Source organism: Acinetobacter proteolyticus (assembly GCF_000367945.1).
Classification (GTDB): Bacteria; Pseudomonadota; Gammaproteobacteria; order Pseudomonadales; family Moraxellaceae; genus Acinetobacter; species Acinetobacter proteolyticus.
Genome location: NZ_KB849179.1, coordinates 288,358 through 346,028, shown reverse-complemented (window position 1 = coordinate 346,028; position 57,671 = coordinate 288,358). Strand labels below are relative to the sequence as shown.

Here is a 57,671-nt window from a genome sequence, read left to right as displayed (position 1 = left end):
CGTTAATAAAAACTTTATTCAGGATATGTCATGTCACAAAAACAACAACTCATTGATCAGGTCATCGACGCTTGGCGTGCCTTACAACAACAAACACCTTTAGTGCAATGTATGACCAATAGCGTTGCCAATAATTATGTGGCGAATATCTTACTTGCAGCAGGTGCCTCACCTGCCATGATTGATAATCCATTTGAAGCCGAAGATTTCACCAAAATTAGTGCTGCCTTAAGCATCAATATTGGAACCCCAACCACCGAACAAACTCAAGCCATGTTGATTTCGGCTCAAACTGCGCATCAGCATCAAGTGCCGTGGGTGCTTGACCCAGTTGGTTATGGAGTAGTGTTAAAGTGGCGCAGTGAAACGGTCGATCAACTGTTAAGGTTCCAGCCGAGTATCATTCGTGGTAATGCCTCTGAGATCAGTACTTTAGCAGGCAGCCAGATCCAGTCTAAAGGCGTAGATAGTACTTTAAATAGTCATGAGGTTTATGCACAGGCAAAAAGCCTATTGCAACATACTGAATGTATTGCAATTTCAGGTGAATCAGACTTTATCATCTCGAAACAACTCGATGCTGTAATTCAAGTCAATGGTGGCTGTTATTTACAACCTAAAATTACCGCAACAGGTTGTGCCCTAGGTGCCTTAACCGCAGCCTATCATGCAGTCAGTAGTCCAAGCATTGCTGCACTCGCCTCACATATTCATTTTGCCATTGCAGGTAAATTGGCCTATGACCATGCACAAACGGTGGGCAGTTTTAATGTGGCTTTTTTGGATTATGTGCATATGTTGGATGACAATTTAATCCAGCAATATGTTGATATTGAAATCATTTAAGTCGTTTATCAATAAAAGACTTTCCTACTTGAGTGTAATACCTTGCTTAGCGATGCTAAAAACGCAACCTTCAGTTGCGTTTTATCGATTCAATTTTTAACTGAACCCATTAACTGGCGCCCTAACAATGGTCTGAATTGAGCTTGTTTCACTGAGCAGCATTACCGATCTATTCAAAGCTGTTGCGATCAATCTGATATTGTTTAAAGTACAACGAACGTTCGGCCTCACTCAAACTTTCATCGTATTTAATAATGAAGTAAATATCTTTCTTGGTTAAAGGTATAGATTTTAATAGGTCTGCCAATTCTGTAACTCTAATTGCTGCGACTTCACTGGGCTGCTTGAGAATATCCGCATCTTGTTCAATAAACTTAAAATCAACGCCTTGTAAATTGAAATACACCATAACTCTTCTATTCAATGCGTCACTATCATCATATAACACGGTGCCTGCAGGTAAAATGGTGTAATCTGAATAATTATCAAAACTTGATGCGATGCTTAAAGGTCTTTCCAAAACATGAATTTTAGGTGTCTTAAGGTATTCCCATAAATACAAAATGAAGAGAAATTGAATCAACGCCAAAAGAATTAAAAAAGTAATCGCTATATTTTTTTTCATAAATCATCTTCATGCTAAGGTGAGAACATCAACATCTCACCTTGAAAAATAAAGTATTCAATCATGACTTACATTGATCAAGATAGTGCTTTGACCTGCTCTAAAAAGTGTGCTTGTACGACATCTTAGCTTGAGAACAACCCCATATAAAAAACATTACAATCCAAATTAAGACTTCGATTTCTCATGTTTTCTCAAATCACAATGCATCTTCTTGCTATACTTTAAACTGTGAACCCCATTCATAACAGGCATTAAAAGTAATTTTACTCACTGTTCATGGATTTATTTTTGATCAACCGCTTAGGCCATCGCTTTCTCATAATGTTGTGGATTAAGCCGAATCATCAATACGATAACTATCACCACCATACATAAATGCCAGATCCATCCTGCAGCATACGTTCCTGTCATATCATGCAATACCGCAACCCACCAAGGTGCAATTGCAGCCAATAGGAATCCGCCACCTTGCATCAAGGCTGAAAGCTGTCCTGCATGTGTAGGACCAGGTAAATGGTCGAGCACCACGATCATCAACAAAGCAAAGCATCCGCCTAAACCCGCTCCTACAGTGATTGCCCAGAGGTAAGGCAAAGCATCTGCAAAAAAAGCCAAGCCTGAAAAGCCAATCAGTTGCAAGATTAAAGTGAATCCCACCCAGATTCGACGATCTCGCTGCTTTCGGGATAAATACGGTAATAACAATGCGGCCCCTGCTTGACTTAATGTCAACACAGCCATCAGATTGCCACTGGCCGTTGCCGTCCAACCGTGTGCTTGAAAAGCAGGTGCAAGCCAAGCCACAATCGAGCTATAGCCGCCATTGATTAAACCAAAACAGCAGATCAGCAACCATGTTCTTGGCTTATTGATCAGCCGCATCACCGAAGGCATTTTTTTGTGCTGCTGTACTGTCTGAGTCAAAACATACGTTGCAAAGATCAACGCCAGTAATGCAGGCAACACAAAAACAGCCAGCCCGATTTTCCAGTCACCACTGCTATTTGTCAGCACAGGTGCAAGCAATGCTCCAAGCGCTCCCCCCCCCATTAATGTAGCTGAATAAAGCCCCATCATCGGACTCAGATGTTCATGGAACTCTCTTTTAATCAGACTTGGGAACGCTGCTTGAATCATAGCAACGCCAAAGCCAATCACGGCAGCGGTAAAGATTAAAGCCCAACCATGTACAGTAAAAAAGCGTAAACTACAGCCCACGCAGATCATCAGCAATGCGCCAAGAATCGTACGACGCTCACCAAAGAGGTTTTGCAGAACTGGGCCAACGAAGGCAATGAGTCCCATCAGTAACATTGGCACAAGGGTTAAAAGTGCAATAACTTGCAGGCTCAAACCTGTAGTAGCACGAATCTGATTGGCAACAGGCCCAACACTGGTCATAAATGGCCGAAGATTCAATCCAACCAAAGCAACGGTGATGATCAACAATGATCGATGCTTGATTGCGCTCATGGTTTTAACCGTATATCAATCATGAGATAGACGTCCAATAGCCGTACAAATCGGGCTTGGCTTCAATTCTTACAGGAATATATCGAATCATCATAGACTGCTCAGCAAAGGGTTTTGCCAAATCCGCATAAATTTCCGCTGTCGATAAGCCATATGCCTCGGCATCATCATTTGAATGTGCGTAAGTCACACGGTTAATCCCTGCCATACGCATGGCTGCCATACACATGGGACAAGGCTGCCCGCTAGCAAATACAGCACAGCCTTGTAAATTAGCTGTCCCTAATTGTTGGCTGGCGGCACGTATTGCCAAGAGTTCTGCATGCGCGGTTGGATCATTGCTTTTCAGTATTTCATTCACACCTGAGGCAATCACTTGACCATCTTTCACCAAGACTGCACCAAATGGCCGTCCACCTTGCTCGCAATTTTGGTACGCCAGTTCAATCGCCTGACGCAGAAAATCATGATCCTGCTGCATTTTAATGCTCCAATAACGTTGTTTTTGCGCCTGCACGCAATAAAGCTTTTTCGATAGCGGTATAACCACGTGCATGGGCATGCTCGAGTGCTGTAATCCCATCTGCATCAGGAATGTTGACATTGGCTCCCGCTGCAATGAGTAAATCGACAATCTGTTGATAAGGTTGAGTACCATTACCTAAAATGATCGCTTCCAATAAAGCCGTCCAGCCTAAGTTATTGATGTGATCGACATCCACACCCGCCTCAATCAATGTCCGTACGGTATCCACATGTCCACGTTCAGCCGCAGGAATCAAGGCTGTGCCACCATAGCGGTTGGTACTTTTCAAATCCGCACCGTGCGTTAAGGTCAGCTTTAATATTTTTAAATAGCCACGTGCGCCTGCATAAAGATAAGGACTGTCCTGAATCTGATCTTTGGCATTGACATCGGCTCCAGCATCGATCAAGACCTGTGCAGCATCGACATTATTGGCACGTGTTGCAATCATTAAAGCAGTTGAGCCTGATGCATCACGTGTATCAATCTGAATGGGTTGAGCGAGCAACTGCTGGATTTGCACGACATTATTGCGTGCAGCCGCAGTATGTAAGGCGTCGTCTGGCATCGCATCTCCTGAAGTTGCGCGGCTACATGCGGTCAAAGCCAGCGCACATACAGCCGACAGAAATGATTTGTGCATAAAGCCCTCCATGAATCAGCCCAAAAATCAAAAATAAGATCTATGCTTAGGATAATCAGCTTTATTACTATTTAAAAATTAAATTATTTAATCCAATGTATTAAGATTATGAATAAAAAATTCAAAGCTCCATTTTCAACACTGGTCTTCCGAGTAATTCGATATGTTTGATCCCCGCTTGCTCCGCGCCTTTGTCAATATCTTTGAAGCTGGTAGCTTTACCTTAGCTGCCGAGCGCTTGCATATGACTCAATCCACGGTCAGCCAACAACTCGCTAGATTGGAAGAATCTGTGGGTAAACAATTGATTGATCGAAATGTACGCCCCTTACAATTGACAAGCTCAGGTGAATATTTGATTAGCTATGCACGACGAATTTTAGCCCTGCAACAAGAAGCCCAGATGATTTTGGGTGATCCATCAGGCACGATTCCCATTCGAATTGGTTTGCCTGAGGATATTATGAATAGCGATATGGCTTTGGCTTTAAGTGCCTTTAGCAAACAACATCGTACGGTTCGACTGGATGTGACCGCGGGGTTAAGCCGTGATCTGATGGAACGTTACCGCAATGGGCAACTTGATATTGTGATTGTCAAAGAAACAGCGGCAAGTTCAGATCATCATGCCAGCTTCCCCGAGGAAATGGCCTGGTTTGAAAGTATCGATCATGGTGGAGAATGGTCTGATCCCCTGCCATTGGTGACGTTTCCACAAGGTGGACTCTATCGAGATGAGATGTTTGAAGCGATTGAACGTAACCGCCAGCATGGCTATATCGCCTTTACCAGTAACAGCTTGGCCAGTGTATTGGTCGGGGTTGAAACAGGTCTCGGTTTATCACTTTTGCCTGTCGCCACCACCACAGGTCATCGGGTACGGGAATATCTACCCTTGGGTAAAGCACAAGCCATGACCGTTTCCATCTATGCTTGGGATAAAGAAGGACTGGTCGCCAATCTATTGCAGCAGATGACCACGGTGCTGCAACATCGTTTTGAACAAAGCAAAGCCGAATGATTAAACAGAAATATCCGCTTTTATCCTCGAATCAACTGTCTTTAAGTGCCAAGTCATATGCTGCATGTGCCAAAAATATATGGCATGGCACAAGAAGTTAAATTCCATGCTCTACTGTCAAGACTGTACCCATAACGCTAATTACTATCGATTGAAATCAACCTCTTTGATAAGTAGCTCAGCATGGCAAAACAGACAGAAAAACGATACAGCCAGTATTGTCGTAATAATCTGATTTTTAATGTGATTGATTCCGGTCCAATCGATGGAAAGCCAGTTATTCTTTTGCATGGTTTTCCTGAAACTGCACACAGTTGGCAAGCCACCAGCGCTATTCTCAATCAGCAGAACTTTCGAACCTTTGCCATTGAACAACGTGGCTACAGCTTAGCAGCCTCTCCCAAAGGTCGTTTTCAGTACGCAATTGCGGAACTGGTTGCAGATGTAAAAAGCTTGATTGATCTGCTTGGACAACCCGTCTATGTAATTGGTCATGATTGGGGCTCCATTGTGGCCTGTGAGTTGGCCCAGCAATACCCCAATCTAGTCAAGCATCTCACTTTGGTCTCGGTTCCACATACAGGTGCATTCCTGAAATCCATGCTCAGCAGTACGCAAATTTTTACCTCGTACTATATTGGTTTTTTCCAACTGCCCTTTATTCCTGAACTACTTTTTAAAAAAGCCAAATCACTCAGCCACATATTGCTAAAAAACTCAGGCATGAATGCTGAACAAATCAAGGACTTCCAACAACATTTCATTCAAGAAAACCGTATCGGCACTGCCATTAACTGGTATCGCAGTATGCCGTTGGCCCCGATTCGCTCAACCTTTAAAAAAGTAAAAGTACCCACCCTGTTTATCTGGGGAGATAAGGATATTGCGATCGGCAAGAAAAGTGCCCAGCTCAACAAGCAGTTTTTTACTGGCTCATATCAAGAGATTTATCTGGATGCCACACATTGGATTCCTGCCCAGAATGCCGAGCAATTGAGCCAGTATTTTATCAATGCCGTGAATGGAGGAGAAGCAAATGCATCCTAAACAACGACTGGAAAATCATTCTCTTGAGCAACGCCGTGTTCAATTTGATTTTAGCCATACGCCTGAACACTGGATATATGACAACCCATTTGCAACCCATTTAATTAATGCCGTGCATTTGATTTTACCTGTGGGTGAACTCTGGATGTGCCGATCTTTTAATGAAGCACTGCCCTATGTCACGGACGAAAAGCTACGTGCCGATGTAAAAGGTTTTGTCCATCAAGAAGCGCACCATGCCTCCGCTCATAAAGTCGCGCAAGACTATTTAAGACATTATGGCTATGAGATTGATGACTTTATTACTAGCTTAGATACGATATCAAAGCAACTGAATACAGCCCCTTTAGGCTTGGCATTACCACAAAATCTGGCTTATCGTTGGTTAACCATTCGCGTGGGTATCGCCGCTGCAGTTGAACATTTCACCACCATGTTGGGTACATGGTGTCTCGATGACCAACCGTGGCAAAATAAAACTGCTGATGAAATGATGTCTGATCTAATGACTTGGCATTTGGCAGAAGAAGTTGAGCATCGAAGTGTAGCTTTTGATTTGTATATGCACTTATGCGGTGAAGAAAATAAAACCTTTGCCTACTTACAACGCCAAATGATCATGCTGGCGGTTGCGCCAGGATTTACGTTTGCCATCTATCAATGCTTTAAGAAACTAGCCCAACAAGATGCTCAAGCTAAACGCTATCAGAACTATGGCCTGCTTCGTTCTTTAGCCCAAACCGCAATTGAAAATGCCCGCAGCAAACAAGTACCCAGTTTTTTCGCGATGATTTCTAGCTTAAGACATTGGGTTAAACCCAACTATCATCCATTTTATGAAGGCGATACGTTTAAAGCATTGCAGGTGATCGATAACTCCCCCGCGGTTAAAGCCTTAACCCAACTTCGGGTTTGCTAAGCCACTCAATTATTCTTTCCTCTTTTAGGCACATGATGTGCCTTTTTTTATTTTTAATTAAAAGTAGACATAAAAAAGCCTTATGGATATAAGGCTTTTAAGGTTTTAACGATGGAAGCTATAACTATAGCTATCGAATTCTGCCATATCATTTTTCATATATTGCATGGTCCATGGATAATTCGCCACATTCACTTGCTGAGCATCCAAATAATAACTTGCACATCCGCCTTGGTTAAACACCGAGGCATTCAACTTATTTTGCAACTTTTGATTATATTGAGTATCGGCAAAAGCAGAGATTTCAAAACTGCTTAAATGATTATCCAATACAAAACGTATGGCTTTCACTGCATAATCAATCTGGTTTTCAACAGCACTGATTAAGGAGTTATAGCTAATACTATTGGGGCCGAGCAACATAAAGGCATTGGGTAGGTCTTTCACCACACAGCCTTTATAGGCTTGTACCGTATTGATTTGCCAGACATCATCCAGCAATACACCCGTTTTGGTCATAATCCGTTTGGCAATGGGCGGTTTTGCCACCTCGAAACCAGTACTCCAAACAATAATGTCCAAAGGAATTTCTTGACCATCCACCAAAATACCTTTTGCCGTGACTTCCTTCACGCCTTGATCAATCAGTTCCACATTTTTGGCTGCCAAGGCAGGATAATAACTATTTGAAAATAAAATTCGCTTACAGCCCAAAGTAAATTTTGGTCGGACTTTTTCTCGTAATATTGGATCTTGAATCTGGTAATGCATCCAGTGAATCAAGCCCTTACCTAAAGCCTCCAAGGTTTTTGGTTGATTGACACTGGAACTAAACATATCCATCGACACACTGGTCAATTTGCGTAGAGAGCGCATGGTAAAGGGCACTTTTTGCTGAACATTTTTAGATGCATCATGCAGCACCAGATTCGGTTTCGGAATCACCCATGGCGCGGTGCGTTGAAATACATATAGCTGATCAACAATCGGTTGAATCGCAGGAATAATCTGTATCGCCGAGGCGCCTGTTCCAATCACGGCGACGCGTTTATGGCTTAAATCAACCGCGTGATTCCATTGTGCAGAATGGAAGACCTCACCTTTAAAACGATTTAAACCTTTCACAGTCGGCATTGTCGGTTCACTCAACGGACCCACCGCAAAAAATACAAAGCGTGCCTGATAGATGCCTTGATTGGTCTCAATTTGCCAACACTGTTGCTCATGCGACCATGAGGCTTGCTGCAATTCGGTATTAAACAGAATATGCTGGTCCATCTTAAAGCGGTTAGTGACGTCCTGAATATATTGCTGGATCTCTTTTTGTTTCGCGAAAATATGACTCCAGTTTGGATTCGGTGCGAATGAATAGGAATAAATCGAAGATGGTACATCACACTCACAACCCGGATAGGTATTTTCCCGCCAGACCCCACCCACTTCATTTGATTTTTCGACAATAATAAAGTTATTGATATTTTGCTGTTTCAGCTTAATTCCAGCAGCAATTCCAGAAAAACCGGCCCCGATTATCACCACATCAAACTGATGATTATTTACAACCACATCCTGCTTTAAATCTGACATTTTCCACTCCCAAATATAAAAATCTTGTCAGTTCAACCCATTCATAAATCAACAAATTTATGAACAGCGCTATCTGTGGAAAATAGTTTGATTGTGCAATAAAGACTTGACCGTCAATGCCAGATTAAAATAATCAAAGTCAAATGAATAAAGCATCATAACAAATAAGATTTAATTGATGATTCATTCAACAGTTTGGGTACTTCATACCGCTATTCTGTCCTTTGAAGATAAATAGGCTTGGATTTGAATCCGCTAAGATAAATACCGCAATCAGTGAAAATAACTGAGCTGATTGATCGGGATAGAGTTAAAGGATTTGACTTCGAAACGAGCAGAACAATTATGACTGAAATTCCAAGTATTCCATCGGTTCTGTTAGAACTCATTGCAAAGTACCTACAACAAAACAATATTTCAAATTTTCAGTTCAATGAGCTGAGCAAACAGTATGCACATCAGCCCCGAATGCCACTGCACAAATGGTGGAATTTACTCGAACACATTTACCAACAACATCCCACCCCAGTGCTGGGACATTTTATTGGTCAGTTGGCCGAACCACATCATATTCATATTTTAGGCTACTTGGCACTTTCTAGTCCGAATCTAATTGGCTTTCTGAATTGTTTCAGAAACTTCCAGCCGCTGTTGCAGAACTCAGCCTCATTCTCCATTGTGCAAAAGGAAGATCGCTTTTGTATGTGCTGGACGCCCGTGGTGCATAAAAACTCGCAACTCTCCAATGAGGTTCTTCTTTCTGGCGTGTTGAGTACCATCCGTAAGATCTTGCAACAACCTGAGATTTGTCCCTTAAAAATCGAATTTTCTGCCACTGCACCTGTTGATATCACCCCCTATGCCGCGGTATATGGCTGTCCCGTCAGTTTCGATTCAGATGTATTAAGACTATGGTTGCCGCTTGAAATTCTGCATCTGCCCATTCCAAGTCGAGACCCGCATTTAAAAAAACTGTTAGACCAGCAAGCAGAAGCCCTGCTTAAGAGTATTCCCAATCCAGATACCTTCTTGAAAGACTTGCAGTTGCTGATTGTGAATATGCTTAAAATCGGCGAGCCTTCGGCAGAGAATATTGCCAAACAGATGAACCTGTCGCTAAGAAGCTTTTATCGTAAACTCAGTGGCTATAATTTACAGTACAGTGATCTGGTCAAAAGCATTCGCTTAGAACTGGCAAAAAGCTATCTGGTCAAATCAGAGCTGTCGCTCACTGAAATTGCACTACTACTTGGTTATGCCGAACAAAGTGCCTTTAGCCGCGCCTTTAAACAATGGGAGAATATCTCTCCGTCTGAATATCGAAAAAGCCATCTCAGCTAAAAAAACTCAAAAGCACAAAGAGTGAATCATGGGTATGACTCACTCTAACAACTTGTTAATCGAAAGGTTTAGAAACTAAAGCCAATATTGAGATTGATTCGATAAAGCCATTGGTCGCTATAAGGTGAAACCGTTGAAGTAAAACCTGTGGCATTGGAAGCGCCACCAATAATATTGGCATTTTTACCCCAAGTATAATCTGCCCACACCATAAACGGTGACGCGATAAACATCATCCCTGTGGTATTCATCTGTGAGGCTGACCAATCCGTACGTTTCTTGTCCATATAACTATAGTCATTATAGAAACGGATGGCTTTGAGTTTGCCCATATCCTGTACAGGTAAGGTATAAGCCAAATTTAAACTGGCAACTGTGGCTTCTGAAGCAATGAAATACGCAGGGGTAAAGCCATTATTGCCCATCAATGTGACATCATTACTGACCCCTTCTGGGTTTTTGGCATCATATTGATAATGAATCACAGAGCTTTGTAAATTAAAGCGTTTGTAATTATTATCGGTATGCAGACCGACTGCATAATACTGACCATTTTTATCAGTGGTCTTGTTATGCAATTGCGCAATAGCTCCCGATACACCAAATTCTTGCTTGCCAAAATCAGTTTCTAATTTACGTACGATGCGCGTATTCAATTGATGGCGCTTTTCATTTTGATAGGCTTTTTGGGTGGGAAAGGCATTCTCGGCCAAATCATCATAGGTCGCACTTTCTGGTGAATAACGCAGGCTGGTATCCAGCATTTGCGGATAATAGCCTAATTTGATATCCCAATCCTTGTTGTTAAAATTCCAGTTCAACCCAGGTGCAATGTTATTGCCATAGCCCAAGAAAAACGGAATATGATAAGTCCAGCCATTTTGCGGATAAGGATAAATTGCAAAAGGTTTATACACCAGCCCTGCTTCAATACTATTATTTTGATCAAGGTTATAGCCGACATAAGCTTTCTCAATCGAGCGTTTCTCTTGATCCTGAAACAGATAACTGGCATTAAAATAAGCGTCGTCAAATTTGCCTTTTAGATCTACCCTGAAAATATCAAAATACAGCTTACCAAAACCGCCATTGGATCCTTCCCAATTTTCATAACGTTGGTTGAGTCGCACCACGCCACCCAATTTTACCGAATCCGTTCCATCTTCACTTTTCCATTCTAGTGCTGAGCTTTGTGCAAAAACATGGGATGTGGTACCCAAATAAAATGCAGCAAATAGCATGGCTATAGAGGTCTTTTTCATCTCTTAATTCCTTGGTTTTTGTTCCAACGATCCTGTTGGCTAGCTTTTTGTTTTACCTATAAAACATAGTTTTTATCGTTTTATGGACAAAAAAATTTGCCCATAAAACAGTCTTCACATCAGCACGGACTGCCAATGCTCAACGGGATTAATACAATTTTTTCTGTGGTGGACCAGCAAAGTTCAATGGCCCAATTGAATGCATGTCGAGTTCAATCACACTTGGCCCTTGGAAAGCAATGGCTTCCTGAATCACAGTTTTGAATTCCTCTGCACTGCCTACTTTCCAGCTTTTCACGCCCATGGCTTCGCCTAGAACTTTATAGTCTGGGGTATGCAATTCATTGAAATACTGGCGACCACCGAAGTAATTCTTTTGGATGCCACGCATCACGCCATAGCCACCGTCATTCATGATCATCAGCACCATATTGGTATTTTCTTGCGCCATGGTTGCGATTTCACCAATGCCTAGCATCAAACCACCATCACCGACCAAGCCAATGACTTTCTTGTCGGGATTGGCAATCGACGCGCCAATTGCCGTTGCTAGACCCAAACCAATCGCACCTGCTAAAGAGTGAATATTTTGATTCGGTTCCTGTACTGGGAATAAACGGCTGCCCCAGGTACTGCCTGACATAGTAATATCGCGTACAAAAATACCGTCTTGCGGCAATGCGGCACGTAAATGATCACAGATTAAAGCGTACTGATCCAACTGGGTACGTAATGCCTCAATCGCCGCCTGTTTCGCTTTCACCACCGCTGCATCATATTCCATATCAACTTTGGATACGCCTTGCAAGCCCGTCAATACACGTTGCAGTACATCTTTGGCATCGCCACAGATGAAGTTACGCACTTTGTAATTACGCTGTTGTGCCACAGGATTGGCATCAATCTGGATAATATTGTCAGGGAATTGCACGGAATAGGTTTTGGTTTCATTACTGCGTAAGCGTGAACCGACCACCACCAATAAATCAGCCTCTTTGAGCAACTGCTCAACCCCTGCCGAGTTATGGAAAGCACCTAGGCTACGCGGATGATCATCGGCCAATACACCACGCGCATGGGTCGATGACACCACAGGAATCCCAAGATCGGCAATCGCCTTGACTTCTGCAACACTGTTCAGCGTTCCACCACCAATCCAGAACACGGGACGTTTGGCTTTCTTCAGTTCATCGACAATCAGGTCAACTTCCACCTGTTCAGCTTGTGGCAATTCCAGTGCTTTTACTGGCCCCAAGTTCAGCGGCAAATCGATTTCTGCTGCCTGTACATCAATCGGCAACTCAACACTGACTGGTCCCATTGGTACGGTAGTGGCTACACGAATCGCTTCACGAATCACACCCACCGCATTGTCAGGACTGGTGATACGGAAAGCAGCTTTGCTTGATGCACGTAAGAAAGTCAGCTGATCTTTGGTTTCATGAATAAAGCTGGCATCACGATCCAAATATTCACGCTCCACTTGCCCAGTTAAGTGTAAAACAGGACTGCCTGCATTCATTGCTTCAATCAGTGAACCGACTGCATTACCTGCACCAGCACCCGTACTGGTTAATGCCACACCGAGTCCTTTAAAACGAGAGTGGCCATCTGCCATGGTGACCGCACCTGCTTCACCGCGTGCCGCCACAAAACGGATTTTTTCACGGCGACCGACGGCATCAGCAATCGGTAAGTTATGGATCGAGATCACTCCATACATACTGTCAACTTGGTGTGCTTCTAAAACACGGGCGATGGCTTCGCCGACATTTACACGTTCTGTCATTGGTATATTCCTCAAAAACTGTTCATTCCATGAATGTATTAATTCGCCCAAGGATTTGGCTGCTCGCTTAATCCCATATAGATGCTTTTTTGTTGCATATAAGACAAAATGCCTAAACGACCTTTTTCACGACCAATGCCACTTTCTTTAAAGCCACCAAATGGCGCTGAAATCGAGAATTTCTTATAGGTATTAATCCAGACTGTACCGACTTCTAAAGCACGGGCAATTTGCCATGCCTTACGATAGTTTTCAGTCCAGATGCCTGCGGCAAGACCAAAACAACTGTCATTGGCTTGTGCAAGCAAGTCTTGTTCATCGTCATATTTCATCACCACCAGTACAGGGCCAAAAATCTCTTCCTGACAGGTTTGCGCTGAATTGCTTAAACCAGTGATAATGGTTGGTAAGTAATAGCTCCCTTTGGCAAATTCACCTTCGGTTAAGGCATGACCACCCACAAGAACTTGTCCACCTTCTTGTTTCGCGAGCTGTACATAGTCATCAACAGAAGCCAAATGTTTCGGATTAATCAAAGAGCCGAGATGTACACCTGCGGTTTCAGGATGCCCAACGCGCAAGCCTTTGGTGATTTCAACCAAACGACTGAGAAATTGATCATAAATACTGCTGTGTACAAACAGACGCGAACCGGCAATACAGGCTTGTCCAGCCGAACTGAAAATACCGTAAGCCACACCTTTGGCTGCCAATTCAATATCTGCATCTGGCAACACAATCGTTGGTGATTTTCCACCAAGTTCCAAAGAGGTGGTGATCAGTTTATCTGCAGCAAGATGTGCCAGATGACGACCCGTAGTGGTTCCACCGGTAAATGAAATTTTACGTACCAAAGGATGCTTCACAATCGCATCACCAATCACCGAACCGCGTCCGACCAGTACACTGAGCAAACCTTTTGGCAGGCCTGCTTCTTCAAAGATTTTGGCGAGTTCCAATGCAATCAAAGAAGTCACTTCTGCTGGTTTTAGAATCACGGCATTGCCGCCCGCAAGTGTCGGTGCCAATTTTTGCACTTCACTGGCAATCGGTGAGTTCCACGGGGTAATTGCAGCGACTACACCTACGGGCTCATACACGCTCATGGTCATAAAATCTGCGGCACGTTGCGTGGTCAGCTCATCATTTAAGGTTTCACAGGCTGCGGCCACATAACGCGCTGTTGCCGCAGCACTCATGGTCAAGGCACGGGTTTCAGCCAAGGGCTTGCCATTATCACGGGTTTGTAGCTTTGAAAGTTCATCCACACGCGCTTCAATAATGTCGGCCACTTTATATAAAATACGGGCACGTTCATGCGGCATGCTGTTGCGCCATTCCGCCTTACGCCAAGCCGCATCTGCCTTTTCAATGGCTTCATTGACATCATCCAGACTCGCCGTTGAAATTTCAGCATTCACCGATTGATCTGCTGGAAATAAACTTTGAATCGTAGCGCCTTTACCTAATCGCCATTCACCTGCGATATAAATTTCCTTTACCATGATCAAATCCTTTTAAATCTGAATTGCTTCAACGCTATTGCGACAAGCGCGAATCACACTTAATGCAGCCAAGGTTGAGGTTTTGGGATTACTTGCCAATGGCACCCCCACCAGTTCAATGGTCATTTCACCAAATACACCTTCTGCTACAATGGTGTGCTTGTTTTTGTTAATGCTCGGATCAACCGTCAGCTCAACCATAGTGTCATCCATGCCCAGCCCAGCCAGTGCAATCGTGGCGGCTACATTGGCATTGGCTGGAAATTTCAAAGCTGCTTCTCTGGCTGTACCACGGAAAAAAACCGTTGCTTCACTGACCTGATCGAGATCAACCAATTGCTCTGCATAGCTACCACGCCAGCTTTTTGGACTCTTACAGCCCTTATAGGTGACCTTTTCCAGACCACCTTCTTTAGCTGCAGAGATCCCATCAATCCCGGCAATTGCGCCTGCCAATAAATGCAGATGCGCATCGTTTTGTTCTGCCGTGGTTTTCAGCTGAATTAAAAATTCGTTATCGGCCAAAGTGCCCACAGAGATCAGGCCAATGGTCCAGCCTTTTTCCAGCACTTTTTGCGCATGTTCTTTCACCGCTGCCTGACCAGCCACTTCAATTACATAGTCCGGTGTCCCCTGACATTGTTCGATTGAACTAATCACTTGCACATCAGCCGCAACCTGCGCCCGTACTTTTTCGACACTACGTGCAGGGACCACAATCCATTTAAGTTGCAGGTCTTGGGGCATATGCGCATACACTTCTGCTGCCATCGCTCCAAAACCAATCATCATCAACTGTTTCATGTGAACACCTTATAAATGTTTGTTAAATCCACCAGAGACATCCAGTGTCGAACCTGTGGTATACGATGCTAAAGGTGATGCCAAGAACACCAAGGCACGCGCGGGTTCTTCTGGCTTGCCTAAACGCTGCATCGGAATGCCACGGTTCTTGGCAATGTTGCCTGTCCACTGTTCCCATGTTGCATTTGGATCTGAACGGGTTTCAAAACGGCGTTTCCACTGTGCTGATTCCACCATGCCTAACAGGATTGAATTGACCCGAACACCGTACTGGGTAAATTCATGCGCCAATGAATGGGTTAAATTCAGCAGTGCTGCACGTGCAGATGAAGTCGCAATCATATGCGGCTCAGGTTGCAGTGCCAGCAAAGAATTCACATTGGTAATCGACCCGTATGCCGAATGTTTTAAATCATTTAAAAATGCCCGTACTGGATGTAATACACTGAAATACTTCAGTTCAATTTCCTTCATCCAGTCTTCGTCTTGGGTATTTTCAAAATTAGACACACGTCCCTGACCTGCGTTATTGATTAGCATGTCGACATTGCCCAGATGTTGATTGACCTGTTGTGCAAAACGTTTTACATCTTCTTTATCCAAGACATTGCAGATACTGGTGAAGATATTGGCATGCGGATATTTTTCTAAAATATACAGTTTTGATGCAGCCAAACGCTGCTCATCTCGACCGCACCATGCCACCTTGGCACCTTCTGCAACTAAAATTTCGACTGCAGCCAAACCAATGCCTGACGAGCCACCTGTGACAACTGCTACTTTTCCTTCAACTTGGAAGCTCATATCCATATCTCTCGTTTAAGCCTTAATGTGCCGATAAAACAATGTCGTTAAACTGTTCAGGTTGATCGACATAACTCAGATGACCTGCATCTGTAATGAGATGACATCGGCTCAATTGCATTTCTACAGCAAGTTCCTTGATCGCTTGCGCAGGCGTAATTCCATCCTTGTCACCCGCAATCACCACACAAGGAACAGTAAGTTGTGTTAAATAATTTCGAATTTCGTCATAGGCCAACAAATAAGATGCTCGGGTAAAACCCTCTAATGTTAGTTGCCCCATCACCTCATTGACCAAAGCCAGTGCCTGAGGGTCTTGTTTATAAATCAAATGCGGTCCACGGCTGGTAGCCATGCCTGCATTGCCCAAGCTTTTCAACATATTCGGGCGTTTTTGATAAACTTGTGCTTGGGTTTCTTCATCGGAACGTTGATAACCTTGTGCTGCATTGGCAATGATTAAGGTCTGTATCCGTTCAGGATAAAGATGGGCAAAAGCACTGGCTTGTAAAGCACCCAATGAATGTCCAACTACAATAGCTTTTGAAATGTTCAACGCATCTATCAAGCCCAATACTCGCTCCGCATAATCGGCTGCATTGGGTTGATCTATGTTTAAACCATCGGATAAACCATAACCGGGTGCATCCCAAGCAATGACATGAAAATGTTGACTGAGTGTCTCCAACTGCTTAATCCAGGATGCTGAACCTGAGCTAATTCCATGCAGCAAAACCAGCGGCTGGCCTTGACCTGCTTCACGATAAGCTTGCACAGCGCCATTTACGGCAACCGTTTTGACTGGATAGTGAGTTAAACGCTCAATCAGTGTCATCATGTCATTCCTTCAACATTTATAAGATCAATCGGATTAACGTTTGATTTGAGACAATGGATGCTCAGGTGGATAGTTCGGAATGGTTGGTTTACCCGCACCCAACATCACACACATCAAGGCATCTTCCTGACCTGGATTAAATAAGCCACGATAAATACCCGGTGGAATTGAAATCAGGTCACGCTCTTTCAGTCTGGTCTCAAATTTTTCCCCGTTATGTTCAATGAACAGGTCAATTTCGCCACGCAACATGAAAAACACTTCTTCAACATCGTGATGAATATGCAAAGGCCCTTCACATTGCGCAGGTAAAACCATGGTTGAGAAGGTAAAGTTTTCAGCTGGAACCGTATTGCCATCATTAACCACACCTGTTGCACCTGTACCCATATAACGCATTTGTGCGCGACGATATTTCGGGTCATAGTCCGCTTGGAACTTCAAGGCATCAAAATCATATTTACGTGTTTCAAAGCGTGCGATACGGGTATTCAACCAGTCTTGTAAATTTGTACCTTCAGGTTGTGTCCATGATTCGAATTGTTGAGTAGTCATGTTTTAACTCCTAGGTTTTTGATGAACCGTTTGATTAATAACGTTTTAATAAAGGAACTAAGAAGAACGATCCGATCACGGCAACGGCTGCCAAGAAGGTAATTCCTAAATTAAAACTGTGGGTTTGCATCACGATGTAACCGATCAGAACAGGCGCAATTGCGCTGGCAAAATTACCCATTCCGTTGAAAATTCCACCCGCAGTTGCACCAACATCGGCAGTTGTGACACGGGCAAGTAAGGCGAATACTGCTGCGACACCAAAACCCCAAGCCATTGCGCTTAAAGACATTGCCGCGATCACCAGAATCGGATCAGTCATAATCACCATGACATACATAAAGATGCCTGCCACCAACAGGCCACTGAAGACCTGAATAGCACGGCGGCCTAATTTGTCCGAAAGGAATGCGCCAATCACTTCACCAATCAGCATGGCAATGAATGGAAAGCTTGAATAAACCCCAAACTCTTTCAGGTTAAAGCCCTTGTCCTGAATCAGATAAGAAGGTACCCAACTGTTTAGGCCCCAGAGATAGGTCATCAATGCAATATTGAAGATACACACCAACCAAAATGCACGGTTCTGCAATAGAAGTTTGGTGTTGTGAATATGTCCTTTGAAATTGACACGTTTGCTGGTCGATTCCAGTTCGATGGTTTTCTTGAGCTGTAAATTACGTAGACCAAAAGCAATTGCCAGTAATGCAACCACGGTGAGGCCAGACATCACAAAAAACGTGGTGTGCCAATCATGCTTTGCTAATACTGCCGCAGTAATCGGAAAACCCAGAAATGCACCAATCGGTGTGCCCAACAGGAACATGGTCGAAGCGCGCGCTTGCTGGCGATCGGTATAGGTTTGCTTCACAATGGCATAAGCCAATGCAAACAATGGTCCCTCAGCCAAACCGAGCAAAACACGTAGGATCAACATGCCGGTATAGTTGGTAGTAAATCCCATGCAGAACATTAAAATGCCCCACGATGCAACGCTCCAGAACAGCATTTTCTTCGGATTAAAAATATCGCCCAAAAAGCTTAAAAACACCGAAGAGAACCCATAAGCCAACAAGAAGCTGGTCATGAGCCATCCGAGCTTGGCCTTATCCTCTGCAATTCCCATCGCACCTTGAAAGTGCGGGTCAGCAAACAAGACCGCGATACTAATTTTGTCGAAGAATGCCAGTACGACACACACCATCAGGACAAAAGCAGGAACCCAATGCTTTAATCCACTTTTCTCTTCATTACTCATACTTCATTCCTTCGATTGAGTCATGAACCGGATCTAGGGTCCGTTGACATTTCACAGATGGTTTAAATGTCTACAGACTCTAAGCTTTACGGTTTTAATTTCATTACATTAAATTCAGGGTCTGCTAATAAGTTTGGGTCTAACACGGTATTCGACTGCATCCAGCGCTTTGCCAGTTTGACCAGTTTTGAATCATTGATGGCGATCATGTTCAACAAACGGTTTTGATCATCTAAATACAAATAACTGCATTGATCATCTGCGCTTTTTCGAACTACAATCTGCCCTGTTTTTTCAGGTTGATAAGTACCTAAAATCTGAATATTGAAATGATACTGATCTGACCATAACCACGGAATATCGCTATATTCGGTTTCAATACCCAGCATTGATTTTGCTGCTGCGATCGCCTGATTCTGTGCATTGGCCCATGATTGAATGCAATATCCAAGCCCTGGATGAATTGCAACATCACCTGCGGCATAAATATCCTGATCAGAGGTTTGACCAAAACCATTCACCACAATGCCATCTTTGACATCCAAACCCGCATTTACGCCCAATTCTTTGGCAATATCTGCACCTGCACCAACAACCACACAGTCAAACAGCTCACTTGCATGTGGATGATTCACGACTTCGACTTTTTGCTGACCCGCTTCAATCAAATGCAGATTTTTACTGTTCAAATGAATTTGTGTACCCTGTTGCTCATGCATGTTTTTCAAGAACTCAGAGACATCGGGGCTGACACTACGTGCGCATAGACGCTCGCCATATTCAAAAATATGAACTTCTTTACCTTGTTTACGTGCGGTCGCTGCAATTTCCAAACCAATCCAGCCACCACCAATCACGGCTAACTTTTGCGAATGCTGCAAGATTTCGGCTAAACGCTCACAATCCTGAACATTACGTAACGTCACCACATTCGGAATAAACTGCCACGTATTCACAGGAACACGCGCACGGCTACCAGTTGCAATCAACAATTTGTCATACGGTAAAACCTGACCACTTTCCAGAACCACTTGTTTCTGCTGGCGATCGACTTGCGTTGCCACCGCGGGCTTATGCCATTGGATATTAAAATCCTGCACTTGCTCTGGAGAAAACAGATGCAAGCTTTCATAAGTGGCTTCTTTGGACAACACTTGTTTCGACAAAGGTGGTCTTTCGTAAAAGACCCGATCCTCATTGGAGACCACATGGATTTCACCCGAATATCCATTTTGGCGCAAAGTACTGACCGCCCAACCCGCTGCTTGTCCTGCACCCACAATTACGATTCTTTCCATTGCTTGTACTCCCTGCTCTATGTTGCGTTATGCAGGTTTGACTTGACGACGGGTGTGATCATCCAGACCACCTTCAATCGCCCATTCTGTGAAAAGCTCTAAGCGATGTTCTTCAACCCTTGGCTGCCACTCTTCAGTCAAATAGTCATCATTGGTGTAATACTCAAAAGCCCCACCAAGTGGTGAATTGACATACCAGAAATAAGCTGAAGAAATCGGATGACGCCCTGGACCAATAAAGGTTGACCAATCCGAACGGTTCATATGCAATCCGCCACCAATCACCTCATGAATATCACGAACCACGAATGCGACGTGATTGAGTCCTGCAGGTTTATTTGGCACTGAAAGCAAGAACAGATCATGATGGAAACCTTTACCGCGACAGCGTAAGAATGCACCGCGATTGCGATACGCATCCGATAAATGAAAACTAAGTTTCTCACGATAGAAATTTTCAGTTTTTTCTAAATCAGGAGTAAAGAACACCACATGACCTATCGCAACAGGTTGACCTTTGTCATACACAGGACTGGCTGCATTGACACGTTGCACATTGCCATACTGATTAATGCCTTCGGTTTTTAAAGCAGATAGCTCTTGCGTAAAACTCTTTTGAAAACGAATGGTCATGCCATTGGGATCAACGCATTGCACTAAATCAACACTGGCTTGAAAGCCATCAACATCATTTAACGTTAATGCTAAATTTGCCAAATCCTGTGCTGCATCATCTAAACCCCACGTCACTTCACGTAAGGTTGAACCTGATTCAATTGCGGGTGGTAGACGTTGATCATCACAATCAAATAAATAGATCTTACTGCCATTTTGTGTCTGGTAAAGATCCGCCCCTTCAATATCCGACTGGCTTTGCTTAAGACCAAAATCTGCCAAAAACTTATTCGAAGCAGCTCTGTCTTCAACGCCAAACTTTAAAATCTCAATCCCTGTAATCATGAGATGACTCCTTAATTAAAGACAAAACCGCCATTTACTGGGATATTCTGTCCTGTCACAAACGAGGACAAATCTGACAATAAATAAAGGGCTGTTCCGTTCAAATCCTGTGGTAATTGCTGACGTTGAATCGCACGACCGTTGACATATAAATCATGACGTTCCTGCGGCACATATTCTGTTGCTTCAACGAGAGTTAAACCCGGTGATAGCGTGTTAATACAGATATTGAATGGCCCAAGTTCTCTGGCCATGGACCGTGTCATTGCGGTTAATGCACCTTTGCTCGCGACATAGGCCATGAGGTTGGGAGCACCCCATAAAGCAGTATCCGAAGCCACATTAATAATCTTGCCGGCATGAGACAGCTTGAGATAAGGTACACATGCCTTGGTCACCAACCACGTGCCTTTGACATTGATGTTCATCACTCGATCCCAAAGATTTGCGTCATAATCCATCATGCTTTTACCGCCCACATTGGTTGCCAGTGCGGCACAATTCACCAGACCATCCATTCCGCCCATGCGTTCAGCTGCTTGCTGAACGGCCTGCTGGATCGAGTCGGCATTGGCCAGATCAATGCTTACAGCATTCACCGTTAAACCCTGTGCTTGCAAAGCAGCAGCTTCTTGTTGCACCAGATCAGTCAAGATATCAGCCATGACCACTTGCGCACCTGCTTCCGCGATGGCTTGTGCAAAGTCTCGACCCAAGCCTCTTGCCGCGCCTGTGACAAGGACTTTTTTGCCCTGTAACAATGCGACATTAACCATGAACTTGTTCCTGCATTTCAATACGATTCGACGTATTCAATGCTGCAATTTTCTTTAACTGTTTTTCCGCTTCTTTTTTCATTAAGCGACGTAAACGAGACAGACCAACATCATGTTGATACAAGAATTCGTGTTGACGGGCATTCGGTGCAAGATTTTCTAAAATAATCCGATCTTGCTCCAACACATCCCAATGCAATTTTTCTAGATAGTTACGGTAAAGGAAACGCCAGACATTACGTTGCCAGCCACTGACTTTACGGCAGCGCCAGAAAAATACACGGGTATTGTTGGCATCAATTGGTGTGGCATAACCGACAATCCAGAACTCACCACCGGGACCAAAATCTTTACGATACGGGATTGAAAGGCGTAACCAGCTTGCACCGGTATTGGCATATTCAACCCAGTCAAAATTCACACCGACTTGGCCTTCTTTTTCAAAAATAAAACCATGCTCCGTCGAACGATGTTTCATTTCTGCAGTACGATCACCCTCTGCCATCGAATGTGAGGTACAGTGCAAATAACTACCGTGCATCGGGTCCATGACATTATCAATCGCGTACTGATGATTCACTTTCCAGTCCGCCTGACATAAGAATGAACTCCATTCTTCACTTGCCAGTTGCTCAGGAAAATCGAGCGGCTTAGGGGCTTCATTGGCATCAATCCCAAACCACATGAAAATGGCGCCATGCTGCTCGATCACAGGATAGCTTTTGACACATGAAGTGCCTTTCATTGGGCAGTCATGTACCGCAGGCACATCTTCCACCACGCCATCATGGCGAACTTCGACACCGTGATACCAACAAGCAACGCGATTACCGAGGTTCCAACCCAAAGAAAGACGTGCGCCACGATGCGGACAGCGATCTTCCAAAGCATGAACCTGACCTTCTGCATCACGCCAAACCACAATATTTTCGCCTAAACGGGTAATTCCGACTGGATTAGCCGCCACTTCCCAGCTTGCCAGCACTGGATGCCATTGGTCGCGTAAACCTAAATCTAAATATTCTTCTACACTTGGTGTTACTGATACTGCTGCGTTCATCACTATTCTTCCTTGAATTAATAACCTAAACGTTGCATTTCTTCTGAGAAGGTTTCAGAAGTCCAAAGCTCACCAGATTCACAACGGAAGCCTTGTTGATTTAAAGACTGCACTAAATCACCAAGTTCTGTTACACCTGCTGCAAAGGCTTTAATTAAGTACTGAACAAAATCTTGCTCATAGGCCGTTGGCGCTTTATACCGTGTCTGCCAAACCAGAAGCTCTGCCTGACCTGGTATCTGAATATTGTTGATCCCTGCTTCAGTCGCTGGCGTGGCATGAATCCAGTTCGCTAGCTTCTTATTAAATGTTTCCATGAGATTCCATCCTTATAAATAAGATTTATAGTTGAATTTGAACGTCCTGCCCTTCAACACGTACTGGATAAGTACATAGATCGCGGCATCCTGGTCCACTTTTCAACGCACCTGTTTGAATATCAAAAATGGCCTCATGTAATGGACATTCAACGGTTTGATCTTCAATAAAGCCTTCTGTAAGTAAGGCAAAGGCATGCGGGCAAACATTCTCAATAGCAAAATAATTGTCATCGATGAAAAATACGCCAATTTTTTTACCGTCGACTTCTATGGCTTTCGGCTCATCTTCGGTAACGTCGTCTTGCTGACAAACTGAGATCCAACTCATCCTTGCATCCTCATTTGTTTTATATATAAAACAATATTTGATATAACAAACTTTAATAAAGAATACTCCTATGCTGTTTTTTATGTCAAACAATATAAATCTTTAAAAATCATAAATTTGATATTTATTACACATTATCTTACGTTTTACTTAAGAAATTTTGTTTCATATATAAAACTATCTTTTCATTACGCTTTGCAGTTAGAATAGAATCCTAAGAAAATTAAATTTTATGATTTGCGTTTTTTGTAGGAAAATTAAACTGATGAATTCAAGCATTGAAACAGACTCTCAAGAATCTGAACTCACAAAAAATGATGATCGCTATTTAGTCCCTGGCTTAGTGCGTGGCTTGGCAATTTTGCAAGCCTTTAATCAACAAACCCAAGAAATGACCATCACTGAAATTGCCGAAGTTCTGGATGTCAACCGTTCCAGTGCCTTTCGACTGATCTACACGCTGGAATCATGCGGCTTTCTACGCAAAGCGTCACAAAAGACCTATGCACTCGATTCAAAGGTGATGGAACTCGGCTTTAATAGTTTATCTAAACAATCCTTATTGGATTTAGCCACGCCGTTGATGAAAGAACTGCGTGATCAAACCCAACTGGCGGTGCATTTATCCATTCTGGAAGGCACGCATATTGTCTTTATCAATAACATTCAATCCAATGGCACCTTCACCAGCAATATTGGCCTAGGCACGCGCTGGCCCGCACATGCCACTGTGATAGGGCAAATGATGTTGGCAGATCTCAACGAAACGGAAATTCGTGACCGTTATAAAAACTTTAATCAATGGGATACATTCTCAGAACTCACTCCAAAAAATTTCAAGGAGCTGTTACAACGCCTCAGTTTTGTCAAAACTCAACGTTCTATGGTCAGTTGGGGACATTACAATCACGATATGGCGGCCTGTGCTGCACCGATTTTTAAACAATCTACCCATCAAATGGCGGCGGTACTCTCTGTCAGTTGTCCTTTAGGCAGCTATGATGAACATTATTTTAGAAATGAAATTGCCGACACAGTAATTCAGAGTGCAGATAAGATTTCTAAATTTATCTATTAGAGGATAACAAAAAAGCAGCGAAAGCTGCTTTTTTCAAATTTTCTTACTTCAATCATCAGGATTGATCTGTCTGTAATTTATTTTTTAAACGTTTATCCATCGCATCGAATAAAGGACGAGACAAATTCATCATCCATGTGGGTACGGTATTCAATACCGCATTGGCAATCAAACCTGTTTTACTGCTGACACGATAAGATTTATTTTGGATCGCTTTCACAATCCAGCCTGCAGCAGCAGATGTATCCAACATTTTCATGTGTTTGTAGATTGCAGTCTTGGATGACATCGGTGTTCGCACCATTGGGAAATACACAATACTGACATCAATACCTTTGCCTTTCAGTTCCATTGATAATGAACGGGAAAAAGACTCGAGTGCGGATTTACTGGCCAAATAAGCTGAGAATAATGGAATTGGCACTTGAGTAGACATGGTCGAGATATTGACAATATGCCCAGCGCCATTGGCCAAGAAATGCGGTAATAGACCCAGCGTCAGATTGACTGCTGCAAAATAATTAATTTGCATAGTCCGGGTATAATCATGTAGTCGATCCAGTGATTCAAGAATTGGACGGCGAATGGAACGGGCCGCATTATTTACCAAAACATCAATTTTCTGATGTTCAGCCAAAATCTGAGCGATGCAGCTTTGTGCTTGTTCTCCATCAGTCAAATCGGCCTGATAAATAGAGACTCGTCCGCCTTGTGCCTGAATAGTGCTTTGAATGCGTTGCAACTCATCTAAACGACGCGCGATCAGGCAAACCGTAGCCCCTGCTTGCGCCAGTTGTATTGCAGCCTGTTCACCAATTCCACTTGAAGCTCCCGTAATAATGATGGTCTTGTCCATTAAGTCCATTGTTTTCTCCTTGAACACAATATCGCTTCGAATCTATTGATTTACTCATACGACAATTACTGTAGCGTATCTTGATCAAATCAATGTTGTTTTCTATTTTGTATTCACTTCACTATAGAGCTTTAATCTGAAATTGATTAATTTGGGTTGCAATTTTCTTTAACCCACGCGTTGCGGATAGCTTAAGCTGCATCAAGCTGATTTCTGTGACTAATGGGACTTTGCTCTCTAACCAAATGGTATAGGTCAAATGGGTACGTCCCTCCCACTCTGCAAACTCCAGTCGTCCCAGATGATAAGCGAACACGCAATTTTTTATCATTTGATATTCAATCATCTGATTGGGCAAACTCTGCGTGATTTCTTCTTGAATCGGTTTGAACACGCCGACACCCATTTTCCGTATGGAACCCACCCCATCAGTATTCTGATTATCTTCGGATGTTTTAATCACAACCGATTGTATCGGCCATAAAACAGTATTAAAGGTCCGATGTTTAGAAAAAATATGAAAAATGAGATCTACAGGCGCATTAAAGTTTTGTTTCATGACAACAAATTTAGGCATTCGACATCGTCCTTTACAAGATGTGTTCCGAAATTTTTGTTATATGAGGTCGACTCTTCCAAGCTTTACATCATCTCATTAGCGCCTGTTTATCCATCAATCTATATCTAAATTTCGGTCGTATTTTTCTTGTAATTATATAGAGTGCCAGCCACATAGCTTGACACTGCTTCTATTTTTTGACTTCTTGTGCCAATCTTTTGATGATAAAAATATATAACAAGCATAGTCTTATCTAAACAATAGGAAGTGAATCAATTAACATTCACATGCACCAAACATATTGTATACAAAATAAACAGGTGCATCCTCTGGATAGACATCAATATCCTTGACCATGCATAAAACACCTTCACTCAAAATGATCAAAATATCTTGATTGCGGCTGACAACTTTCCCTTTACTGATTATCCTGCTTACTTTCCCTAAATGATTCACTTCTTGAATAAAAAATACTTTTCGCCCTGAATTAATACGACTTGGTATAACTTTCTTATATAAACCACAGTTCTTACAAACCCATTTCTTCACTATCTATTCTCAAGAACAAAAGAAAGATCATATTAAAAATCAAATAAAATAACTGCACATAAAAAACCTAAAAAATTAACAGGATTATCTTTTTTATCTGTATTTTTTAAAAGTTATTTATAAAAAATCAGTTTAGGAAAAAACTTAAAACAAATCAGGACAAAACATATCAACTTGTTTGAAAATTAAAATAAAATTCCAGTCATATCACTAAGCATTAATTTAAAAATATATTTATATCAACAATAAAATACGGCCACTCAAGAAGATGTTACAGACATTTAAATATAATCTACTCATTTTAATATTTTTTACTCAAAGTATTTATCCTACAAGACGTTCAAATGTTCCAATTTATTCATTTTTTAACCATTTTAGGCCATTTATTCGAAAATTAAGAATGACTACTCACATAATAAATCATGCTTAAACAAACATTTCACAACACTCAAGCATTTAATATTCTTATTTATTTTATCTTCCATTTTCTTTTAAATAAAAAAATCATGAGGATTAGAGCTATCAAATTTCAAAAAAACTGATAGCTCCTTTATTTAACATTCAAAATATCTGAACTAATATCAGATGAATCGAGTCTGATATGAAATTTAAGCAAATGAAAAATCATATGTATAAAATGCCCGCTGAATGGACGCCACAACAATGTGTTTGGATGATATGGCCTTATCGTACCGATAACTGGAGACTAGGTGCATTACCTGCACAGCAAGCCTTTGCCAAAGTCGCTGAAGCCATATCTCAAAGCACGCCTGTGTTTATGGCTGTTCCCCATGCTGAAATGAATAAAGCAAAAGCCACGATTCCCGCACATGTCACCTTAGTTGAAATGGAGAGTGATGATGCATGGATGAGAGACACCGGTCCCACCATCGTTAAAGATCCAGCTGGTAACAAGACCGCTGTAGATTGGGTCTTTAATGCATGGGGTGGAGAAAATGGCGGCTTATATTCCAATTGGGATAAAGATCTTAAAGTCGCGAGCCAAGTTGCCCAATTTCATTCCATCCCATTACATCAGTCAGACATGGTTTTAGAAGGTGGTGCGATTCATGTGGATGGTGAAGGGACATTACTGACAACAACCGAGTGTTTGCTTAATCCAAACCGAAACCCAAATCTCACTCAAGCACAAATTGAAGATGAACTCTCCACTTTACTCGGCATTGAGAAATTCATTTGGTTGCCATTGGGTGTGTATAACGATGAAACCGATGGGCATATCGACAACATGTGTTGCTTTGTCCGTCCAGGCGAAGTGGCCTTGCATTGGACTGATGATCAGAATGATCCACAGTATGAGAGTTCGAGACAAGCATTAGACATCCTTGAATCCGTTACCGATGCAAAAGGCAGAAAACTGAAGGTGTGGAAATTACCCGCACCAGGACCTTTATATGCCAGTGAAAATGAAACAATTGACGTTGAAAAAGGCAATGCGATTGAACGTTTTGAAGGTAATCGTCTAGCGGGATCATATGTGAATTATCTGATCAGTAATCAACATATTATCTTCCCCTTATTGGATGAAAGAACCGATGATCAAGCCTATATTTTGTTCCACAAAATGTATCCTGATTATCAAATTACGGGTGTACCGGCGAGAGAAATCTTATTAGGTGGCGGGAATATTCACTGTATTACTCAACAAATTCCCAAATAGCATCTGTATGGATAACTCAATTTTAAATTAATCTACTTACGGTGAGTTTTTATGGCTTGGTTATATTTATTCATTGCAAGTTCATTCGAGATACTTTGGGCCATTGGTCTGAAGTATTCTCGAAACTTATTTGAATGGTCATTTACGATTTTCTTTATAGTCGGGAGTTTCCTATTTTTATTCTTAGCAGCAAAAAAAATGAAGCCTTCTTATGCCTATGTATTTTTTGTTGTACTTGGAACCTTAGGAACTTTCCTTTTTGATACCTATATTATAGAAAATCCAGTGAATTTTATTTCCGTAATTGCGATTGTGATGATCATTATTGGCGTGATCAAACTAAAACAGATCGGAGACTAAAGCATGAGTTGGCTCTTATTAATCATATCTGGAATATTTGAAATATTTGTCGTGAAAAGCATTCGTGACCTAATTCATAAAAAATACAGAACTGCGATTCCGCTCTACATTGTGTCACTTTCAGCTTCGCTGTTTTTATTACATATGGCGATGAAAAACATTGATGTTTCAATATCCTATGCCGTTTATACAGGGATCGGTGTGATTGGAACCATTTTAATGGGCATTTTCTTTTGGGGTGAACGAAAAAGTGTGGAGAAGTTTTTTTATGTCGGTGTCATTGTCACGGGCGTCATTACCTTAAAACTTGCCAGTTAAAAACATTTAAACTGTTGTAGACAGCGATATATCCCCTATATCGCTGTCTTTGCTACTCTTTATGCTGGGATTTGCTGGGTAATACAGTGAATATTGCCACCGCCCAATAAAATCTCACGTGCAGGAACACCAGTAATTAAATAATCTGGATACATCTGCTGGAAGATCGCCTTGGCTTGTTCATCTGTACGCTGATCCAGTAATGGGAAAATGATTTGCTGATTACTGATCAGATAATTCACATATGATCCCGCTAGACGATTACCTTCAAAACGTTCAATCGCATTGCCTTTTTCAACGTCAATCGTTTCATTTTCACTGGCATATAAAGGTCCTGGAGATGGCAACTTCCACACCTTTAACTTTCGCCCCTGTGCATCTTTGCTATTTTCAAGCACCTTTAATGCCGCGACAGATCGTGGATATTGGGGATCATTAGGATCATCAGTCCAATGCAATGCAACTTCCCCGGGACGGACAAAGCAACACATATTATCGACATGCCCATCCGTTTCATCATTAAATACGCCTTCAGGTAACCAAATAAAATGACTTACGCCGAGACATTCTGTAAGAGTATTCTCAATTTCAGTCTGAGTCAGATTTGGGTTTCGGTTTGGATTAAGCAAACACTCGGCTGTTGTCAGTAATGTCCCTTCACCATCGACATGAATCGCACCTCCTTCCAATATGAGAGAAGTCGAATAGGTTTCAAGATCATGTCGTGCTGAAATCTGCTGAGCAATTAATTGATCTTGATCCCATGGAAAGTATAAGCCGCCATTTTTACCACCCCACGCATTGAACACCCAGTTAATCCCTTTCCGCACTCCCGCAGCATTCTTGACAATACTTGGCCCCGTATCACGTGTCCACGCATCATCACTTTCCATTTCAACCAATGTCACTTGCGCTGGCATCGTTTGACGGGCTTTATCCATTTCAGCTGATGGAACTGCCATAAATACAGGCGTGGTTTGAGCAATTGCTGCTGCAACTTGAGCAAAAGCCTGCTGAGCGGGTTGTCCATTGGCGCGCCAATTATCGGTACGATAAGGCCAAATCATCCAGACGGCTTCTTGAGGCGACCATTCACCTGGCATCTGAAAACCATCTTGGTTAGGTGTATTCATTGTTTGTTGCATATCCTGTTTTTCCACAACTTTTAAATCCTTAGAAATATTTTTTAACTGAGTAAGCCTTCAGGTGGTTGCACCAAAGGAAATCGGCTGCTTTCTCAATTTTTTATAAAGTAAAAGCAAAACACCTGTGGCCAGCCATATTCCGCCAAACTCCAAAGCTGATTTTTCGAGGTGTAACCACAACCCTAATAAACACAGCACCGAAGCCAATGGCAGCAATAAATTGAAGAAAATATTTTTAAATCCAGCCCGTTCTTTGCGTATCACGAAAAATTTCATAAATACCGAAAAGTTCACCATGGTAAAGGCAATCAAGGCACCAAAACTCACCAGACTGACGACTGTTGCTAAGTCCACGACAATCGCGAGCAACGAAATCATGCCGACAAAAAAGATCGAATATAAAGGTGTACCTAATCGAGCATTCACGGAACCAAATACTTTTTGGTTAAATACCCCGTCTCGGCCCATGATATACAGCAACCGCGATGCGCTGGCATGCGAGGCCAAACCTGATGCAAAAGCATTCATGATTTGTACAGTCAACAGTGCAGACTGGAAGAATACCCCACCGACATACAGTGCAATTTCAGGTAAAGCCTCATCTGGATTTTTAAACTGTTCCAACGAAGGGAAAGACAATTGCACAAACCAAGACACCGTAATAAAGATAATCCCGCCCAATACCGTGGTGAGTATGATTGCGCGCGGAATGGTCTTGGTTGGATTCTTGCTTTCATGCGCCAAGGTAGAAACAGCATCGAAACCTAAATATGAGAAACAAACCAGTGAGACACCTGTGAGTAACGTTAGATATTCAGGATTACCATTAAACAGTGGTGTGAGCGTCATCACACTGCCATAGCCGTGGGAGTTACCAATGCCTGTGACCACCAAAAAGATAAACACCAGCATCATTGCAATCGTGGCAGCAATAAATACGAAACTAAAATTGGCGAGAATATTGATTCGGAAACTGTTAATCAGGGTTAACAGCCCCACCATAATAATTACCCATCCGGTATAGGAGATATCAGGCATCAATGCATTCAGATAGAAAGACGCCAATAGCACATTGACCAGCGGGATCAGCAGATAATCAATCAGTGAACACCAGCCCACAAAAAAGCCCGCAGTCTTGCCACAGGTCTCCGTGGTATAGGTATAGGCAGAACCTGATTTTGGCGATAATTTACTAAAACGAGCATAACTGAAAGCCGTTAACAACATTGCGATTAGCGCCAAAACATAGGCCAGTGGGACACGTCCTTCAGTCACTCTGGAAATAATACCAAAGGTATCAAATACCGTTGCGGGTGCCATATAGGCCACACCAATGACAACGACTTGCCAAAGTGAAAGTCCTTTCCGATTATTCTCGCTTTCCATGCATATTTCTCCTGCATCAATGCAAACACTGTTTAGTGCATTGTTTTTTCACCGCATTGGCGTTGTATTGAAAAGAGAAGTCCCTTTCTCGATTCAATAACCTGTTAAAAATGGATTAGATCGTGATTACATTTTCCTCTAAATAACTTTGAATCCCGGACTCACCGAGTTCACGTCCAATGCCACTCTTTTTGAAACCACCCCACAATGAGCCTGGCTGAATCATTTGGAATGAATTGATCCAGATATGACCAGAACGCAAGCGTTTGGCGATATTTTTTCCGCGTTGCACAGAACCCGTCATGATGGTTGCAGCCAAACCAAACTCAGAATCATTGGCTAAGCGCACAGCCTCATCTTCGGTTGCAAAACTACGACAGCACATCACAGGACCAAAAATTTCTTCTTTCCAAAGTCGGCTGTCGGTAGGCACATCAATAAATACATGCGGTTGGATAAAGAAACCCTTGTTCGGTAAAGCAATTTGGTTCAAGTCAATCAATGCTTGAAGTTGCTCTTGCTGCGCGATGCTTAAATATTCATGCACTTTATTGAATTGCTTTTGCGTGGTCATCGGACCCATCGCCAATGGTCCGGTAAGATCCGTGCCAAGCTGCATCGACTCCACAGCTGATTTCAGTTTTTGGTAGAAAGGCTCAGCAATGGATTGATGCACCAATAAGCGTGAGGTCGCAGAACACATTTGACCGCTGTTATAGAACATCCCGCCTAAAGCTTTATCTACAGCCTCATCTAAATCTGCATCTTCCAGAATTAAAATCGGTGATTTTCCACCAAGTTCCAAGGTCACACGTTTGACAGAGGGTGCCGCAGCCTGCATTACATGAATTCCGACTTCAGTGCTGCCCGTAAATGAGACTTTTTGCACATCTGCATGCACCACCAAATGTTGCGCTGCAACAGCATCCCCAAGAATCAGGTTAAACACCCCTTGCGGAAACTGAATTTGATCTAAAATTTCAGTAAAGGTATATTCAGGTAATGGCACCAGTTCAGACGGTTTAAAAACAATGCTACAACCCGCCGCTAGCGCAGGTGCAATTTTCCATGCACTGGTAATTAACGGAAAATTCCACGGCGTAATCAATGCAACCACGCCCACAGGGTTCTGTTGATGGGTAAGTTCAGTCCCATCTTCACATTGCGTGGTTTGACTCAACGCCATGTTCTGCACTAAATCCGCATAATAGCGATAGCACTTGATACTATTATCAACATCCACCTGTGCTTGCTCAGATGACTTGCCATTATTTTGATGGGAAAGTTCAATCAGTCGAGTTTTCTCAGTTTCAAGCTGGTCAGCGATTTTGTTTAACCACTCTGCTCGTTGTTGAGGCGTGGTCGTACTCCATGCATCGAGCGCTTGATTGGCAGCATTGACCGCCGCATCAACATCATCTGTAGAAGCAGCGGTAAAATGAAGAATCTGCTCTTCATTATTCGGGTTGATCACCGCAATTTGTGATGTGCCTGTAGTTGCCTGCCACTTGCCATTGATATAATTCTTCATCTGCTTACTCGCCTTCAGTTCATCCATCCATTTGAAGTATTCTGATTACAAGAACTTCAGAACTGCTTCGCAATGGTATAAACCTTTATTACTCAGCCATTTCGGTCCATATCTTTTATTTCTATTTCCCCCTCCCCCTATGATTTTAGCTTGAGGGGCTCAGCTCACCCCGGAGGGCAAGCTGAAATTAAGAGGAATAAACACTGATCTTTCAGTTTATAGATGCCCTTCGGCTTTAAGCTCTTGGATAGTATTTTGAATTGCATGACGTAAAGTCTTCACTGCAAAATCAACTTGATCACGGGTCAAGATCAGCGGTGGTGATAACACATTCATGTGACCAACTGGGCGTACGATCAGACCTAATTTTTGACAATGATTGGCAATACGTTTTCCAACACCCACCGAACGATCAAACAGTTCTTTGGTTTGTTTATTACGTAAGTTTTCAATACACATCATGAATTTTTTGCCACGTACTTCACCGACGATTTCAAGATCAGCCAAGGTTTTTAACTGTTGCTCAAAATAAGCGCCCATGTCTTGCACATGCTCACAAATATTTTCTTTTTCAATGATTTCAATATTTTTAAGTGCAGCAACACAGCTCACTGGATGACCTGAATAAGTAAAACCATGGGTTAACAGACCACCTTCATGGTGAGGCTTGCTGATCGCATCATAAATTTCATCAGAAATAATGGTTGCGCCTAATGGCAAGTAACCTGAAGACAAGCCTTTGGCACAGGTAATGATGTCTGGAACAATGCCAAATACCGCCTCTGAAGCAAACATATGTCCCAAACGACCAAATGCAGTCACCACTTCATCAGACACATACAACACGTTGTACTTTTTACACACAGCTAAGGTTTTGGCATGGTAGCCTTCTGGTGGAACAATCACGCCGCCTGCACCCATGATTGGCTCAGCAAAGAATGCTGCAACGTTATCTGGGCCTAACTCCAAAATCGTATCTTCCAGTTCCTGCACTTTTTCATTACAGAAATCTTCCATCGATTGAGATTCAGGCTTGCGATATGGATTCGGGCATGAAACGTGATGGACTAATTGATTGTGAATCTCAAAGCCAACATGATCGGCTTCAATTCCTGTTAAGGTCATACTGATATAAGTACTGCCGTGATAAGCATCCTTACGAGCAATCAGCTTTTTCTTAGATGGCTTGCCAATTTGATAAAAATAATGGTGAATCAAACGCACAGCGGTATCATTGGCAACCGAACCACCACAACCATAGAACACATGGTTTAAGTTACCCGGTGCTAACTCTGCCAGTTTGGCAGCCAACTTTGCTGCTGGTGCAGTCGTTTGATGCCCAAATGGAGAGTAATAAGGCAATTGCATAATTTGCTCAGCAACCGCATCTGCAATTTCTTTACGTCCATAGCCGACATTGACACACCATAAGCCGCCGATACCATCTAGGTATTTATTGCCATGTGCATCATAAACATAGACATTTTCACCTTTAGACATAATTAAAGAACCTTCGTCTTTAAATGTCGAAAAATCTGTCCATGGGTGAATCACATGGTCTTTATCTTTTTGCCAGATATCTTGAATATCAATTTCTACTGGTAATTTAGAGTTCATCGTTGTCCGTCCTCAATATTTGCAGTACTTCTTTTAGAAGTCTGCATTTCCTACATTTCGCTCTTGGCTTTAATCGTTAAATGGTTGCTGCATGCGCTGATGAATCTTGCGCAGCATAGTTTCTGTCATAATTTAGAATGGCATTGAGTAGCACATCGGCACCTTGTGCCGCATCATTCGCATAGATGTCTTCTGCTTCGTTATGGCTCAGCCCATTGATACATGGAATAAAAATCATGGTGGTTGGGCAGTGTTTGGCAATATTGATTGCATCGTGGCCTGCACCGCTGACGATGGTCTGATTGCTATATCCCAAACTGTCTACAGCATCTTGTACGGTTGCCACACAAGCGCGATCAAAATAGGTCGCTGGGCTTAACCAATGTTGTGAAATGCTGATCTCTAAATCTCGTTGTGCAGCCAATGAATGCAACAGTTTATGCGTTGCTTGTTCCATCGCTTTTAGTTCTGAATCATCAGGATTACGTAAGTCAATGGTCCACTGGATTTGACCAGGAATGGTATTACGTGACGAATTCGCGACCTGCATTTCACCAAAGGTCACTAAACCTTCTGGAAATTGTTCCAAAATGCATTGCTCTAAAGCCACAATCATTTCAGCCGTACCGACCATGGTGTCTTTACGCATACTCATTGGCGTGGTGCCTGCGTGTGCTGCTCGACCTTTGGTTTCAATATCCAACCAGAGAATCGCTTGTCCACCTGTCACCACACCAATCGAAATCTCGTTTTTTTCCAGTACAGGGCCTTGCTCGATATGCGCTTCGTAATAGGCTTGGAATGGACGAGCCAATGGGTAATTGCCAAGTTGTCCAGTACGCACCAGTTCCGCAAAAACGGAAACACCTTGTTTATCTGTGCTGTCATAAATTTGTTGTTTAGGAATGACACCCGCAAAAGCCGCAGAACCCATCATCGCTGGAGTAAAACGAGCACCTTCTTCATTCATCCAAACCACAAGTTCAAGCGGATGAGTGGTGGTGATTTTCTCTTCGGCCAAACGCTGCAAAACTTCCATGCCAGCCAGCACACCATAAATTCCATCAAAGCGGCCACCCTTGGGTTGAGTATCTAAATGACTTCCCATCACAATCGGCAAGGCAGTATCATTTTGACCAGAACGACGTAAGATTAAATTTCCGACTTCATCGTAATGTACAGAAAGATCAATTCTGTCCGCCCACTCCAACAATAAAGCTCGACCTGCAATATCTTCATCGCTGAGTGCTAAACGGGTATTGCCGCCCTTATCAGTTGCACCAATTTTTGCCATTTCCATGAGCATTTGCCATAATCGCTCTGCATTCACTCTCATTGTCTTGCACATCCCTTTTTAAATATCTTTAGAGTCGCCTTAGCATCCACTTTGATAAATAATTCAAGAAAAGACGAGTACCAATTTCACCACTCTTTTAGGAACCAATTTCGTTGTTATCGAACAGAACGTAAAAAAACATTATTTTTCAATAAAATAATCCCTATAAAAATGAATAAAATTATATTTTTTCAAGTGATCAAATGCCTATTATTAAACCACTGTAAATCAGCTTTAAATTTGAATTGGCTCCTACCCTTATTTTTCTGTTTTATAGGTAAAACATGTTGATCCTAATGGACGAAAAATATGACGATGGCTTTATTATTTTCTCTTCTCATCATAATAAAAAAGCCTCAGGCCTACGCTGAAAAATAAGATGAGTTCATCTATATTTTCAAAATATTGGACCTAAGGCTGTTTATTTTACAGGAGCAGATTTTACAAATTGCAAAATGATCAATTAGAATGTTCTGGTCAAGCTAAACACCACAGTTGAATCGGCATTTTTCAAGGCCTTATTCACATTACCATCGGCATAATACAGATCAAAAATAAAATCCTGATAGTTAAAATCGACACCTATTTTATAATCATAAAAATGTTTCTTTTCATCAGTTGCCCACAATAATTCATAGGCCTCGTTACTTGAGAACTGGTTATAGGCAGCCTGTGCATAAGCATGCCATTTGTCAGCGACAGGATAGCGATAACCGACCTCATAACGCAGCATCTTCCCTGTTTCTAGAGTGTAGTCTGGTGAATAATAAAATGAGAGATTCAGTTGATCTTGTTGATTCAATAGCCCTGATGCAAACAACCCAATTGAATACTCCTCAAAGTCGACCCGTGGTAAGGTTTTATCTTCACCGGGGTAATTGACATCCAAATATTGTAGATTCAACTTTAAGTGATCATTGAATTGGTAATCATAGCCAAGGTAATAGTCGAACTCGACACTGCTACCGATATCGAGTTGTATATTCGAGGCAAAAAGCTGTGCGTATAAACCTGAATCATGATCTGCTCTTAAGGTCCCCTGAACGGCAGGCTTACCCTGCGTCTGGGTTGTGCCGCGCCAGTAGTATTCCGTTAGAAATGCCAGCGAACCACTCACAGCAAACTGATCTTTAAATGCTTTCGTTTCTGCGGCTTGCACATTGATTGTTGAAAATATTGCTGATGTGAAAATCCCTAGCAGCACTGTATTTTTTATCATTCACTTATTCCATTAGTACATGATTATTCTTGAATTTTCATTGTCTTTAATTTTGAAATAAAACCGAGAACCAATTTAAATAAAAATATAGGAACCATTTATTTTTTAAGCAAAATGCGTTTAATCATGATTTAAAATAAAGTCGCAAAAAATAAAAAAAGCCCGCAGGCTTTTTTATTTCACTCAATTTATTATTTACTGTTCAGCTTACCGTCATAAACTTTTTCACCTGCAAACCAAGTTTGAGCCACTTTCCAATCCTTAATGTCTTTATTTAATGGCGTTTGGAAAGCCCCTTGTAAAACCACAAAATCCGCCCATTTTCCTACACTAATACTGCCAATTTCATTGCCCCAGCCTGCGACATTGGCGGGTGCTTGGGTATAGGCATACAAGGCTTCATCCAAACTCAAGGCATTATCGCTATAACGGGTCTTGCCGTTATATTCACGGAACACGACATCACTCAACTGTAGCATTGGATTTTCAGGGGCCGTTGGCCAGTCGCTGCCCAACACCATCGACGCACCACTACTCAATAACGACTGCCAAGCATAGCTATACGGCATTCGTGCTTCACCGAGACGCGACTCCTGATAATTACCAGCAATGGCATGGTCTGGCTGCATGGAAGCAACAACCCCTAATTCAGCAAAGCGAGGGATTGCCGTTTTAGTGGTAACTTCAATATGCTCAATCCGATTGATCAGTTGACGGTGTTTCGGACTGTTTTCAATCGCATTCAATGCCATATCCACACTTTTGTCACCGATGGCATGGATCGCCACAGGAAAGCCCACGTCGTTGGCATTTTTCACGATGTCATTCAATTTTGGCTGTGAGGTAATGGGTTCAATGTTGAAATGGTGTCGATCGGCATAAGGTTCATTCAGTGCAGCGGTATAGCTCATCAGCGTACCATCAACAAAATACTTCATATAGCCAAAACGGAACTGCGGTCCTTTCTGCCATTGCTGCTCTTTTTGGATAAAACGTTGATTGAGTTGATCGCGTTGTTTGGCATAGCTTTGTAGCTGTGCCAGTGTTGCCTGATCTTCACCTGCCATTAATCCAAAACGAATACGCATCGGTAACTGTTTCTGTGACTCAAGCAAAGCGGGATATACCGTAGCGAGTTCAGCCCACATATCATGTACCGAGGTGATTCCCAGGCTGTTAAAATGAGCAACGATTTTTTCAACCACTGGGATTGCTGCTTTGCCTGAGAGTAATGCTTTTGTATATTGCGGGCTGGCTAAGATCAGTTGATTGGCTGCCGTTTCTTTAAAAATTCCTGTCGGCTCACCTGTTTGTGGATCTTTAACAATCTCCCCCCCTTCTGGTGCTTTGGTATTTTTATCGATTCCCAGCAATTGCATCGCCTTGCTGTTCACCCACACGGTATGATAATCAATATCCTGTAACACTACAGGTCGATCAGGCACAATTGCATCCAGCTCCTGACGCGTTGGCATACGGGTGTCCTTCATTGCACTGACATCCCAACGACCACCAACCAACCATGCATCTTTCGGTAACTCTTTGTCGCGTTTGGCAATCAATTTAAACCATTCTTGCCGATCGGTGATCCCAAACAGATCCACGCCTTCCCAAAGTTCCAGACCGCCTAACAGATGGGTGTGGGCATCGGTTAACCCTGGAAGGACTGTTTTACCTTGGGCATCAATCACCTGTGTTTTTGGGCTTGCCATATTTTGAATAAAGGCATTATTACCAACAGCCAGAAACTTGCCATCTTTAATTGCAAATGCTTGTGCTTTCGGTTTGGCTGGATTTGAAGTTCGGATATCTGCATTCATCACAATGATGTCCGCTTGTGGGGTTTGTGCCTGAGTCCCGAAGGTCATCAGACAAACGCTAAGTCCTAAGCATAATTTCTTTTTCATAAGTCCGTTATTCCATTATCCATATTTATTTTTGCACTTTTCATTGTCTGTGATTTTTCAACAAAACCGAGAACCAATTTGATTGAAAACATAGGTACCATTTAAATAAACATGAAAATCGAGATGCAATGGATCTCAAAAAATTACCCCGCATTTTCAATGCAAAAAGCACCTCATGTTTGAAGTGCTTGAATGGATAAAAAGATCTGAAGAAAGGAGTACGCTCGTTCAGACCATCAACCGTTTTAAATCAAGAAATATCGACACACATATATTTCAGTTCCAGATATTCCTCAATTCCAAATTGCGAACCTTCACGACCTAAACCAGACTGTTTAATTCCACCAAAAGGTGCGACCTCATTGGAAATCAGTCCTGTATTCACACCGACCATACCATATTGCAGTGCTTCGCCTACACGCCATTGGCGTGCCATGTCTTTGGTAAAAATATAACTCGCCAAGCCAAACTCCGTATCGTTGGCCATCGCAACCGCTTCAGCTTCATCATTGAAACGAAATAATGGCGCTAATGGACCAAAGGTTTCTTCTTTGGCAACTTTCATCTGTTGAGTGACATCTCTTAGGATGGTCGGTTCAAAGAAAGTCTTCCCTAATGCATGTGGTTGACCACCGACAACAATCGAAGCACCTTGACTGACCGCATCGGCAATATGCGATTGCACTTTTTCAACTGCATCTTGGTCAATCAATGGCCCCTGTGTTACCCCTTCATCACGTCCATCACCGACACGAAGTTGCTGTTCAACGGCGATTTTTAAGCGCTCACAAATCGCATCATAAATCCCGGCCTGAACATAGATCCGGTTGGCACAGACACAGGTTTGTCCACTGTTACGGAACTTACTGACCATAATGCCCTGTACCGCGCGCTCAACATCTGCATCATCAAAAATAATCACAGGTGCATTGCCACCTAGCTCTAAAGAAAGCTTTTTGATGGTTGGCGCACATTGTTTCATCAGAATACGACCAACATCGGTTGAACCGGTAAAGCTGAGTTTACGCACCGTATCACTTGCACATAAAGTTTGTCCGACAGCTACCGCATCACCACTGATCAAAATAAATAGATCAGCAGGTAAACCTGCCTGCTCTGCCAGTACCGCTAAGGCATAAGCGGTTAATGGGGTCTGTTCCGCTGGTTTGACCAACATCGAACACCCCGCAGCCAAAGCAGGTGCAATTTTTCGGGTGATCATCGCTGCTGGGAAATTCCATGGCGTAATCGCTGCGGTAACCCCAATTGCTTGCTTAAGTACAATCAAACGCTGTTGCGATTGAACAGGTGTTAACACGGAACCATCGACACGACGCGCCTGTTCTGCAAACCAACGGATGAACGAGGCTGCATAAGCAATTTCTCCACGTGCTTCTGCCAGTGATTTTCCTTGTTCTGCGGTTAAGATTTGCGCCAAAGCTTCACGTTGTTGCAAAATCAACTGATACCACGCCAGTAAAATATCAGCACGTACCAAAGCAGTTTGCTGCTGCCATTGAGCCTGAGCGATGGCTGAACGCGCAATCGCGGCTTCAACTTCGGCTTGGTCAGATGCTTTGACCCAAGCCAAAGCCTGTCCTGTCGCTGCATCATCCACCACAAAATAGTCGTCGGCTGGAGCTGCATCAAAACAAATATCTGGATGCTTTAGTAAAGTCTGTAATTCAAGATCAATCATGCTTCAGCTCCTGCGAGCTTTTGTAGTGCAGGCTGTTGCGCTGCAATTGCATCTTGAATAATCACCAGTGCCTGATTGAACTGAACCACAGGAATCGTCAATGGGTATAAGAAACGAATCACATTACCATGCTTACCACAGGTTAAAAGCAATAAGCCCTGATCCATCGCATATTGCTGAATGGCTTTCGCCACTTCTGGTTTCTGTTGACCCGTGACATGATCACCAAACTCAACCGCCACCATTGAACCCAATGCACGAATATCAATAATATCGTTTGAATACTTTTGTGCCGCTTTGAGCATACTCACTAACTCGTCACCCAGCGTATTAGCCCGCTGACACAGCTGTTCATCTTCAATCACATCAATCACGGCATTCGCCGCAGCAATCGCAAGCGGATTACCCGCATAAGTGCCGCCTAAACCGCCTGGATTCGGTGCATCCATCACCTCAGCACGACCAACCACACCCGACAGTGGAAAACCACCACCCAAGCTTTTTGCCATGGTAATCAAATCTGCTTTGACTGGATAATGTTGCATCGCAAACAATTGGCCAGTGCGGGCAAAACCGGTTTGGACTTCATCTGCAATTAAAAGAATGCCGTGCTCATCACAAATCTTGCGCAGCTGTTGCATAAACTCAACCGGTGCAACATTAAATCCGCCTTCACCTTGTACAGGCTCTAGCACAATTGCAGCTACATCATGCGCTGCAATATCTTCACTAAAAATTTCTTCCAGACTAATCAAAGCATCCTTCACAGAGATTCCTTTAGATGCCACTGGATAACGGGCATGGAATACGCCTGCGGTCATCACACCAAAGTCACGTTTATAAGGTGCTGTTTTGCCTGTCATGGCCATGGTCATAAAAGTACGACCGTGGAAACCGCCACCAAAGGTGATAATGCCATGACGACCCGTTGCAGCACGTGCAATCTTCACTGCATTCTCAACGGCTTCTGCACCTGTGGTAAAAAATGCTGTTTTCGCAGCACCTTCAATCGGTGCACGATCATTGATCCGCTCGGCTAAGGACACATAGCTTTCATACGGTACAATTTGATACGCCGTATGGGTAAATTTATTCAGTTGTTCAGCAACTGCTGCGATGACTTTTGGATGACGATGTCCCGTATTTAAAACCGCAATTCCACCTGCAAAATCAATATATTCGTTTCCTTCCGTATCCCACAAAGTCGCATTGCTCGCACGTTCGGCATACCATTGGCACATCACTCCGACACCGCGTGGAGTTGCTTGCTGTTTACGAGCATTTATTGCAATATGCTTTGCATCCATTTTGTTACCTCTGTACGACAAAAAAATAATCTTTTTGGGCATTTAAATTGCTTCATGACAACATATTGCAAAAGCAAGGTTAAAATGCACTTTGGGTACTTAATGTGTACCTTTTATAAGGAATAGACGAGAGCCACTTTTGGACTAAAGGAGAGAGCCAATTGCGTACCCTGTTAGGAGACTACCTGTTACAGCATTTACAACAGGCCAGTGAAGGGACCTTACCCGCTCGGGTTTTTCATTGTTTAAGAGATGCCATTTTGGAAGGCATTCTTGCACCCAATACTCGTCTTCCTGCATCACGTGATTTAGCCAATGAACTGCACGTTTCCCGTAATACCGTACTCAATGCCTATGAGCAATTACGTGCTGAAGGTTATATTCAAGCGCATACGGGTCGAGGTACTTGGGTATCAGAAACGCTACCTGACAGCTATATTCAGGTCAGTACAGCACCAAGCTATGCTGCTGCACCCGAAGAAGATACAACACGCACGCTTTCGCATCGTGGGGCAAGTTTGCTTGAACATGCCGCTGCCTCCCCGTATCAGTGGGGTGCCTTTGTGCCTGGTGCACCTGATGTCACTGAATTTCCGCATGCCGAATTTAATCGGATCAAATCGCGTCTGAGTCGCCAGCCTGAAATTGCCAATTTGATCTACAGCAATGCAGGAGGATGTACAGAATTACGCCATGCCTTGGCCGACTATTTGCGCATTGCCCGTTCAGTCAATTGTGAAACAGACCAGATTATTATTACCGAAGGCATCCATCAGGCGGTTGATTTGGTGTCACGGGCTTTATGTGATTTAAATGATCATGTCTGGATTGAAAATCCGGGCTATTGGGGTGCCAAGAATATTCTTCGTATCAATGGCTTAAATATTATTCCGATGCCTGTCGATGCCGAAGGTATTATTCCAGAAGAACACCCTTCTACTCCTCCTCGCCTGATCTTCGTCACACCCTCGCATCAATATCCTTTAGGTTCTCATCTCAGTTTACCTCGACGCAGAAAATTGCTGGATTTGGCTAAACAGCATGGCAGCTGGATTATTGAAGATGACTACGACAGTGAGTTCCGTTTTTCAGGTCAGCCTTATCCTTCATTACAGGGTTTGGAAGAAAATCCACCGGTTATTTATATTGGAACCTTTAGTAAAACCATTTATCCCGCCTTGCGCATTGGCTATATGGTGGTTCCAAAACAGTTGGTACAGCCCTTACGAACGATTTCGGCAGAACTGTATCGAGGCGGTCACTTACTCACTCAACGTGCCTTGGCAGAATTTATTCGTGAAGGACATTATGCAGCCCATATCCGCCGGATGCGCCTGCTGTATAGCAAAAGACGGAAATTTCTGATTGAACTGATTCACCGTTATCTGGGCGATGTGTTTGTACACGAATTTAATCATGATGCAGGTCTGCATTTGGTACTCAAATTGCCCGATCATGCCAATGATGTTGAAGTATCTGCACTGGCACTTTCGCGCGGGGTCAATGTTCGCCCATTGTCACAATATTATTCAGGTATGGATACGCCAATTCAATCAGGTTTATTGCTTGGATTTGCCTGTGTGCAGGAGCAAGATATGACCTTTGCCTTTAGTATCTTACGTCAATGCTTGATTGAAAATGGTATTGAGTTGTCCCCACAGAACCGTTCATAAAATAAAAACCTGCTGAGTTGAGACATTATATTTTCCAAAACGCAATCTAATGGCGATCACTCACCAACTCAGCCTAGAAACACAAATCTAAACTGACTTTAACCCGATCTAAAACAATCAAAGTCCGATAGGTTTTTACATCCTGATTATCGGCAAAATGTTTTCTCACCAAAGCTTCAAAGTGAGATAGGTTATTGGAGATCATAATCATGATAAAAGACACTCCACCATTGACGAAATAGCATTGCTGAATCTCATCCACCGCAGCAAAGTATTGCTTCGCCCGATCCATCACCACTGAACGATCTTCGCTTAAACGGACCTCGATAATGGATGTGACTTTCTCGCCAAATCGCTTTGGATTCAGTACCGCACAATTTTTTTCAATGATCGCTTCCTGTTCCATTCTAACGATACGCCGTTGTACCGATGCCTGAGATAAACCAATCTGTTCCGAAATCTGCCGATGTGAGCTTTTATTGTCCTGCTGCAATATTCTTAAAATTGCATAATCAAAATGATCGAGTGAAAGTTCTGCCATGAATTAATTCCTCATATTTTATGAATAATAGAGTGAATAACTCACAGACTTCAATCAATAAGCGCAATTTAATCATCCTTCAAGAACTAAAATCTCATGATCAACTTAAAGGTCATCGACATGCGTGCTTCTGCTCCAAATAAACAAGAATTTGCCTTAGCGGCAGCATGTCTATCACTTGCCTCGGTACAAATTGGGGCTGCGATTGCGAAAACCCTATTCCCCATCTTTGGTGCTGAAGGGGTTGCGCTGATTCGCTTAAGTTTCTCAGCCCTATTACTCTGGATAATTTTCAAACCTTGGCGTAGCTTTCATCCCCGAATGGAATGGAAAAATCTGATTATTTATGGACTGATTCTGAGTTTAATGAATCTTCTGATCTATAAGGCTTTTTCCCATTTGTCGATTGGTATTGCCATTTCAATTGAAGTCTTGGGCCCACTCACCGTTGCCATTGTCATGTCAAAACAGAAACAGGATTTAATATGGGGTGCTTTGTCGTTTATGGGTCTGATGTTATTACCTTTAGGTAGTGCCAATCAAAATTTCAGTTATATCGGCATGTTTTATGCGCTTGCCGCAGCATTTTGTTGGGGCATGTATATTATTTACGGCACCAAAGTCGCAAAAGGCGGCAGCAATACGGTGGCGATTGGTATGTTGGTGGCAACTCTATTTGCGCTACCGTTTGGCATATCTGATCTGAATCAGCTGTTTCATTCTTATTGGATTTTACTGCTCTGTGTTTTAGTGTCGCTGCTTTCTAGTACCATTCCGTTCTTGCTGGATATCTTTGCAATGAAAAAGCTCGAACCAAAAGTATTTGGAATTTTACTGAGTGCCTCTCCTGCGGTCAGTGCCCTTGCAGGTTGGCTGATCTTAAATGAACATCTCAACCTGTATCAAATCACGGGCATTACCATCATCATGCTCTCGTGTGCAGGTTGCTCCTATTTCTCCTATAAAAATAATAAGGCCTAAACTTTAAAGCATAGACCTTATTATGATGTTGGATCAGTCTAGATGTAGTGCAACTGCTCGACTACTTTTCTTCTTTCGGGTCACGATCAGTCCACAGATCACGACAATAAAGGTTACACTCAAAGACAAAGTCGTTTCATAGCTATATTGAGGTGATAGGAACATATAACCCAGTACGCTCATAATCACCACAATCACAAACCAAGTCAGCCATGGAAATAACCACATTTTAAAAGGCACAGCAGCCCCAACTTTGTCTAATTGGGTGCGCAAACGGAGCTGTGACACCGCAATCACCAAGTAAACCACCAATGCAATCGAACCCGTGGTTGACAATAGAAATCCAAATACTTGTCCGGGAAATAAATAATTCACCGCACAACAAATTAATCCAATCAATGTCGATGCAAATACTGCGATGGTTGGCACACCTGCTGCATTAATTTTGGTGACCATTTTGGGTGCTTCTTGACGGGCACCTAAAGCAAATAGCATGCGTGAAGAGGTATAGACAGCCGCATTCATACAACTCGCCACTGCAATAAATACCACAGTGTCCATAATTAACTTGGTTTGAGGAATATTCAGACTGACCAAAACATACTGAAAGGTGCCCAATTTTTGTAAGTCGGGTGAACGCCAATCGACCAAGGCAACTGCCAGGAAAATTGAAACAACAAAGAATAAGATAATCCGATACAGGACTAAATTAGTCGCTCGTTTGATTTTTTCTTCAGGATTTTTAGATTCTGCCGCAGCAATCGAAAGAATTTCAATCCCAAAGAAGGAAAATGCCGAGATCAAAATCGCAGATAGCACACCGCCCATGCCATGTGGCATAAAGCCGCCATTGGAAAAGAGATTGCCTACACCGCTGACATCTTTGGCTAAAGGCCACAGTCCAAACACGGCAGATGCACCAATCACAATAAATACGAGAATCGCAATCACTTTAATCAGCGCAAACCAAAACTCAAACTCGCCAAAACTTTTGGTACTAAAGAAGTTTGCCAAACTGAGTAAGATAATAAATGCAAAGGCGTAAATGGCACTGGATACCTGCGGAAACCAAGCATGCAGAATTTCGGCACCTGCAATGGCTTCAATTGGAATCACCAAAACCCAGAACCACCAATACAGCCAGCCCACACTAAAACCTGCCCAAGGGCCAATTGCTTTACGGGCATAAGTTGAAAATGAACCTGTGTCAGGCTGTGCAACGGCCATTTCACCGAGCATACGCATGACTAAAAAAACCAGAATACTGGTAATAATATAAGCCAGTACAGCAGCGGGGCCTGCTTTGGCAATTGCAGCGGATGAACCGACAAATAAACCTGCACCAATGACACCACCAATACTGATCATGGTGACATGGCGGTTCGAAAGTCCTTCACCTAATTTTGTTGTTTTTGCACTATTCATATTTTATTCCTTAAAAATACGTATCAAAAAACCGTTAATTACATGTTTAAATTCCTATAAAAATAAAAAGGGAAAACCTACGGTCTCCCCTCGAGCAAAAATTAATTTAAAGTTGGCATGGCAAATTGTTTCGCCTCACGAATTTGTGCAGATGGCCAACGTTGGGTGATGGTTTTACGACGGGTATAAAAACGCACGCCATCTGGCCCATAGGCATATAAATCACCAAACAGTGAACGCTTCCAGCCGCCAAAACTGTGATAGGCAACAGGGACTGGTAAAGGCACATTCACCCCAACCATGCCCACTTGGATGTTATTGCTAAAATAACGCGCCGCTTCGCCATCGCGGGTATAAATACAGGTGCCATTGCCATATTCATGGTCATTGATCAACTGCATGGCTTCTTGCATGGTCTCGACACGAATCACCTGTAATACTGGCCCAAAAATTTCTTGTTGATAACTGGTCATCTCTGCTGAAATTTGATCAATCAAGGTTGGCCCGACAAAGAATCCATGTTCATAACCGACGGGTTTGGCGTCACGTCCATCCACCACAATTTTAGCACCTTGTTGCTCGGCGCTTTGGATATATGCTTGTACCTTCTGTTTATGTGCTTGCGAAATGAGCGGTCCAAAGTCATTACTGGCATCGGCATAATGACCAAACTTCAATTGCTGCATCTCTTGTTTAAGCTTGGCAATCACCACATCGGCAACTTCATCGCCAATGGCCACCGCAACAGACAAGGCCATGCAACGCTCACCCGATGAACCAAAGGCTGCACCCAGTAAAGAGGTCACTACATTATCAATATCGGCATCTGGCATAATGATGGCGTGGTTTTTTGCACCACCTAAGGCCTGACAGCGTTTTCCTGTCGAGGTCGCTGTTCGATAAATATATTCTGCGATTGGCGTTGACCCCACAAAACTAATCGCTTGAATTTTGGGATGATGCAGTAAAACATCGACGGCTTCTTTATCGCCATTGACCACATTAAACACGCCATCTGGCAAGCCCGCCAGTTTAAGTAATTCAGCCAAATAGAGTGCGGCTGAAGGAGCCTTTTCAGAGGGTTTTAAAATAAAGCAATTGCCACATACAATCGCCATCGGAAACATCCACAACGGCACCATTGCAGGGAAGTTAAATGGCGTTATTCCAGCAACCACACCTAAAGGTTGAAACTCACTCCAAGAATCGATATCTGGACCAACATTTTTAGAATACTCGCCTTTTAAAAACTCTGGTGCTCCACAGGCATATTCCACATTTTCAATGCCACGCTGCAATTCACCTTTGGCATCATGACAAATCTTGCCATGCTCCTGCCCAATCAATTCGCACAGGGTTTCAGCATTCTCTTCAAGCAATTGTTTGAACTTAAACATCACCCGCGCCCGTTTGATCACTGGTGTATCGCGCCAGGCAGGGAAAGCCTGCTCTGCAATCTGCACCACCTGATTCACTAGCGCTGTATCCGCCAATGCAACTTCTTTGCTAATCTCACCGGTTGCCGGATTATAAACCGCTTGTTTTCTACTGGATTTGGTGACCAAACCACCTTGAATAAAATGCCCAATCAATTGAGGGGTTGATGCTTGAGCCGAATCCGTATTGCTGAACGCATTGGCATTAAAATCTTCTAAATTATTCATCTGTATTCCTTGTCTCTGTATCTTATTTTCCATTTGCTTTTGGCAGGTACTCAGCTAAGCTTTATTTCACTTGATAAAGGGTTTCACCCACAGCATTGATCAAGCGTGATAATTGCGTTTCAGTGCTGTTAAACATTGGACCAAACTGAATAGTGTCTCCACCAAAACGCACATAGAAACCGGCTTTCCATAGCTTCATACCGATTTCAAAACCACGAATGGTGGGATCGCCATCTCGTGGCGCAAGCTGTAACGCCCCAATCAAACCGCAATTGCGAATATCAATCACATTCGGTGCACCTTTTAATTCATGTATCAGTTTTTCAAAACTTGGCGCCAAAGCCGCTGATTGAGTGATCAGGTTTTGATTTTCCAGTACATCTAAAGTGGCTAAAGCCGCGGCGCAGGCAACGGGATGCCCTGAATAGGTATAACCATGGGTAAATTCAACCGCATGTTCAGGCAAGTCTTGTTGCATAAAGGCATCATAGATTTCACGGCTTGCGACAACGCCGCCTAATGGAATGGCGCCATTGGTAATTTGTTTGGCGAAGGTCAGCAGATCAGGCGTTACATCGAAATACTCAGCCGCTGTCCATGTGCCCATGCGCCCAAAGCCCGTAATCACCTCATCAAAGATCAGCAGGATATTGTGTTGATCACAGATTTCTCTGAGACGTTTTAAATAACCTGTCGGTGGCACAATACAACCTGCCGAACCCGAAACAGGTTCAACAATCACTGCTGCAATATTGGATGCATCATGTAGCTCAATCAGCTTGAGCATTTCATCAGCCAGCTCAATTCCACCCGTTTCGGCACAACCTTTAGTAAAACTCAGATGCGGTTGCAAGGTATGCGGTAAATGATCTACATCCATCAATTGACCAAACATTTTACGATTGCCACCAATACCGCCCAGACTGGTGCCTGCCACGTTGACTCCATGGTAGCCACGTGCCCGTCCAATCAACTTGGTTTTGCTCGGTTGACCTTTAATCCGCCAATAAGCTCTTGCCATTTTGATCGCGGTATCTGCTGACTCAGAACCAGAATCGGTAAAAAATACATGCTGTAGATTTTCAGGCATGTGCTGCACAATTTTTTCAGCCAATTGAAAAGATAATGGATGTCCAAATTGGAATGCAGGTGAATAATCCAGTTTTGCCAATTGACGGGTTACCGCTTGCTGGATTTCAGGCAAGCTATGCCCCGCACCGCAGGTCCACAAACCTGACAATGAGTCATAAATCTCACGTCCTGTACTGTCAATCAAAGACGAACCTTTGGCAGCCACGATGATGCGTGGATCTTGATGAAAGTTACGATTGGCGGTAAAAGGCATCCAATGTGCTTGGTAATTTAAGCGCATAGGCACTTCTGACGGACTGGCTTCCAATGCATCATCACGGTCATTTGTGGTATCGATATCAAACATAATCACTCTTCTTGTTTTGGGCTTATGTTTGGAGTGTACAGCGCGTTATAGTTTTGATAAATTCAAATTGTCTTGAGTTTAGATATAAAAAAGCAAAACTAAATGAAACCGAAAAAATTAAATCAAGTGACTGATTTTGATATAAAACTACTCAAAATATTTAAAACGGTGTGTGATTGCCACAGCTTTAGCGCTGCTGAAAGTCTGCTTGGAATTAGTCGTTCTGCGATTAGTCTGCATATGAGTGATCTGGAAAATCGGCTCGGTATTCGACTGTGTCAGCGTGGTCGAGCGGGCTTTGCCCTGACTGATGAAGGCCGTGAAATTCTGGAATATATTGAAGTGTTGAATGCTTCGATTGAAGACTTTCGAGCCAAAATCAATCAAATGCATAATCAGCTCAAAGGTGAATTTAATATTGGGATTATTAATAACTTAGTCACCATGCCCAGCGCCTATATCACCAATACCCTTGCGCTATTGGCTGATGAAAATCCAGAAGTGTTGATTAACATCAGTATGAGTACCTTGTCCGATATTGAATGTCGTGTTTTAGACAATCGCTTACATGCAGGTGCCATCCCCCTAGTCACCCCATTGTCTGGCTTAGATTATTTTGATTTATATAGCGAAAAGTCTTTGCTTTACTGCGGTAGAAATCACCCGCTGTTTCAACATTTAGGTGACATACAAACAGCGGACTTAAAACAGTGGCATGCGGTATTGCCCAATTATGCAACGACAGCAGAGGCAACAAAATTACACCAACTTCTGGATTGCTCGGCCACAGCCAGTGACCGTGAAGGTATCGCCTTTCTGATCTTAACAGGTAAGTTTCTCGGTTTTTTACCCGATCATTATGCAAGGAAATGGGTGCAAGATGGTTTCATGCAGCCTATTTTGCAGGACGTGATGTATTACAGTACCCCGATCTGTCTCATCACCCATAAAGGCAAAAACTACAATATGATTTTAAAAACCTTTATGGAGATCCTAAAAACCAGAATCATGCCGCTGGCTTAACTCAGACTAGAATAAAAAAGTCGATGCGTTGGGCTCATCGACTTTGTTTTATCACCCATGATGCACTGCTATGCTTCACCTGTTTCAGCGATGTTTGTCACTGGATTGACTGTGCTTTTACTCCCACTGTCTGACTCATGCCGTTTCAGCACCAGCACCGCAAAAATTGCAATAATCGCAGGGATAGCAATCATCACAAAGTTCATCTTATGCGGTAGACCTAAGGTCAGCAGCATCCCTGTTAGAATTGGCCCGACGATAGCACCAATTCGCCCAACTGCAGACGCACAACCAATTCCTGTCGAGCGTACACTCAATGGATAGTATTGTGCTACATAACTATAAAGTAAGATGGACGTACCAATGGTTGCAGCACCCGCAATCGTCACCAAACCATATAGTATATAGGCTGGAGAGTTATAACCGAGTCCGACCAAGGCAAAGACCCCTGCTACAAACATGGTTAAAATCACAGGCTTTAAGTGGAATTTATCTGAAAGTATCCCACCAAAAATTGCCCCAAGCATGGCCCCGACATTCAACGCCAGCAGGAATAAAATACTTTTACCCAATGAATAACCTGCTGCCAGCATCAGTTTTGGCAACCAACTACTCAATGCATAGACCATCAGCAAGCACATAAAAAATAACAACCAGAACATTAAGGTACTTAGAGCACGTCCATGTTGAAATAAAGCTTTGGCAGAACTGCCTGTATCCAGATGATCCTCATTCAAGCATAAACGTGTCTCACTGTTTAATGCCTGTTCCGGTGCAATTTTTTGAATGATGGCATGGGCTTGTTCAGTCTTACCGCTTTTCACTAAAAAGGTTAGTGACTCAGGTAAGAACTTCCATAGAATGGGTAACAGCAATAATGGAATACCAGCAATCAAGAACATAATTTGCCAGCCTTGGCTTTCAACTAAATAACTGCCTAACAATGCCGAAATAATTCCACCAATCGCATAGCCACTAAACATGCTCCCGACCAAGGTACTACGTATCCGTTTCGGTGCGTATTCAGAGGTTAACGCCACCAGATTCGGCATCACCCCGCCAATGCCTAAACCGGCTAAAAATCTTAAAATACCAAACTCAAAAGGCGTCGATGCAAATGCCCCCCAAAAGGTAAAACCACTAAAAAAGGTCACACAAATCAAGATCACATTTTTGCGACCGATTCTATCTGCCAAAGCCCCGAATAGCATGGCACCGAACATCATGCCACATAAAGCGGTACTGGCTAACATACCCGCCTGCACCGCGGTGAGTGACCATTCCTGCATCAGTACAGGCAAAACCACACCATAAATAACCAGGTCATAACCGTCAAAAATAATAATCAATAAGCACCAAAGCAAAATGCTCCAGTGAAAAGGGGTAAATTTTGCTTGGTCAATAATTGCATTGACATTCAACGTCGATGTTGCCATTTAATCATCTCCTCTATGAGATAAATTCTTGTTCATTTTTAAAACGACATACTGCACCCTAAAGAAAAAACAGATTATTCAAGGTCTTGATTAAAAATCGTAACTCGCCATCATATTGAAGCGGTTATCGATCCCGTTACGGCCATCGAAGGTCTCTCGCTCGCCATAGACATATTCCACGCCCAAGGTAATCGGTTTATATGGGTTGTACATGGCATTGATCCAGCCCTGCCAAAGTTCCTTGTTTTGAGTTGCATTATTTTTTTGAATTTCAGCGAAAGTATTGTCATCCTTGGCTTTCATATAGCCATAACCCAAGGTTGAGCGAAGCTTCGAATTAAATTGATGGGTTAAACCTGCTGAAATGGTATCGAATTCATTGCTCTGAATATGATTTTTATCATCAATCACATAGCTGTTATTGGTCCAAAGTAGGAAGCGGCCATCACCTTTGACATGGTAATAATCCGCTTTTAAGAAGGTTTCTGGTGTCAGCTGATATTTACCACCGAGCCCTACACCCCATGCCCATTCCTCATCATTACTGGTCTTTTTCTCGGCCATAAAAGTACGACCTGACAACAGTGAACCATTGGCAAATTTATGGTTCAACCGCCCAACTAAAGCAGGCAATCGCATTTCATTATCAGGGTCGGAAGTTGCGGTATATTTAGGGTCTTCAATCGCGACAGCAAAACTGGTATTGGCTGATAAATTATCGCTATAACGTACCAAAGGTGAACGTTGTAATGCCCCACCAACATAAGTTCCCGCATCAATGGTTTCTGGATAATATTCAGGCGCAATAAAGGTTGACCACGTCTGACCAATCAACCATTTATCGAAGGTTAAATAGGCATGACGAATACGGAATTGATCGCGTGTGCTACCACCAAAAAAGTCCATTTCCAGCTTGCCTCCAACATCACCCGCGGCTGTCGGTGTTTTAAAATTCAAACCCAAACGGGTGACGTTGACGGTTGAATGCAAACGATCTTTTTGTTGGGCTTCCTCGGCAGTATGTTCCAGTGGTACGCCACTGATATTGTTATACATGGTCGATGCACCTTTGGCCTGATAAGAAGCATCAGCACGGATATAACCATATAAATTGACTTCTGCCCCGCCTTTGCTGATATTCAGTTTTGGAGCTGGTGTTTCAGTCGCCTGTGGCGCAGTAGCTACGGCAACTTGAGCTGTCGATTGTGTCTGAGCAGGTTGTTTTACATACTGTTGCAGCATGGCGCGCAACTCTTGGACTTCTTGTCTGAGTTGTGCAATTTCAGCACTTTCAGTTCCCGAATAAGCAGAGGACATAGCCGTTAAAACTGCCGTTGCCAATATGCTTTTTTGTACCGTTAAAATAAACTTTTTCATTAAAATCAATTTCCTTTTCGGCTGATCTTAAAACCCGTTTTAAGATCATTCTTTGTTTGTGTTTTTCCTTTGTCGTACAGATGTACCACATCACATTTCTTATTCTAAAAATTTCAACCCATTGATTTATTGAAATTTCACCTCCTAAATAAGTGAATAGCCACTTTTTTAAAGACAACAGAAACTTGCAGCGGCAATTGCAGCCACTGTCAAAAACATCGGTTAGAAGTTAAAAATTAAGTTGCTGTTCTAATGTTGAACTCCTTGTTGAGTGAAAACGACCTTTCCAGAAAGTTCCGAGGTCAAGATATCCTCCTGTTGTTTCTGGGCAATCAGTCCTTGATAAGTTAAAACTTGGCTAAAGCAATGCACCTTTTCAAAACCAGTACTGCAAAGTAGTTGCTGATAAGCGTCAAAAGAGAGTGTGAAAAAGTCTTGTGCTAAACGCTCCATCATGGCTTGGCTCTGCTCGGCACTCAGACCATTGTTCTGACACAGCAATGGCAACGCTTTCAATTGTTGAGGATCTTCACAAGCCATCAGGTCGTAGGTTATGAGCAATCCATCCGCTTTTAATCGCTGTGATATTTCAGCAAAGAAACTCGGTTTAAGCGCATGCGGCACAAAATGCGCAACCAATATCGACAGCGCTGCATCGAATTTTGGCTGTGTAGGCAATGCTGCTGTTTCGCCATGAACAAATTGCACCCGCTCGGACTGACCCAGTGCCTGAATCAGTGCTTGTGCTTTCTGCAACATACTCAAAGAAGGATCAACAGCCGTAAAGCGCCAAGATGGATGTCTGTTCAGTAGATACTCAAGCTCATAGCCTGTGCCGCAACCGACAATTAAAATCTGTGCGTCTGAACTTAAAGCGGATTGTAAAATCGCATCGACTTGTTGATGCATCAGCGCATAACCTGGAATCAGACGACGAATATGATCGTCATAGCGTTCCACTACTTTTTGACTGTTAAAATCTTTCGCCATTCGATCCTCTACTTTTAAAAGCCTTAGACGGTTAGCATCGCATCAACTGATAACTGCTTTATAGAAGGTTTGCTCGCTTCAATACTCAAACCTAGTTTTTGAAATAAAGCTTGGTCACGATTTTCACCTGCATTGGCAGTGGTTAACAGTTTTTCACCTGAAAAAATAGAATTGGCACCTGCCATAAATACCAGAGCTTGATCTGAATCGGTTAATGCTTCACGGCCTGCAGAGAGTCGAATGTAACTTTTCGGCATGATTAATCGTGCCACTGCGATGGTCCGAATCCATTCAATCACATCCAGTTTTTCTACTTGAGCCAGTGGTGTCCCTTCTATCGGCACCAGCATATTGATCGGTACAGACTCAGGATGTAGTGGCAAAGTCGCTAACTCATGTAAAAGACCAATTCGATCCTCTCGACTTTCACCCAAACCGACAATGCCACCGCTACAGACTTTCAACCCTGCCTGACGAACATGGTCTAGTGTATCCAGTCGATCATCAAAGGTTCTGGTGCTGATAATATGGGAATAATATTCCCGCGAAGTATCCAGATTATGGTTGTAATAATCCAGACCAGCCTCTTTTAAACGCTCCGCCTGAGAAGCATTCAGCATGCCCAAGGTCATACAGGTTTCCAGCCCTAAAGCTTTGACCTCGCGCACCATGTCCAATACATAAGGCATATCGCGCTCATGCAGATTGCGCCATGCGGCACCCATACAAAAACGAGATGCGCCTGAAGCCTTGGATTTTTGTGCCTCTTGAATGACTTTCTCGACGGCAATGCGTTTTTCTACTTCCAGTTTTGAATCATAACGCGCCGATTGCGAACAATACTTGCAATCTTCAGGGCACTTGCCAGTCTTAATAGAGAGCAAAGTACTGACCTGAATCTGATTCGCAGCAAAATATTGTCGGTGCAACTGCTGTGCCTGAAACAGCAAATCTAACAATGGCTGCTCATATAAAGCCTGTATTTCTGCACGTGACCAATCATTTCTAATCTTCATCTCTTGATCCTGACATCCTATGTTTAGATAGCAACCACGACATCAAAGCTCCTCCTCAGTCACAATGCACAAAGGAGGAATACGGTTTTAATCAAAAATTTCAGCAGTCAAATTCAGCTCTGCCCGCATGATTTCCTGCAATTTAAATTTCTGTGCTTTACCTGATGCCGTCATCGGGAACTCATCAAAAAACTTAACGTAACGTGGCACTTTATTATGTGAAATATGTTCTTTGCAGAAACTACGGATACTGTCTTCATTGCTTTGATGATGTTCATGCAAAATAATGCAGGCGCAGAGTTCCTCACCATAACGCATGTCAGGCAAACCAATCACTTGCACATCGCAGACATCGGGATGAGTATATAAAAAATCTTCGATTTCTTTGGGAAACAGGTTTTCACCACCGCGAATCACCACATCTTTAATCCGGCCTTTGATTTTGACAAAGCCTTCACTGTCCATTTCAGCAATATCACCGGTGTGCATCCAGCCCGCTGCATCGATGACTTCTTTGGTTTTTTCAGGCTCATCCCAATACCCCGCCATCACGGAATAACCACGTACGCAAAGTTCACCGAGCGTCCCTTGCGGCACAATTTCGCCTTCTAAATCGACAATTTTAACTTCCAAATGTGGATGAACATGCCCAACCGTACTGACTCGTTTATCAATTGAATCATCAATATAACTCTGCACACTGACTGGAGAGGTTTCAGTCATGCCATAACAGATGGTGATTTCTGACATATGCATGCGGTCAATCACACGCTGCATGATTTCTCTCGGACATGGACTGCCTGCCATGATACCGGTACGCAAACTGCTCAAATCAAATTCGGCAAATTGCTCATGTTCCAAAATGGCAATAAACATGGTCGGCACACCATAGGCTGCCGTACATTTTTCCTGCTCAATGGTTTTTAAGCTTTCCAACGGATTAAAGACTGACGCAGGATAAACCATGGTTGCACCATGCGTGATACAGGCTAGATTGCCCATCACCATGCCGAAACAATGGAATAAAGGAACTGAGATACAGACGCGATCTTGGGGGGTTAAGCCAATCCCTTCACCGACAAAGTAGCCATTATTCAGGATGTTATGATGCGTCAACATGGTCCCTTTCGGATTGCCTGTGGTTCCTGAAGTAAATTGGATATTAATGGTTTCATCAAACTGCAACTGCTTGGCTAAGCGCTGTAACTCATCGAGCTGAGATTGATTTGGGGTTTCGAGCAAATCACTAAAACGATGGATACCGGTATGCTGCTGCTCATCAATTTTAATCACATATTTTAAGTGCGGTAACCGAGCTGCATTCAATATCTTATCAGGGCTAGATGCGAGTTCAGGTGCAATCTTGCTCAGCAATTCTTGATAATCTGTGGTCTTGAATTGTGAAGCGATAATCAAGCCTTTGCAGGAGACTTTATTGAGTACATATTCCAGTTCATGACTTTTATAAGCAGTATTCAGATTCACCAAAATAATGCCTGCTTTAAATGCGGCAAATTGGGTCACGGTCCATTCCACACAATTCGGCGACCAGATCGCCAAGCGATCGCCTTTTTTCAAACCCAGCTTGAGCAGACTACAAGCAAATGCATTCACTTCATGCTGTAGTTCTTTGTAGCTTAGGCGTCGGTTCTGATGTGAACTGACAATCGCCTCTTGCTCAGCATATTGCTGGCAGACTTGATCAAATTTATCTCCAATCGTCATCCCCAACAGGGGCTGCGAGCTGGTTCCAGAGGCATAGCTTAACCGTACATGTTGCATTGAATCATTCTCCTTGATTCTTTTTTAATTCTGGTCTTACCTGATCTAATTGTTGTAACTGCAACTACTCTTCAAACTGCCTGTTGTTGTGATGTTAAACCGTTTTGTCTGCCCTACTTTTTCTGTACTGCATCCACACAAAAATCAGCAATCTGTTTGGAAAAATAGTCTTTGTGCGCATGATCAAAC

54 protein-coding genes (2 of these 54 only partly in view) are annotated in these 57,671 nt (G+C 42.9%); 13 read left to right on the top strand and 41 right to left on the bottom strand.

What is annotated here, in order from left to right:
• Together F993_RS15155 and thiM are read left to right on the top strand one after the other, a co-directional pair.
• Positions 1-6, top strand: the 3' portion of a protein-coding gene (locus tag F993_RS15155; protein ID WP_004652950.1) for a hypothetical protein. It extends 1,155 nt beyond the left edge of the window; only the last 6 of its 1,161 coding nucleotides appear in the window; its start codon lies beyond the left edge, outside the window; its stop codon occupies positions 4-6.
• A gap of 24 nt (positions 7-30) precedes the next feature.
• Entirely contained in the window at positions 31-846 is an 816-nt protein-coding gene (gene thiM, locus F993_RS15160; RefSeq protein WP_004652949.1) for a hydroxyethylthiazole kinase, read from the top strand.
• A gap of 169 nt (positions 847-1,015) precedes the next feature.
• Here the strand turns inward: thiM and F993_RS15165 are convergent, their stop codons facing one another.
• The 4 genes from F993_RS15165 to F993_RS15180 form a co-directional block, all read right to left on the bottom strand.
• Complete coding sequence (locus F993_RS15165) at positions 1,016-1,471, bottom strand: hypothetical protein (RefSeq protein WP_004652948.1); 456 nt, start codon at positions 1,469-1,471, stop codon at positions 1,016-1,018.
• 303 nt (positions 1,472-1,774) lie between these two features.
• Positions 1,775-2,947 carry a cyanate transporter gene (locus tag F993_RS15170; RefSeq protein WP_004652947.1) on the bottom strand — a complete coding sequence of 391 codons (1,173 nt, stop codon included), beginning with the start codon at positions 2,945-2,947 and terminating at the stop codon, positions 1,775-1,777.
• 19 nt (positions 2,948-2,966) lie between these two features.
• Positions 2,967-3,428 carry a nucleoside deaminase gene (locus tag F993_RS15175; protein WP_004652946.1) on the bottom strand — a complete coding sequence of 154 codons (462 nt, stop codon included), beginning with the start codon at positions 3,426-3,428 and terminating at the stop codon, positions 2,967-2,969.
• A gap of 1 nt (position 3,429) precedes the next feature.
• Positions 3,430-4,116: an ankyrin repeat domain-containing protein gene (locus F993_RS15180; RefSeq protein ID WP_004652944.1), complete on the bottom strand. Its 687-nt coding sequence runs from the start codon at positions 4,114-4,116 to the stop codon at positions 3,430-3,432.
• Positions 4,117-4,279: 163 nt separating this feature from the next.
• On the opposite strand from F993_RS15180, the gene F993_RS15185 reads away from it, so the two are divergent.
• The 3 genes from F993_RS15185 to F993_RS15195 all read left to right on the top strand — a co-directional run bounded on the left by F993_RS15185 (position 4,280) and on the right by F993_RS15195 (position 7,103).
• Positions 4,280-5,137 (top strand): LysR family transcriptional regulator, encoded by an 858-nt coding sequence (locus F993_RS15185; RefSeq protein WP_004652943.1) that lies wholly within the window; start codon positions 4,280-4,282, stop codon positions 5,135-5,137.
• Between the two features lie 183 nt (positions 5,138-5,320).
• Complete coding sequence (locus tag F993_RS15190) at positions 5,321-6,184, top strand: alpha/beta fold hydrolase (RefSeq protein WP_004652942.1); 864 nt, start codon at positions 5,321-5,323, stop codon at positions 6,182-6,184.
• Positions 6,174-7,103: a metal-dependent hydrolase gene (locus F993_RS15195; protein WP_004652941.1), complete on the top strand. Its 930-nt coding sequence runs from the start codon at positions 6,174-6,176 to the stop codon at positions 7,101-7,103. Before F993_RS15190 ends, F993_RS15195 begins: the two co-directional genes overlap by 11 nt.
• A 105-nt stretch (positions 7,104-7,208) precedes the next feature.
• On the opposite strand, the gene F993_RS15200 is transcribed toward F993_RS15195, so the two are convergent.
• Positions 7,209-8,690 (bottom strand): flavin-containing monooxygenase, encoded by a 1,482-nt coding sequence (locus F993_RS15200; RefSeq protein ID WP_004652940.1) that lies wholly within the window; start codon positions 8,688-8,690, stop codon positions 7,209-7,211.
• Between the two features lie 345 nt (positions 8,691-9,035).
• On the opposite strand from F993_RS15200, the gene F993_RS15205 reads away from it, so the two are divergent.
• Positions 9,036-10,031 (top strand): AraC family transcriptional regulator, encoded by a 996-nt coding sequence (locus F993_RS15205; RefSeq protein WP_004652939.1) that lies wholly within the window; start codon positions 9,036-9,038, stop codon positions 10,029-10,031.
• A gap of 68 nt (positions 10,032-10,099) precedes the next feature.
• On the opposite strand, the gene F993_RS15210 is transcribed toward F993_RS15205, so the two are convergent.
• The 14 genes from F993_RS15210 to F993_RS15275 all read right to left on the bottom strand — a co-directional run bounded on the left by F993_RS15210 (position 10,100) and on the right by F993_RS15275 (position 23,588).
• Positions 10,100-11,293, bottom strand: coding sequence for a hypothetical protein (locus tag F993_RS15210; RefSeq protein WP_004652938.1), 1,194 nt, complete (start codon positions 11,291-11,293; stop codon positions 10,100-10,102).
• A 148-nt stretch (positions 11,294-11,441) separates the two neighbouring features.
• A complete protein-coding gene (locus F993_RS15215; protein ID WP_004652936.1) occupies positions 11,442-13,082 on the bottom strand; it encodes a thiamine pyrophosphate-binding protein in 1,641 nt (546 codons plus the stop codon).
• Positions 13,083-13,120: 38 nt separating this feature from the next.
• A complete protein-coding gene (locus tag F993_RS15220; RefSeq protein ID WP_004652935.1) occupies positions 13,121-14,587 on the bottom strand; it encodes an aldehyde dehydrogenase in 1,467 nt (488 codons plus the stop codon).
• A gap of 12 nt (positions 14,588-14,599) precedes the next feature.
• Positions 14,600-15,391: an aspartate dehydrogenase gene (locus F993_RS15225; protein ID WP_004652934.1), complete on the bottom strand. Its 792-nt coding sequence runs from the start codon at positions 15,389-15,391 to the stop codon at positions 14,600-14,602.
• A gap of 9 nt (positions 15,392-15,400) precedes the next feature.
• The gene (locus tag F993_RS15230) at positions 15,401-16,195 is read right to left on the bottom strand and encodes an SDR family oxidoreductase (protein WP_004652932.1); all 795 of its coding nucleotides are present in this window, start codon (positions 16,193-16,195) and stop codon (positions 15,401-15,403) included.
• Positions 16,196-16,217: 22 nt separating this feature from the next.
• Positions 16,218-17,033, bottom strand: coding sequence for an alpha/beta fold hydrolase (locus tag F993_RS15235; RefSeq protein ID WP_004652931.1), 816 nt, complete (start codon positions 17,031-17,033; stop codon positions 16,218-16,220).
• 33 nt (positions 17,034-17,066) lie between these two features.
• Positions 17,067-17,588, bottom strand: a complete 522-nt coding sequence (locus tag F993_RS15240) for a cupin domain-containing protein (RefSeq protein ID WP_004652930.1) — start codon at positions 17,586-17,588, stop codon at positions 17,067-17,069.
• Between the two features lie 34 nt (positions 17,589-17,622).
• A complete protein-coding gene (locus tag F993_RS15245; RefSeq protein ID WP_004652928.1) occupies positions 17,623-18,846 on the bottom strand; it encodes an MFS transporter in 1,224 nt (407 codons plus the stop codon).
• Positions 18,847-18,932: 86 nt separating this feature from the next.
• On the bottom strand, positions 18,933-20,144 hold the full coding sequence (locus F993_RS15250) for an NAD(P)/FAD-dependent oxidoreductase (protein WP_004652927.1): 1,212 nt from the start codon (positions 20,142-20,144) through the stop codon (positions 18,933-18,935).
• Positions 20,145-20,171: 27 nt separating this feature from the next.
• Positions 20,172-21,104 carry a VOC family protein gene (locus tag F993_RS15255; RefSeq protein WP_004652925.1) on the bottom strand — a complete coding sequence of 311 codons (933 nt, stop codon included), beginning with the start codon at positions 21,102-21,104 and terminating at the stop codon, positions 20,172-20,174.
• An 11-nt stretch (positions 21,105-21,115) separates the two neighbouring features.
• The gene (locus F993_RS15260; RefSeq protein WP_004652924.1) at positions 21,116-21,880 is read right to left on the bottom strand and encodes an SDR family oxidoreductase; all 765 of its coding nucleotides are present in this window, start codon (positions 21,878-21,880) and stop codon (positions 21,116-21,118) included.
• Positions 21,873-22,940, bottom strand: coding sequence for an aromatic ring-hydroxylating oxygenase subunit alpha (locus F993_RS15265; RefSeq protein ID WP_004652923.1), 1,068 nt, complete (start codon positions 22,938-22,940; stop codon positions 21,873-21,875). Before F993_RS15265 ends, F993_RS15260 begins: the two co-directional genes overlap by 8 nt.
• Positions 22,941-22,957: 17 nt before the next feature.
• On the bottom strand, positions 22,958-23,257 hold the full coding sequence (locus F993_RS15270) for a recombinase-like helix-turn-helix domain-containing protein (RefSeq protein ID WP_004652921.1): 300 nt from the start codon (positions 23,255-23,257) through the stop codon (positions 22,958-22,960).
• A 25-nt stretch (positions 23,258-23,282) separates the two neighbouring features.
• A complete protein-coding gene (locus F993_RS15275) occupies positions 23,283-23,588 on the bottom strand; it encodes a non-heme iron oxygenase ferredoxin subunit (protein WP_004652920.1) in 306 nt (101 codons plus the stop codon).
• 265 nt (positions 23,589-23,853) lie between these two features.
• Between F993_RS15275 and F993_RS15280 the strand changes: the two genes are divergently transcribed.
• Positions 23,854-24,666, top strand: coding sequence for an IclR family transcriptional regulator (locus F993_RS15280; RefSeq protein ID WP_004652919.1), 813 nt, complete (start codon positions 23,854-23,856; stop codon positions 24,664-24,666).
• Positions 24,667-24,721: 55 nt separating this feature from the next.
• Here the strand turns inward: F993_RS15280 and F993_RS15285 are convergent, their stop codons facing one another.
• The 3 genes from F993_RS15285 to F993_RS15295 all read right to left on the bottom strand — a co-directional run bounded on the left by F993_RS15285 (position 24,722) and on the right by F993_RS15295 (position 26,630).
• The gene (locus F993_RS15285; protein ID WP_004652918.1) at positions 24,722-25,531 is read right to left on the bottom strand and encodes an SDR family NAD(P)-dependent oxidoreductase; all 810 of its coding nucleotides are present in this window, start codon (positions 25,529-25,531) and stop codon (positions 24,722-24,724) included.
• A 112-nt stretch (positions 25,532-25,643) separates the two neighbouring features.
• Positions 25,644-26,099, bottom strand: a complete 456-nt coding sequence (locus tag F993_RS15290) for an SRPBCC family protein (RefSeq protein WP_004652917.1) — start codon at positions 26,097-26,099, stop codon at positions 25,644-25,646.
• 258 nt (positions 26,100-26,357) lie between these two features.
• On the bottom strand, positions 26,358-26,630 hold the full coding sequence (locus tag F993_RS15295; protein ID WP_004652916.1) for a hypothetical protein: 273 nt from the start codon (positions 26,628-26,630) through the stop codon (positions 26,358-26,360).
• A gap of 601 nt (positions 26,631-27,231) precedes the next feature.
• On the opposite strand from F993_RS15295, the gene aguA (F993_RS15300) reads away from it, so the two are divergent.
• The 3 genes from aguA (F993_RS15300) to F993_RS15310 are packed head-to-tail and all read left to right on the top strand — an operon-like array spanning position 27,232 to position 28,989.
• Positions 27,232-28,311 (top strand): agmatine deiminase, encoded by a 1,080-nt coding sequence (gene aguA, locus F993_RS15300; protein WP_004652915.1) that lies wholly within the window; start codon positions 27,232-27,234, stop codon positions 28,309-28,311.
• Between the two features lie 51 nt (positions 28,312-28,362).
• Positions 28,363-28,671, top strand: coding sequence for a DMT family transporter (locus tag F993_RS15305; RefSeq protein WP_004652914.1), 309 nt, complete (start codon positions 28,363-28,365; stop codon positions 28,669-28,671).
• A 3-nt stretch (positions 28,672-28,674) separates the two neighbouring features.
• Positions 28,675-28,989, top strand: coding sequence for a DMT family transporter (locus tag F993_RS15310; protein ID WP_004652912.1), 315 nt, complete (start codon positions 28,675-28,677; stop codon positions 28,987-28,989).
• A 59-nt stretch (positions 28,990-29,048) separates the two neighbouring features.
• On the opposite strand, the gene aguA (F993_RS15315) is transcribed toward F993_RS15310, so the two are convergent.
• From aguA (F993_RS15315) to F993_RS15355, 9 genes are all read right to left on the bottom strand, one after another.
• Positions 29,049-30,134, bottom strand: a complete 1,086-nt coding sequence (gene aguA / locus F993_RS15315) for an agmatine deiminase (protein ID WP_004652911.1) — start codon at positions 30,132-30,134, stop codon at positions 29,049-29,051.
• A 57-nt stretch (positions 30,135-30,191) separates the two neighbouring features.
• Positions 30,192-31,520 (bottom strand): APC family permease, encoded by a 1,329-nt coding sequence (locus F993_RS15320; RefSeq protein WP_004652910.1) that lies wholly within the window; start codon positions 31,518-31,520, stop codon positions 30,192-30,194.
• Between the two features lie 115 nt (positions 31,521-31,635).
• Entirely contained in the window at positions 31,636-33,051 is a 1,416-nt protein-coding gene (locus F993_RS15325) for an aldehyde dehydrogenase family protein (RefSeq protein ID WP_004652909.1), read from the bottom strand.
• Between the two features lie 216 nt (positions 33,052-33,267).
• Positions 33,268-34,668: an aminotransferase gene (locus F993_RS15330; protein WP_004652908.1), complete on the bottom strand. Its 1,401-nt coding sequence runs from the start codon at positions 34,666-34,668 to the stop codon at positions 33,268-33,270.
• A gap of 76 nt (positions 34,669-34,744) precedes the next feature.
• Positions 34,745-36,004 carry a Zn-dependent hydrolase gene (locus F993_RS15335; RefSeq protein ID WP_004652907.1) on the bottom strand — a complete coding sequence of 420 codons (1,260 nt, stop codon included), beginning with the start codon at positions 36,002-36,004 and terminating at the stop codon, positions 34,745-34,747.
• 463 nt (positions 36,005-36,467) lie between these two features.
• Positions 36,468-37,223: a TorF family putative porin gene (locus F993_RS15340; RefSeq protein ID WP_004652906.1), complete on the bottom strand. Its 756-nt coding sequence runs from the start codon at positions 37,221-37,223 to the stop codon at positions 36,468-36,470.
• A 191-nt stretch (positions 37,224-37,414) separates the two neighbouring features.
• Positions 37,415-39,130: an amidohydrolase gene (locus F993_RS15345; protein ID WP_004652905.1), complete on the bottom strand. Its 1,716-nt coding sequence runs from the start codon at positions 39,128-39,130 to the stop codon at positions 37,415-37,417.
• Positions 39,131-39,380: 250 nt separating this feature from the next.
• Positions 39,381-40,829: an NAD-dependent succinate-semialdehyde dehydrogenase gene (locus F993_RS15350; RefSeq protein ID WP_004652904.1), complete on the bottom strand. Its 1,449-nt coding sequence runs from the start codon at positions 40,827-40,829 to the stop codon at positions 39,381-39,383.
• Positions 40,826-42,136: a 4-aminobutyrate--2-oxoglutarate transaminase gene (locus F993_RS15355; protein ID WP_004652903.1), complete on the bottom strand. Its 1,311-nt coding sequence runs from the start codon at positions 42,134-42,136 to the stop codon at positions 40,826-40,828. Before F993_RS15355 ends, F993_RS15350 begins: the two co-directional genes overlap by 4 nt.
• Positions 42,137-42,297: 161 nt before the next feature.
• Between F993_RS15355 and pdxR the strand changes: the two genes are divergently transcribed.
• Positions 42,298-43,809 carry a MocR-like pyridoxine biosynthesis transcription factor PdxR gene (gene pdxR / locus F993_RS15360; protein ID WP_004652902.1) on the top strand — a complete coding sequence of 504 codons (1,512 nt, stop codon included), beginning with the start codon at positions 42,298-42,300 and terminating at the stop codon, positions 43,807-43,809.
• A 73-nt stretch (positions 43,810-43,882) separates the two neighbouring features.
• Here the strand turns inward: pdxR and F993_RS15365 are convergent, their stop codons facing one another.
• On the bottom strand, positions 43,883-44,350 hold the full coding sequence (locus F993_RS15365; protein WP_004652901.1) for an Lrp/AsnC family transcriptional regulator: 468 nt from the start codon (positions 44,348-44,350) through the stop codon (positions 43,883-43,885).
• A gap of 120 nt (positions 44,351-44,470) precedes the next feature.
• Between F993_RS15365 and F993_RS15370 the strand changes: the two genes are divergently transcribed.
• A complete protein-coding gene (locus tag F993_RS15370) occupies positions 44,471-45,331 on the top strand; it encodes an EamA family transporter (protein WP_004652900.1) in 861 nt (286 codons plus the stop codon).
• A 33-nt stretch (positions 45,332-45,364) separates the two neighbouring features.
• Here the strand turns inward: F993_RS15370 and F993_RS15375 are convergent, their stop codons facing one another.
• The 3 genes from F993_RS15375 to F993_RS15385 form a co-directional block, all read right to left on the bottom strand.
• Positions 45,365-46,756, bottom strand: a complete 1,392-nt coding sequence (locus F993_RS15375; protein ID WP_004652898.1) for an amino acid permease — start codon at positions 46,754-46,756, stop codon at positions 45,365-45,367.
• A gap of 101 nt (positions 46,757-46,857) precedes the next feature.
• Positions 46,858-48,420: a CoA-acylating methylmalonate-semialdehyde dehydrogenase gene (locus F993_RS15380; RefSeq protein ID WP_004652897.1), complete on the bottom strand. Its 1,563-nt coding sequence runs from the start codon at positions 48,418-48,420 to the stop codon at positions 46,858-46,860.
• Between the two features lie 61 nt (positions 48,421-48,481).
• Positions 48,482-49,864, bottom strand: coding sequence for an omega-aminotransferase AptA (locus F993_RS15385; protein WP_171065997.1), 1,383 nt, complete (start codon positions 49,862-49,864; stop codon positions 48,482-48,484).
• A 96-nt stretch (positions 49,865-49,960) separates the two neighbouring features.
• Between F993_RS15385 and F993_RS15390 the strand changes: the two genes are divergently transcribed.
• Complete coding sequence (locus F993_RS15390; RefSeq protein WP_004652895.1) at positions 49,961-50,881, top strand: LysR family transcriptional regulator; 921 nt, start codon at positions 49,961-49,963, stop codon at positions 50,879-50,881.
• Between the two features lie 68 nt (positions 50,882-50,949).
• Here F993_RS15390 and F993_RS15395 read toward each other — a convergent pair whose 3' ends face one another.
• The 6 genes from F993_RS15395 to F993_RS15420 all read right to left on the bottom strand — a co-directional run.
• Positions 50,950-52,317 (bottom strand): MFS transporter, encoded by a 1,368-nt coding sequence (locus F993_RS15395; RefSeq protein WP_004652894.1) that lies wholly within the window; start codon positions 52,315-52,317, stop codon positions 50,950-50,952.
• A gap of 90 nt (positions 52,318-52,407) precedes the next feature.
• Positions 52,408-53,694, bottom strand: coding sequence for a DcaP family trimeric outer membrane transporter (locus F993_RS15400; protein WP_004652893.1), 1,287 nt, complete (start codon positions 53,692-53,694; stop codon positions 52,408-52,410).
• 249 nt (positions 53,695-53,943) lie between these two features.
• Positions 53,944-54,684, bottom strand: coding sequence for an SAM-dependent methyltransferase (locus F993_RS15405; protein ID WP_004652892.1), 741 nt, complete (start codon positions 54,682-54,684; stop codon positions 53,944-53,946).
• A 23-nt stretch (positions 54,685-54,707) separates the two neighbouring features.
• Positions 54,708-55,700 carry a biotin synthase BioB gene (bioB, locus tag F993_RS15410; RefSeq protein ID WP_004652891.1) on the bottom strand — a complete coding sequence of 331 codons (993 nt, stop codon included), beginning with the start codon at positions 55,698-55,700 and terminating at the stop codon, positions 54,708-54,710.
• 87 nt (positions 55,701-55,787) lie between these two features.
• Positions 55,788-57,482 (bottom strand): AMP-binding protein, encoded by a 1,695-nt coding sequence (locus F993_RS15415; RefSeq protein ID WP_004652890.1) that lies wholly within the window; start codon positions 57,480-57,482, stop codon positions 55,788-55,790.
• A gap of 113 nt (positions 57,483-57,595) precedes the next feature.
• A protein-coding gene (locus tag F993_RS15420; protein WP_004652888.1) for a TetR/AcrR family transcriptional regulator crosses the window boundary here: on the bottom strand, positions 57,596-57,671 show its 3' end. Its footprint extends 542 nt past the window's final position; only the last 76 of its 618 coding nucleotides appear in the window; its start codon lies off the right edge, out of view; its stop codon occupies positions 57,596-57,598.

Bases quoted from the DNA above. Each gene is read 5' to 3' on its own strand.
- F993_RS15330 (WP_004652908.1), bottom strand. From the start codon at position 34,668: ATGAACTCTAAATTACCAGTAGAAATTGATATTCAAGATATCTGGCAA.
- aguA (WP_004652915.1), top strand. From the start codon at position 27,232: ATGAAATTTAAGCAAATGAAAAATCATATGTATAAAATGCCCGCTGAA.
- F993_RS15205 (WP_004652939.1), top strand. From the start codon at position 9,036: ATGACTGAAATTCCAAGTATTCCATCGGTTCTGTTAGAACTCATTGCA.
- F993_RS15275 (WP_004652920.1), bottom strand. From the start codon at position 23,588: ATGAGTTGGATCTCAGTTTGTCAGCAAGACGACGTTACCGAAGATGAG.
- F993_RS15380 (WP_004652897.1), bottom strand. From the start codon at position 48,420: ATGAATAATTTAGAAGATTTTAATGCCAATGCGTTCAGCAATACGGAT.
- F993_RS15190 (WP_004652942.1), top strand. From the start codon at position 5,321: ATGGCAAAACAGACAGAAAAACGATACAGCCAGTATTGTCGTAATAAT.
- aguA (WP_004652911.1), bottom strand. From the start codon at position 30,134: ATGCAACAAACAATGAATACACCTAACCAAGATGGTTTTCAGATGCCA.
- F993_RS15400 (WP_004652893.1), bottom strand. From the start codon at position 53,694: ATGAAAAAGTTTATTTTAACGGTACAAAAAAGCATATTGGCAACGGCA.
- F993_RS15180 (WP_004652944.1), bottom strand. From the start codon at position 4,116: ATGCACAAATCATTTCTGTCGGCTGTATGTGCGCTGGCTTTGACCGCA.
- F993_RS15240 (WP_004652930.1), bottom strand. From the start codon at position 17,588: ATGACTACTCAACAATTCGAATCATGGACACAACCTGAAGGTACAAAT.
- F993_RS15170 (WP_004652947.1), bottom strand. From the start codon at position 2,947: ATGAGCGCAATCAAGCATCGATCATTGTTGATCATCACCGTTGCTTTG.
- F993_RS15210 (WP_004652938.1), bottom strand. From the start codon at position 11,293: ATGAAAAAGACCTCTATAGCCATGCTATTTGCTGCATTTTATTTGGGT.
- F993_RS15340 (WP_004652906.1), bottom strand. From the start codon at position 37,223: ATGATAAAAAATACAGTGCTGCTAGGGATTTTCACATCAGCAATATTT.
- F993_RS15215 (WP_004652936.1), bottom strand. From the start codon at position 13,082: ATGACAGAACGTGTAAATGTCGGCGAAGCCATCGCCCGTGTTTTAGAA.
- F993_RS15270 (WP_004652921.1), bottom strand. From the start codon at position 23,257: ATGGAAACATTTAATAAGAAGCTAGCGAACTGGATTCATGCCACGCCA.
- F993_RS15250 (WP_004652927.1), bottom strand. From the start codon at position 20,144: ATGGAAAGAATCGTAATTGTGGGTGCAGGACAAGCAGCGGGTTGGGCG.
- F993_RS15350 (WP_004652904.1), bottom strand. From the start codon at position 40,829: ATGATTGATCTTGAATTACAGACTTTACTAAAGCATCCAGATATTTGT.
- F993_RS15325 (WP_004652909.1), bottom strand. From the start codon at position 33,051: ATGAAGAATTATATCAATGGCAAGTGGCAGGCAACTACAGGCACATCA.
- F993_RS15320 (WP_004652910.1), bottom strand. From the start codon at position 31,520: ATGGAAAGCGAGAATAATCGGAAAGGACTTTCACTTTGGCAAGTCGTT.
- F993_RS15390 (WP_004652895.1), top strand. From the start codon at position 49,961: ATGAAACCGAAAAAATTAAATCAAGTGACTGATTTTGATATAAAACTA.
- F993_RS15260 (WP_004652924.1), bottom strand. From the start codon at position 21,880: ATGGTTAATGTCGCATTGTTACAGGGCAAAAAAGTCCTTGTCACAGGC.
- F993_RS15290 (WP_004652917.1), bottom strand. From the start codon at position 26,099: ATGCCTAAATTTGTTGTCATGAAACAAAACTTTAATGCGCCTGTAGAT.
- F993_RS15310 (WP_004652912.1), top strand. From the start codon at position 28,675: ATGAGTTGGCTCTTATTAATCATATCTGGAATATTTGAAATATTTGTC.
- F993_RS15220 (WP_004652935.1), bottom strand. From the start codon at position 14,587: ATGGTAAAGGAAATTTATATCGCAGGTGAATGGCGATTAGGTAAAGGC.
- F993_RS15200 (WP_004652940.1), bottom strand. From the start codon at position 8,690: ATGTCAGATTTAAAGCAGGATGTGGTTGTAAATAATCATCAGTTTGAT.
- F993_RS15305 (WP_004652914.1), top strand. From the start codon at position 28,363: ATGGCTTGGTTATATTTATTCATTGCAAGTTCATTCGAGATACTTTGG.
- F993_RS15375 (WP_004652898.1), bottom strand. From the start codon at position 46,756: ATGAATAGTGCAAAAACAACAAAATTAGGTGAAGGACTTTCGAACCGC.
- thiM (WP_004652949.1), top strand. From the start codon at position 31: ATGTCACAAAAACAACAACTCATTGATCAGGTCATCGACGCTTGGCGT.
- F993_RS15230 (WP_004652932.1), bottom strand. From the start codon at position 16,195: ATGAGCTTCCAAGTTGAAGGAAAAGTAGCAGTTGTCACAGGTGGCTCG.
- F993_RS15370 (WP_004652900.1), top strand. From the start codon at position 44,471: ATGCGTGCTTCTGCTCCAAATAAACAAGAATTTGCCTTAGCGGCAGCA.
- F993_RS15355 (WP_004652903.1), bottom strand. From the start codon at position 42,136: ATGGATGCAAAGCATATTGCAATAAATGCTCGTAAACAGCAAGCAACT.
- F993_RS15265 (WP_004652923.1), bottom strand. From the start codon at position 22,940: ATGAACGCAGCAGTATCAGTAACACCAAGTGTAGAAGAATATTTAGAT.
- F993_RS15255 (WP_004652925.1), bottom strand. From the start codon at position 21,104: ATGATTACAGGGATTGAGATTTTAAAGTTTGGCGTTGAAGACAGAGCT.
- F993_RS15335 (WP_004652907.1), bottom strand. From the start codon at position 36,004: ATGAGAGTGAATGCAGAGCGATTATGGCAAATGCTCATGGAAATGGCA.
- F993_RS15280 (WP_004652919.1), top strand. From the start codon at position 23,854: ATGAATTCAAGCATTGAAACAGACTCTCAAGAATCTGAACTCACAAAA.
- F993_RS15245 (WP_004652928.1), bottom strand. From the start codon at position 18,846: ATGAGTAATGAAGAGAAAAGTGGATTAAAGCATTGGGTTCCTGCTTTT.
- F993_RS15225 (WP_004652934.1), bottom strand. From the start codon at position 15,391: ATGAAACAGTTGATGATGATTGGTTTTGGAGCGATGGCAGCAGAAGTG.
- bioB (WP_004652891.1), bottom strand. From the start codon at position 55,700: ATGAAGATTAGAAATGATTGGTCACGTGCAGAAATACAGGCTTTATAT.
- F993_RS15175 (WP_004652946.1), bottom strand. From the start codon at position 3,428: ATGCAGCAGGATCATGATTTTCTGCGTCAGGCGATTGAACTGGCGTAC.
- F993_RS15165 (WP_004652948.1), bottom strand. From the start codon at position 1,471: ATGAAAAAAAATATAGCGATTACTTTTTTAATTCTTTTGGCGTTGATT.
- F993_RS15185 (WP_004652943.1), top strand. From the start codon at position 4,280: ATGTTTGATCCCCGCTTGCTCCGCGCCTTTGTCAATATCTTTGAAGCT.
- F993_RS15405 (WP_004652892.1), bottom strand. From the start codon at position 54,684: ATGGCGAAAGATTTTAACAGTCAAAAAGTAGTGGAACGCTATGACGAT.
- F993_RS15365 (WP_004652901.1), bottom strand. From the start codon at position 44,350: ATGGCAGAACTTTCACTCGATCATTTTGATTATGCAATTTTAAGAATA.
- F993_RS15415 (WP_004652890.1), bottom strand. From the start codon at position 57,482: ATGCAACATGTACGGTTAAGCTATGCCTCTGGAACCAGCTCGCAGCCC.
- F993_RS15345 (WP_004652905.1), bottom strand. From the start codon at position 39,130: ATGAAAAAGAAATTATGCTTAGGACTTAGCGTTTGTCTGATGACCTTC.
- F993_RS15235 (WP_004652931.1), bottom strand. From the start codon at position 17,033: ATGATGACACTGATTGAGCGTTTAACTCACTATCCAGTCAAAACGGTT.
- F993_RS15395 (WP_004652894.1), bottom strand. From the start codon at position 52,317: ATGGCAACATCGACGTTGAATGTCAATGCAATTATTGACCAAGCAAAA.
- F993_RS15285 (WP_004652918.1), bottom strand. From the start codon at position 25,531: ATGGACTTAATGGACAAGACCATCATTATTACGGGAGCTTCAAGTGGA.
- F993_RS15195 (WP_004652941.1), top strand. From the start codon at position 6,174: ATGCATCCTAAACAACGACTGGAAAATCATTCTCTTGAGCAACGCCGT.